Here is a 57,671-nt window from a genome sequence, read left to right as displayed (position 1 = left end):
AACGCATCAAGTTATCTTCCAAGGATACAAAGAACTGTGATGAACCCACATCCCCTTGACGTCCCGCCCGACCGCGCAACTGGCGGTCAACCCGACGAGATTCATGGCGCTCTGTACCGATGATCGCTAAACCGCCCGCAGCCCTTGATTCCGGACTCAATTTAATATCCGTACCACGACCAGCCATGTTGGTCGCAATGGTTACCTTGCCTGATTGACCTGCTTCTGCCACAATCTCGGCCTCTCTAGCGTGTTGTTTGGCATTCAAGACATTGTGTTGAATCTTACGGATATTCAATAATCGACTCAATAATTCCGAGTTTTCTACCGAAGTCGTACCCACCAATACCGGTCGGCCGGCTGCCACCAATTCTTGAATTTCTTCGGCTACGGCATTGTATTTCTCACGCACTGTGCGGTACACTTTATCCTCATGGTCTTTTCGTTGGATCGTACGATTCGTAGGAATCGACACCACATCCAATTTGTAAATCGTCCAGAATTCACCCGCTTCCGTTTCCGCTGTTCCCGTCATACCGCCTAATTTGTGGTACATACGGAAGTAATTTTGCAAGGTAATCGTCGCATAAGTTTGTGAGGCATCTTCCACGTTCACACCTTCTTTGGCCTCAATTGCTTGGTGTAATCCGTCGGAATACCGGCGGCCTTCCATGACACGACCTGTTTGCTCGTCGACAATCTTAACCTTGCCTTCCACTAAGATGTATTCGGTATCTTTTTCGAATAGGGTATAGGCTTTCAACAACTGATTAACTGTGTGAATACGTGATGCCTTCTCATTGTATTCTGTAATCAATTGCTCTTTTTGTGCCAAACGCTCCGCGTCCGACAGGTCCTTATTCTTTTCAATTTTATTTAAATCGATCGATAAGTGTGGCAAAACGAAAAAGTCGGGATTCTCGGTGTTTCCACTCATGAATGCCAAACCTTGCTCGGTCAATTCTACTTGATTGTTCTTTTCTTCAATTGTGAACAATAACGGCTCATCTGCCTGCGGCATCAATTTTTGGTTCTCTGCCAAATAAATCGATTCCGTTTCGTGCATCAATTGCTTCATGCCGTTTTCCGACAAGAATTTAATCAAAGGTTTTGATTTAGGTAATCCACGATAAGCGCGGAATAAGGCAAGACCCCCTTCTTTTTTGTTGCCTGCTGCAATTTCTTTTTTTGCCTCAACCAAGAAGTTTTGAACGATCTGTTTTTGAGCTTCAACTAATTTATGAACACGGGGTTGGAACGCTTCAAACTCCTGCTCATCTCCCTTAGGAATAGGGCCTGAGATAATTAATGGCGTACGGGCATCATCGATTAACACGGAGTCAACCTCATCCACCATCGCAAAATGATGCGGACGTTGAACCTGATCTTCCAAACTGCGCGCCATGTTGTCACGCAAATAATCAAAACCAAATTCATTATTTGTTCCGTAGGTAATGTCTGCCAAATAAGCTTGGCGACGCTCTTCGGTATTCGGCTCATGCTTGTCGATACAATCTACCTTCAAGCCATGGAATTCGAATAAAGGCGCATTCCATTCCGAGTCACGTTTTGCTAGGTAATCATTTACGGTTACCAAGTGTACGCCGCGTCCTGCTAAGGCATTTAAATAAGTAGGCAAGGTAGAAACCAAGGTTTTTCCTTCCCCTGTACCCATTTCAGAAATCTTTCCTTGGTGTAAAACGATACCACCGATCAACTGTACGTCGTAGTGGATCATGTCCCAGGTAATCTGGTTGCCAGCGGCTAACCATTGATTATGCCATATCGCTTTGTCGCCTTCAATCACGACATTCGCCTTTTTGGCAGCGATGAATTTATCTTCAACCGTTGCGGTAACGACTAATTTCTTGTTTTCTGTCAAACGACGGGCTGTTTCCTTTACAACGGCAAATGCCTCCGGAAGAATTTCCATCAGAACAACTTCTAATTGTTTGTTACGGTCCTCGTTTAATTTGTCGATTTGAAGAAAGAATGTTTCCTTCTCGTCAATATCCTCGGTCGCATTTCCTTGTTCGCGCAGAGCGACAATTTGTGCATCGATATCAGCTAAAAATTCCTGGATTCGTTGCTTGAATTCGTAAGACTTTCCACGAAGTGCATCATCCGAAATCTCATGCAAACGAGCATATTCCTCCTTGATCTTTTCCACAATCGGCATGATTGCTTTGATGTCACGTTCCGACTTCGTGCCAAATATTTTTGTAATGCTTTTGCTTAGTATTGAAAACATGGTAAAATAGGGCCTACCTAGGCTTGGTGATAATTTAATTTGCAATTTACCAATTTGAATTTTTATCCTTGCTATGTTCCGACAATTAATCCAAAATTTTTACGGATTTGAATTCGAAATTCATTTGTTTTGTAGCTTAATGTTGAATTCCTATGGCTGAATATCCAATTCCTCCGCGTCGCGCACCCCGGAAAAAACTGAAGATGCCGCTTTTTGGCGATATGATCAGTGGTTCTTCTGGACAAGGTGGCTCGAAGAATTTCTCAACCTACCTTTTTTTATTGGTGGGTTTAGGGATGTTAGGCCAATTGTTCCTGCCGCAATTATGGGCGGAGAAGGTGTATGATTCTGAATCGGAAGTACGCGATATGGAAATCGATGGGGTATTGCGTAAAAAATATGCGGATGCCAGTGATCGCAGTGAGATTCATTATCTATTAGTTGTGGTAGAAAAGGAAGGCAAGCGAAAGAAATTGGATTTATATCGGGCTGATTCATTGTTCTTTGAACAAGTAGCTGTTCCTCAACGAATTAAAAAGGAGTCAGGAAGTTTGAAGGTACATGTGACGCGCTATGCGAAACCTGACACGACGCTTGAAATTCGATTTAAAGAATAAATAATATCAGTTTTTTGATAATCGGTAAAATCAATTTACCTTAGGGCATTATTCTACTATAACAATGCCCTCGCTTACCTCACCGAATGCTAAACATTTGTTGGCCCGTACGCTCTTTGGTTTCTCCAAAGATCAATTTCAGCAAGCCATGGGCTATGGTTCCCTCGAAGATCTGGTTGATCGTGCTTTATTAGCCGATGGAGTCTTGCCCGCCCCTCCGAATACCTGGGTGAATACAGTACCTGCGCAATCCCAGCAAGATTCGGGCGATGCAGGAACGTGGTATCGTGAATTGACCTATTGGTGGTATAATCGCATGTTTTCGGAAGGCTTGAATATGCAAGAGAAGATGGTTCTCTTTTGGCATAACCACTTTTCTTGTGAACGGGACAAAGTGAATTATCCGCAATATATGTACCAACAAAATCAATTGTTTCGCAAGTTTGCCTTTGGCAACTTTAAACAAATGGTTAAGGAAGTCAGCATAGATCCTACGATGCTCATTTATTTGGACGGAAATAATAGTCGGGGAACAGGCCCCAACGAAAATTATGCCCGTGAAGTGATGGAGTTGTTTACCCTCGGAATCGGGAATTACACCGAAAATGATATCAAACAAGCCGCCAAAGTGTTATCGGGTTGGCAAGTTAAAGGTTTGACGTCTGTATTTGACCCAACCCGTTGGTACAAAGAAACATCCTTAACCATTTTCGGGAAAACAGCAGCATTCAAGGTGGACACGCTCATTGATTTAATCTTTGAGCAAAAGGCCTGTGCGGAATTTATTTGTCGGAAACTCTACAAAGCATTCATTTACTATAAACCAGACGAGGCTTTTGTTGCTCAAATGGCCACAGTGCTGCGGACGAATAATTACGAAATGAAACCTTTATTGCGTTTCATGTTATTGTCAGATCATTTTTATCAAACGACATTTCGGGCTAGTCATATCAAAGATCCACAAGAATTAATGGTAGGTTCCTTGAAAGCACTTCAGGTGAAATCGCCGGATTTGATCAATTTATATGACATGGCCAAAATCTTGCAAATGCAATTATTTCAGCCACCTAATGTTGCTGGATGGCCCGGACAGCGTGATTGGATTAGTTCGACCACCTATTCCTATCGGGGAGGATTTACGGATTCTTTGTTGACCGGCAAGCGATTTAATGGAACAGCGGTCACCGGAAAATTAGATGCGGTTGCTTATGCTCGCACTTTTGCGAATAGTGAAAAGGCCGCCATGTTAGTTGACGATGTTATTGATTCCTTGATTTTATTCCCCTTGACAGCGGCCAAACGGCAGTTTTTGTTGGATACTTTGTTGGACGGAACATTGGCGGCAAACTGGTCAACTTATACTCCTCAGGCAGATGCTCGGATTGTTCGTTTGCTAAAAGCAATTATGCGTTTACCTGAATACCAACTCTCTTAGGCCATGAAAAAGCAGATAAATCGGAAAGTGTTTTTACAGCAGATGGCCGTTCTTTCGGGAGGGGTTGGATTTGGTTTAGGGTCGGTGACAGGGAAGGCGTTTGGCCAAATTCCTGCGGCGCATATGGCGAATGTGGAGGCGGGGAAAATATTAATCATTATTCAGTTGGCAGGCGGTAACGATGGCTTAAATACGGTAATTCCTGCTGAAGATGATTTGTATTTTTCAGCTCGTCCTAACATTGCTATCAAAAAAGAAGATGCGTTGAAATTAGATCAAGGCATGTACTTGCATCCATCTGCGGTAGGTTTAAAGAAATTATACGATCAAGGGCAAATGAGCATTGCCCAAAACATAGGTTATCCAAATCCAAACCGTTCACACTTTCGTGCGACGGATATTTGGAATACGGGATCTGATGCTTCGACCGTGTTGGAAGAAGGTTGGGCCGGTCGTTTTTTAAAGACTCGATATCCCGAATTTCCAATTTCTTTGGCCAATCATCCCATGGCTGTGCAATTGGGTTCTGTAGAATCATTGCTTTTTCAGTCCGATCAAGGTGGATTTAGTACCGTTTTTGAAGATCCCAATTTGTTTTACCAATTGGTCAGTGGCACACCTTCAGACTCCGATATACCACCTGCTACCTTAGCTGGGGATGAACTTGGTTTTTTGAAGCAGATCGCCGCGGCATCGTTACAGTATGCGGGAGTTATCCGGGATGGAGCTACCAAGGGGAAGAATACGATTTCGTATCCTACATCAAATTTGGGTAGGCAATTTGGCATCGTATCAAAATTGATTTCGGGGGGATTGGAGACGCCTGTCTATCTGTTGAACATCGGTGGTTTTGATACGCATGCGAATCAATTGACTCAGCATGCTAACCTTTGGAAAACGATATCGGAAGCGGTGACGACTTTTCAAATCGACATGGATAATCAAAATTTATCCGATCGAATTAACATCATGACCTTCTCGGAATTCGGTCGGCGAGTGAATCAAAACGGAACTGCGGGTACGGATCATGGAACTGCTGCACCGATGATGTTTATTGGTAAAACAGTTCGTGGAGGCTTGATAGGAGCAAATCCAAATTTGAAGGCCTTGGATAGCAATGGAGATTTGAAGTTTAATTATGATTACCGACAGGTATATAGTACGGTTTTGCGGGATCATTTGGGATTGGATAATGTTCGGTCTCAGCAGATTTTCAATTCAACCTTTGAGCGTTTACCTATCTTTAAAAATTCGCCTGATGCACTTCCGGAGGCTATTACGATGGAACTAATCGCGCCATGGCCAAATCCGGCGAGCGGCTATACCTTGTTGCAATATGGAATATTTGAGGAGGCGTCTATTTCCTTGGCATTGTATGATTTGCAGGGGCGTCAACTGAAATTAATCGATTCGGGCTTACGTAAAGTGGGATCTTATTCCGTTAATCTAGACTTGCAAGGCTATGCATCGGGTCATTATTTAGTGAGCTTAAGTACCAGTCGGGGAGGTCGAATGACTCGCCAATTGGTGATTCAATAGATAAATTGTTATCTTCGAAACTTGAATTTCGCACAACAAACATTTTGAATTTTCGTTGATGCTAAAACGCAAATTATATTCTATGTTTCGATTCGCCGTTCTTATCTGCTTGTTGGTCGGTCTGTTTCACACAGACTCAAACGCGCAAATGTGGTTTTTAGGCCAAAAAGGCAGGAAGAAATCACCTTTTCCTGTTTTTAAAAAGCATACATCGATCTCTTTTGGTGCGGGTTCTTCCCATTATATCGGGGATTTGGTGCCAGTCGCAGGTTTATTTTCGGTAGGTGCGCAGACAACTCGGTGGAATGTAGGTGTGAATTTTACTCGGCATTTATCTTCCAATTTTAGCGCAAATCTAGGGTTGAATTACATTCGTATTGCAGGGGATGATAGTTACTTTTCTCCTGTGGGGACTTGGGATGCGAATTTTAAGCGAAATCTTCATTTTCGAAATGATATCAAAGAATTATCGCTCGTGGGTATGTATGAAATCGGGGGAAATCCAGAGAATAATTTGAAGCGTAATGCGGTTTCCCCTTATGTTTATTTAGGTGTGACTGGATTTTTACATTCCCCTGATGCCCGCAAACAAGCTGGTTTAGGTTCGGGAGGAAATCCTGTTCAGGGTCCATGGTTGTCGGACAGTAATGGAAGTTTATTGGATTATAAAAATGAGGGGGTTGACTATTCGCTCATGGGAGTATCCATTCCATTTGGGGTCGGATTCCGCTACCGAATTTCTAACTACATGGACGTAGGGTTTGATTTTGGTTATCGAATTGCTTTGACTGATTATTTGGATGATGTGACCGACAATCGAAGTGCGATTTTGCCATCGTCTTTGTATGCAGATCGCTCGGGTGAGCCATTCGCTGCCAATACGTTGGTTAGTCGAATTCCAATTCCTCCAACGCTTTCTGCACCTAAAATTTCGACAGGTCCTGACCAATATTTCACAACGCAGGTTCGCATCATTTACCATTTGCGAAATAAAGTTGATTGTCCTCCACTGCCCATTCAATGAGAAGTTTTTTTCGTGTAATCTTGTTTTTGGTATTAAGCCATGTGACTTTTGCCCAGCGCTGGACAATGTCTGCAGGGCTAGGAGGCACGTTGTACAAGGGTGATTTATCAGATTGGCATTTGATGCCGCATTTGTCTCAGTTGAAGACCGTCAATACAGCGGTTAATTTTCAATTGCGTTATCAACCAGATCAGTCACTCGCTTACCGAGCTAAATTGACCTTTTCGGGTTTGGATGGAAATGGAGCGAATTATGCCCTGCCGAGCATTTCATATTCCACGAATAGTTTTTCGAGTCCGTTGATCGAATTTTCGGGACTCGTGGATTATAATTTGAAAGATTATCAAGCGAATCGAAATGTCCGAAATTGGACGCCCTTTATTTATGGGGGATTAGGTTTTCTATTCGTTAGCCCTGAGGGAAATATTCCCGATCCCAAAACATTTTTTGCATGGGCAATTCCTTTCGGGGTAGGCGTTAAGGCTCAAATAAGTAATCGTGTGGGTTTACAATGGGAATTTGGAACGAGTAAGTCCTTGACCAATATTTTGGATGGACAAACGGCATGGGGCGAACAAGCTCAGCTATTTACACTGAATAAAACAGATCAATATTTACAAAGTTCGATTTCAATAACCTATTCATTGATTTCTGTTTATTGTCCGAGGGATTAAAGTTTTGAATAAGGGGAGGGATTATCTATCTTTGTCTCTTGTATGTTGTATTTATTTAGTTGTGAGTCAAGACATAAAAGATTCTATTGATGTGAACAATCTGCCGGCGCACATTGCCGTTATCATGGATGGTAATGGACGATGGGCAAAACAGCAGGGGTTTAAAGATCGCATTTTCGGTCACCGACATGCTATTGCGGCTGTTCGGGAGACGATAGAAGGCTGTGGGGAACTTGGAGTGAAGTTCTTGACTTTATACGCATTTTCAACGGAAAATTGGAATCGTCCTGCAGCAGAAGTAAAGGCTTTGATGAGCTTATTGGTTAGTGCCATTCATGATGAATTGCCAGGGATGATGAAGAATCAGATTCGCTTAAAGGCAATTGGTGATTTGGAATCATTACCGAAAAGTTCGCAGAAAGAATTACAATCAGCGATGGATCAAACGGCAAATAACAAGGGTTTAACCTTAGTTTTGGCGCTTTCTTATTCGGGAAAATGGGATTTGACACAAGCGACAAAAAAAATCGCAGAAAAGGTAGCTGCTGGTGAAATGGGGCCCAATGATGTCAATGCTGACGTGATTAATGCTCATTTGTCCACAGCAGGAATGCCAGATCCTGATTTAATGATTCGTACAGGCGGGGACCATCGAATTAGTAATTTTATGCTATGGCAATTAGCCTATGCGGAGTTGTATATTTTTGAAGAGTTGTTTTGGCCAGATTTCAGAAAAGTCAATTTGCATCAAGCAATCGTTGATTTTCAGATGCGCGAGCGTCGGTTTGGCAAAACGAGTGAACAAGTTAAACGTGAGGGTTAGTCCCTGGTAATGAAAAAAGACATTTGCATGAATTTTCGTAAAGAATCAAAGGGGTATCGTTCTTGGCAGCTAGTATTGGTGGGCTTGGTTCTTTTCATCACTCAAACTGCGCAAGCGCAAGTTTTAGGAAATCGTAGGTTTGCTACGTCGAGCGCGGCGTCTTCGACTTTTTCTTGGACAGATCCCAAGGAATATGAAATTGCTGATATTGAAGTGAGTGGATCGCAATTCTATGATGGGGCATCCATGATTAATATATCGGGCTTGCAGAAGGGAGATAAGATTAAGGTGCCTGGGGATGCTGTTGCTACGGCCATCCGAAAAATCATGGATCAGGGGATTTTGGAAGAAGTTGAAATTTATGCTTCCAAAGTGGAAGGAGACAAGATTTGGCTTCAAATCGCTTTGAAAGAACGTCCACGTTTGTATGCGATAAATTATGTGGGCATTCGTAAAGGAGAGCAAGAGAGCTTAAGTGAAAAAGTGAAAACTTACAAAGGAAAAATTATCACAGAGACGCTTAAGAAGAATTTGGAATTAGCTATTCGGAAATATTATCAAGAAAAGGGTCGTTTAAATGTAAAGACAAAGTCGACGATTCGGGTAGATACCTTGCGTGGAAATAATGCCACTTTAATTGTTAATGTAGACAAAGGGGAGAAGGTAAAGGTGCATAAAATTATTCTGGATGGGATTGATGCAAAGTCTCGTGGATTGATTTTGCGTAAGATTAAAAATACCAAACAAGTTCGTTTTGGTCGGATTTTTAAACCTTCAAAATTCGTTCCTAAAAAGTGGGATGAGGATAAAACAAAATTGCTTGAAGCCATGAATAAATTGGGCTTCCGTGACTTTCAAATCAAATCGGATTCCATTGGAAAGGTTGACCAAAAATCCGTGAATTTGTATATCAAACTCGTTCAGGGGAAAAAGTACTACTACCGTAATATTAGTTTTGAAGGGAATTATATCTACCCGGATTCTGTGTTGAATATGGTTTTGGGAATCAAAAAGGGTGATGTGTACAATACGGAAGAATTAGATAAGAAAATGCAAGGTAATCCGGGCGATGATTTGAGTTCTGTCTACATGGATAATGGGTATTTGTATTATAATGGTGAGCCTGTAGAGTCGGCTATCGAAGGAGATTCAATTGATTTAACCATTCGTATCAGTGAAGGTAAGCAAGCAACGATCAATAAAGTTATCTTGAATGGAAATACGAAGACGTCTGATCACGTCGTTATGCGTGAGATTCGTACATTACCGGGACAGAAATTTAATAAGTCCGCGATTATCCGTACCGTACGTGAGTTATCGACCATCGGTTATTTTAACCCAGAAAAAATTACACCCAATCCGCAGCCGCGTCCAGATGGAACGGTGGATATTGAATACAACGTAGAAGAGAAGCCGTCCGATCAAATTGAGCTTTCAGGCGGTTGGGGTGGTTATATCGGTTTTGTAGGTACTTTAGGAGTCGTGTTCAATAACTTCTCTGCGAAGAACCTGACGAATTGGTCGGCATGGCGTCCTCTACCTGCGGGTGATGGCCAAAAGTTATCTGTACGTTTTCAAGCAAATGGTGCGGCATATCAAAATTACAGTTTGACATTTACGGAACCTTGGTTAGGGGGTAAGAAACCGAACTCTTTTTCTATCTCCTTGAATCGAAGTGTGTCGTATCCTTATCAATTCCGTACGACAGGTTACGGTGGATATGGTAGTGGTATGGGCGGATACGGAAGTGGTTTAGGTGGTTATGGAGGTTATGGAGGCTATGGCGGATACGGTGGTTATGGTGGCTATGGCATGAGTTCCTATTCGGTTCCTGATTCTTTGCTCGATGCACACTTTAACGTAAACTCGATAACTTTCAGTTTAGGGAAGCGATTGAAATGGCCGGATGATTATTTCTCATTGAGTAATTCCTTGTCATTTTCACAATATGACGTAGATCGTTATTATACCTGGGCTTATCCGCAAGGAAAATCCACTTCGATTACTTTGATGACGAATTTCTCTCGGAATAGTATCGATAATCCAACCTTTCCACGTATGGGTTCAAGTTTCTCTTTAAATGCATCGCTTACGCCACCTTATTCATTAATGGGAGGTAACAAGGATGGTAGTTTAATTGAATATCATAAATGGATGTTTGATGCGAGTTGGTTTACTCCATTAATAGGTAAATTAATTCTTCACACACGTGCCCATTTAGGATTCTTGGGATCTTATGGCGGCGCACCTACTACACGATTTGAGCGTTTCGATTTAGGGGGTTCAGGGATGGTACAAGGGTTCTCCTTTAACCGGGATATTGTCGGATTACGTGGTTATAAAGATCGCGTAATTGGACCATCGGGTTCCTATGGAAATGGTGGGGTTGCCTATAACAAGTTTGTGATGGAAGCGCGTTACCCTGTATCTTTGAACCCTTCGGCTACGATTTTCGTACTAGGTTTTGCTGAAGGCGGAAACAACTTTGCGTCGATGACGGATTACAATCCATTTAATTTATATAAGTCGGCTGGTTTTGGCGCACGGATTTTTATGCCAGCATTTGGTATGATTGGTATCGATTATGGATTTGCGTTTGATAAGCCTCGTCCGGGAGATTCGGATTTTGGCCGACAAGCGTTTACGTTCTCGATTGGACAGCAAATTCGTTAAGCGGTATTAACAATGAAAAAGTCAATTTTTTTCTTAATTTTGGGAATCTTGTGCGTGGGACAACGGACCTATGCGCAGAAATTTGGCTACATTGATACGGAATTTATTACGTCCAAAATGCCCGAATTTCAAAAAGTTCAAACGGCTTTAAATGAGAAAACAAAAACCTGGTTGAAGGAAGTTGCCGACAAGCAGGAGGCTGTTGCTCAATTGGAAAAAGAGTTTCATTTAGAGGAATTATTGTTGACAGACGAGTTACGTCAACAACGTTTGGCTACCATTAAATTGAAGGATCAAGAGGCGAAGGCTTACCAGGAAAAGGTATTTGGGGAGGAGGGTGAGTTGTTTAAAGCCAAACAAAATGCCATGAAGCCGATATTGGATGAGATCTCAAAAGCTTTGGAGCGTGTTGTGCGCCAAAAGCGTTTGGATTTTGTGTTTGATAAGGCAAATGATGGTTTAGCATTGATTTATACAAATCCGATTCATGATTATTCGGATTATGTGTTGGAGGAACTAGGTTTGGAACTAGATCCTAATTTGAAAAAATAGTAGAGTGATTAAGAATATAAAACAAAAACAACTAGATTAAACTTTTATGAAAAACAAACTATTCTTAGCTATGAGCCTTGTGTTCGGAATGGCTATTTTACCAGCGAAAGCACAAGTTAAAATTGGATTTATTAATGCGGATTACATCTTAAGCCAAATGCCTGAAGCTAAGCAAGTGGAAGAGGATTTGAAAAATACGCAAAAGCAATATGAGACGCTTTATCAAGGAAAAGTGAAGGATTTTCAAGATAAATTAGCGGCGTTTGAGAAATTAAATGCAGATCCTAAGACAGCTGATATCATCAAGCAAGACAAGGAAAAAGAATTGCAAAACTTGCAAACTTCGATTCAAGAGTTTCAGCAAAATTCTCAATCTTCATTGCAAAAGAAACAAGCTCAATTGTTGCAACCTTTGTTGAAGAAAGTTGAAGAAAACATGCACGCAGTGGCAGCTGAAAATGCTTACACGTACGTATTCAACTACGATGCAGGAATGGGAACAGCACCAATTTTGTTACACTACCCTGCAGATGCAAACATGTCTGATTTGGTATTAAAGAAAATGGGCATTACGCCTAAGCCAGCGGCTCCTGCTGCAGCACCAGCTGCTCCAGCAAAGAAATAAGTTAGCTGATTCTTTTGAAGAAAGCCTCGATGAAAGTCGGGGCTTTTTTTTGGATTTTGTAGAGACGCGATACTTCGCGTCTTAGACGTTAGACTTTGGACGCTAGACTTTAGAAATGAATCATCTTTCGTCCATTTTCTGGATAATGTAGAGACGCGATACTTCGCGTCTTAGACGTTGGACTTTAGAAATGAATCACTTTTCGTACATTTTCTGGATAATGTAGAGACGCGATACTTCGCGTCTTAGACGTTGGACTTTGGACGCTAGACTTTAGAAATGAATCATCTTTCGTCCATTTTTTGGATTTTGTGGAGACGCGATATTTCGCGTCTATTGGGTTATATCGTTGGTCTTAGACGCGAGGTATCGCGTCTCTATAAATTAGCTACCAAAAATACTTAACTGCCTGCAACAGCGATGTCAACAGAATTACCCCCAACACAATATATTGGAAGGTCTTCTCAGGGATATATTGTAAAATTCTTTTGCCCAAATACGAGCCTGCAATCGATATGACAATGAGGAAAGGAATCAAAACAATATGCTCTTGATGGAAATATCCGCTGGCGATGTAAACCCCAGCCCGACTCAAATCTACGCCCATATCGATGATGGCAGAAGTCGCAATAAATGCATCTTTTTCTAAATGAAAAGCTGCCAACGTAATGCCACGGATGGCACCTCCTGTTCCAATTAAGCCTGCGAGAAACCCTGATATGGTTCCCCCTAAATACAGGTTGGCATTTGTTTCCTTCAGCCCTTTGTGGTGGCCAGTCATCAAGTAGAGTGCTAGCATGAAAATGATAATATTCATGCCCATTTCAATTTCTTTTTGAGGAATGTAATTCGTAAGCCATGCACCTAAAGTGACAAACAAAACGGCAGGAATTCCCAATTTTAGGGCAATTTGTTTGTCGATTCCTTTTTTGAATAAAAAGATTTTGGAGATGTTGCTGAATACATGAAATACAGCTGTGATTCCTAAAACAATCTTGAAATCAAGTAGGAGAGATGCCAATGGAACAAATAGGATGGATGAACCAAAGCCACTAATAGTACCTACAATTTCGGCGAGTAGGGCTAATATGAAAAATATGAAATATTGCCCCATTTTATTAATTATTCGTTATCCTGCTTAAACAGGTAATTTTGAAAGAACAAGATCGTTACAACGCCGCAAAATATTGCTGCATCTGCAAAATTAAATATCGGCGTTGAATAATAACTCCCACCCCAAATAGGTATCCAAGTGGGCAGGATGCCTTCCCAAAAATCGAAGAAAAACATATCGATAACCTGGCCGTGAAACCATTGCATAGGCGCTCCCTGTGGTGCATTGTTCAAAAATACGCCATAAAACGCCGAGTCGATTAGATTTCCAATCGCTCCTCCAAGAATGAGGGAGGTACAAACTAATAACAAGGTATTTGACTTTTTAACCGTCAAAGTATACAACAAGTATCCGATGCCGAACATCGCCAAAATGCGAAAACTTGTTAAGATTAATTTGCCGTAATCGGATCCTAATTGAATGCCAAACGCCATTCCTGGGTTTAAGGTATAATGCAATTTGACGTATGGACTAATCAGTTCAATTTGCCCATAATAGCCTGGATCCATAAAATGATGCACAGCCATTTTGATTCCTTGATCTAAAAGGATGATCAATAAACTAAGAAGGAAATAGCGGTAATTGGATTTCATTAGGCGTTTTTTCTGCGTTTTACTTCATTAAGTAATAGGGTGAATTCCCGGGAAGTTTGCCCCGCAATGGAGCTATTCTCTTCGGCCCGACGGAATAAGTAGGGCATCACAGATTCTACGGGACCGTATGGTACGTATTTGGCTACATTATATCCTGCAGCAGCTAGGTTGTAGCTAATGTTATCTGACATCCCTAGTAACTGAGCAAAGTAAATATTGGGATGATTATGCGGAATTTGCTGTTTGGCCATCTCCTCAATCAATAATTTACAGCTATATTCATTGTGGGTCCCAATGCAAAAATGAACCCGCTCTAAATTCATTAAGCAAGTCAGCATGCCTGTATTGAAATCTTGATCGGTATGCTCCTTGTCCTTATGTAACGGTTCTGAATATTCATCCTCATGTGCTCGTTGGCGTTCTTTTTCTAAATAAGCCCCACGAACAAGCTTTACCCCCAAGTAATAATTGTTGTCTTTTGCTGTAGCAATAGCATTTGTTAAGTTTTCCAACATATCCACACGATACATTTGGAAAGTATTGAATATGATGGCTGTCTCTTGATTGAAACGTTCCATCATTTCATAGGTCAAGGTGTCAATTGTTCCCTGCATCCAACTTTCTTCTGCATCAATGAATAAGCGAACCTTTAAATCATATGCCTTTTGGCAAATCTCTATTAGTATTTCTTTACTGTGTTGGAATGTAGCTTCGTTTTCTTCTGCTAATCCTGTTTCGGTTTGAAATTCTTCCAAAAGTTCCGCTTGGAATATCCCAGTCATTTTGAAAACGGCAAACGGAATGGCCTGATTCTCATGGGCTTTTTGAATTGTTTTTAGAATTTCCTGCTTCGTTATTTGGAAAGATTTTTCATTTTCTTCCCCCTCAACCGAGTAGTCTAAGATGGTTCCAATCTTTCCTAATTGTAGTTGGTCGATCGTCTGTTTGCATTCTTGTATCGTTTCTCCACCACAGAATTGCTCGAAAATCGTAGATTTTATCAGTTTTTTAATGGGAAAATGGAGGAAAAGGAACAATTTGATGAAAAAAGTCCCTAACTTTACAAGCCAATTTTGGTTCATTAAGGCGAAAATCCAATAGGCCTTTTTGAGTTTGAAGTTGGACTTTGAAGCAAAGGCAATTTTAGTGTCTTCGAACGATAAGGTAGGTAAGGTTGAAGCGTTGGGTTTGTTCATTGATTTTGAAATAGCTTGCAAATATAAGAGAATTAGTAATCCGTTGAATCGGTGAAGTATAAAATAAAATAAACAAAACGTTTGGGGCGCGAGCCTTGTAAATCCGAAAATTATGAATGCCAATTTAGACATTGTACCTATGCAAGAGTGGATTCAGACTGGTGGAAAGCCGTTGATTATTGCGGGTCCATGTTCAGCTGAAACTGAGGAGCAAGTATTAGAAACAGCCCGTCGTATTAAGGCGGAAGGTTATGCACACATTATGCGTGCAGGAGTTTGGAAACCTCGTACACGTCCAGGAAGCTTTGAAGGTATGGGAGAGCCTGCTTTGAAGTGGTTGGTTGAGGCGAAAAAAGAAACGGGATTGCCATTGGCGATCGAAGTTGCAACGCCTGAGCACATTGAATTGGCATTGAAATATGGTGTTGATGTATTGTGGATTGGTGCACGTACTACTGTTAATCCATTCAACGTACAAGATTTAGCAGACGCTTTGAAAGGTGTAGATGTTCCTGTATTGGTTAAAAATCCAGTTAATCCAGATTTAGCTTTATGGGTAGGTGCATTTGAGCGTTTACAAGGTTCTGGTATCAAGAAATTAGGTGCAATCCACCGCGGTTTCTCAAACGCACAAGAAACGAAATACCGTAACTCACCGATGTGGGCAATGGCGGTTGAGTTGAAGCGTTTGTTCCCTCAAATGCCAATCATCGGTGATCCATCACACATGGCTGGGAAGCGTGCTTTATTGATGGAATTATCTCAACGTATTTTGGATTTGAACTACGATGGTATGATCATTGAGACTCACCGTGATCCAGATGCGGCTTGGTCAGATGCGTCACAACAAGTTACACCGGAGAAATTAGGTGAAATGTTGCGCGAATTAGAAGTTCGTAATGCAAATTACGGTTCTGACTTCTCTGACGAATTAGCAGGTCTTCGTGAGAAGATTGACAACATCGATCGTGAATTGATGGAAGTTTTAGCTGCTCGTATGGCAGTTGTTGAGAAATTAGGTGAGTACAAGCGTGATAACAACGTAGCTGTATTGCAATTGGATCGTTGGAAGCAATTGCACAATGACCGTGCAAATCAAGCTAAAGGCTTAGGTTTGTATCCTGAATTCGTAGAAGAAATGTTCAAATTGGTTCACTTAGAATCTATCCGTAAGCAAACGGAAGTAATGAATTCTGCTACGGCATAATTTGAACTATTAATTATATTGATTGCTGAGCCCTGAGAGAAATCTTGGGGTTCGCTTTTTTTAGACGTTAGACTTTAGACGGTGGACGGTGGAATGTAACCACATGACACTTCGCATCAATTGATTATAATCTCATAAATGAAAAGTCACCTATTTTCTAAAGTCCAGCGTCTAAAGTCCAACGTCTAAAGTCCAACGTCTAAAGTCCAACGTCCAATGTCTAACGACTAATGTCTATCGACTAATGTCTATCGTCCAACGTCTAACGTCTAATGTCCAACGTCTAACGACTAATGGACTATTTCTTGCTCACCCGATAACTCCCCCAAACCACCATTACCATCCCTAAGCAAATCAAGAAGGAAGGAAAGCCATGCCCCAAAGCAATCTCAATGGCAATCGAAAATACTACCGCACTATTTCCCACAGCTCCTACAATACTGGTTTTCTCATTCAATAGAGCCTGAGTCGTAAAGTATTGAACGCCTAGGGCTAATAAGCCCATAACTAATGCCTTTACCCACTCAAAGGGTGTAGGCATTACCCAAACTCCCGAAAAAAAACTGTTCGGCATTTCTAAAAATGTACCTAAGCACAAAGAGATGGTCGATGCAATTAAACCTGCTCCCATAAAGGATACAACCACCCAGCGAGAGTCATAATATTTCTGTGCCTCCTTAATAGCAAGGTAACCGAGCGCCGTTCCCATCGCATAAATGATTCCTGTCGCATGATTGAACCATTGGCCCGTGGCTTCCGGTTGGAAGATTAATAATATTCCGAAAAAGCCGACCAACAAAAACAAGACCTGCTTGCCTGTTAAGCTCTCATTGGGGATCAGAAAAAAGCTAAAGATTGCGATGAACAAGGGAAATGCCTGGCCATAGGTATTAGTTAGTGAAAGGCCCAAATGTTCCAAGGTGTAGAACAAGCAATACAAGGTAAATGCCCCTAATAATCCCCGAAGTATAATGAAATAAAGTTTTCCGCCTTTTTGAACTGCCGGCCTGCGAATCAAACTTGTTAGCAGAAAGGGGAGGCCCACAGCACTTCGGAAAAACACCAATTCCACAGAACCGAATCGGTCGCTCATGGATTTGGCAAGTGCCGACATCAATGCAAAACACAAAGAAGAAATGAGCATGTAGCCGATTCCTTTATTCTTGTGCCAAAGCTTGTGTATTTTTTTACGCATGAATTAATCGATTCCGCAGTTTCCTGATTCGAGATTCAGGCAAATTTTGGTAACTTGCATCTCTTATTTCAAAGGTATGACAAAAAAAATAATTTTTTCTCCTGACGCCCCCGCTGCAATTGGTCCTTACTCGCAAGCGGTCGAAGTGAATGGCATGGTTTTCGTATCCGGTCAAATCGCTTTAAGCGTGTTTGAGTCTGGCGCGAGCATCGAAGAAGAAACAGACCAAGTCATGAAAAACATGGGTCACATTCTAAAAGCGGCTGGTTGCACGTATTCAGATGTGGTCAAATGTTCCATCTTTGTCAAAGACATGGATAATTTTGCCAAAATTAACCAAGTTTACGGGGCATATTTTCCCGAAAATCCTCCCGCACGCGAAACGGTCGAAGTTGCAAGACTCCCGAAAGACGTGCGTGTTGAAATTGCTTGTATTGCCTATAAATCATAATATATGTCATCATCTGTTCGCGTTCGTTTTGCCCCAAGTCCTACGGGTCCCTTACACATCGGTGGGGTTAGAACCGCGTTATATAATTATCTCTTCGCGCGTAAAATGGGCGGAACATTCATTCTTCGGATTGAAGATACCGACCAAACGCGTTTCGTTCCCGGCGCGGAGCAATACATTTTAGATAGCTTAGCTTGGTTGGGCATTAGCCCCGACGAAGGTGTGGGTGCTGCTGGGCCGCATGCGCCTTACCGACAAAGCGAGCGGAAAGAACTTTACAAAGCCTATGCGGATCAATTGATTCGCGAGGAAAAAGCCTATTATGCTTTTGATACATCCGAGGAATTAGATGCGATGCGGTCGATGTTTGAAAGTAAGGGTTCTGCATTTCAATACAATGCGTTAACTCGCGTTAAATTGCGTAATTCATTGGCCTTGCCTGCTGCTGAAGTGCAAGCATTGTTAGAGGCAAATACACCCTATGTAATTCGTTTAAAAGTTCCTGCCAAAGGGGAAATTCGTTTCCAAGATTCTGTTCGTGACTGGGTGCATGTCCACACGTCGAGTATCGATGATAAGGTTTTGATGAAATCAGATGGCATGCCTACATACCATTTGGCGAATGTAGTGGATGATCACATCATGGAAATTACGCATGTGATTCGTGGAGAAGAATGGTTGCCTTCAGCTCCTTTACACATTTTATTATACCAAGCATTCGGTTGGACTGCGCCACAATTTGCGCACTTACCACTTTTGTTAAAGCCGGAAGGAAATGGTAAACTGTCGAAGCGCGATGCGGATTTAGGCGGTTTCCCTGTATTCCCCATGGAATGGACGGATCCGCAAACGGGTGCCGTTTCCAAAGGATTCAAGCAAGAAGGTTATTTGCCAGAAGCGACTTTGAATTTCTTGGCCTTTTTAGGTTGGAATCCAGGCACGGAGCAAGAATTATTTAGCTTGACGGAATTAATTGATGCCTTTTCATTGGAGCGTATCAACAAAGCAGGAGCCAAATTTGATGTGAATAAAGCCAAATGGTTTAATGAGCAATATTTAAAACAACAAGCTCCTGAATTATTAGCGAAAGCATATTTGGGACATTTACCTGCCGAACAAGGTTTGGCATTTGTTTCTTTGTTTTTAGACCGAATTACTTTTCCTCAGGAATTGTCAACGCTAGTGGCTGCTTTTATCGAAAAGCCTTCGGCTTATGATGAGGCTGTTATTCAAAATAAATGGAATGCGGAAGCTGAGAAAGGTTTAAGCTTATTAGCAGATGCATTGCCTAAGGTTGGCGTTTGGCAAGCCGACGAGATAAAACATGCGATTCACGAATGTTTAGAAGAGGCAGGAATCAAAATGGGTAAGGTTATGCAAATTTTACGTGTTGCCCTTAGTGGCAATGGTGCAGGTCCAGATTTGATGATATCCATGCAATTATGGGGAAAGGATCAAGTGGTAGAACGATTATCAGCTGCATTACAAGCATTTCCACAAAATAGCTAATGAAAGCAAAACCAAAACCCAAGGCTCCCAAAGTGCATCCGGATTTAGCCGGATTTGAAATGAATATAGATTCATTGGGCCAAATCACGACAAATTTGGATCGTGATGCTTTGAACGCATTTTTGGATAAAGAAATGCCGGAGGATAAAAAAATAAGATCAAAGAAAGATGAAGGTAAGTAAGGAGGATGTTGTTAAGATCGCGCATTTAGCACGTTTGGATTTGAAAGAATCGAAGGTGGCAGAAATGCAAGATTCCATCAACAAGGTTTTAGATTGGATGGAAGCTTTGAATGTGGTGGATACGCAGCATGTTGCCCCTTTGGCACACATGACTTCGGCGTTAAATCATTTCCGAGAAGATAAAGCGATTTCGAATTTAACGCGTGAAAAAGCACTCGCATTAGGTCCGGATACCAACGAGCAATATTTTAAAGTTCCGCAAGTAATTGAATAGTTACCCGATGTAATACTCCAAGGCTTTCTTCATCTCCGCCTTGGTCACAGGAATATCATAACCACAATCTCCAATCCCTGTAAGTAACGAGAATCGAATTTCGGTTCCTTTGTTTTTCTTGTCCTGGGCTGTTAATTGAATGATCGCTGGGATTTCATCTGCTTTCATTTGAACACGGCCATAAGTAGCAAATAACATAGCTTCGATGGCCTCTAATTCTTCAGCCTCTAATAAGTTGCGTTCAAATGCCAAATAGGCCTCTGTAATCATTCCTACAGCAATAGCTTCTCCATGTAACACGGCTCGTTTGCCTAATCCCAACAGGTAGGTTTCAACCGCATGACCTAAGGTGTGTCCAAAATTTAAAATTTTTCGCAAGCCTTTTTCTTTCGGATCTTCTTCTACAACTGCTTTTTTGATTTCGACAGAATGGGCGATTAAATCAGCTAGGTCAACTTGGTCAAAATCCAAAGCTGCGATTGTTTCCCATTTTGCGGCATCTCGGATTAAACAATGTTTAATGATTTCCGCAAAGCCTGACAATTTTTGACGATGTGGAAGTGTCTGAATGAAAAATGGGTCTATCAAAACCGTTTTAGGTAATTGGAATACTCCTATGTGATTCTTTAATCCATGAAAATCAATGCCCAATTTCCCGCCTACGCTAGCATCCACTTGTGCTAATAAGGTAGTTGGGATTTGAATAAAATCAATGCCTCTTTTATATGTAGATGCGCAAAAGCCGCCCATATCTCCAATCACCCCACCACCCAGGTTTATGACTAATCCATGACGATCCATGTTGGCACGTGTCATCGCCTGCCAAATTTTCTCACAAGTTGCGAGTGTTTTGTTCTCTTCTCCAGATTTGATAACGATTTTCGTATGATTTTTCGGGAGCAAGGATTGAATAAGAGGTAAACAATGTTTTTGTGTCTTTTCGTCCACAATAACTGCGATATGTGAATAATCGTGTTGGCTTAAAAAGCTCGATAAAGTTGCAGAAATTGCGCCGATTTGAACTGACATGGTTGATTTTATTCGTTGGAAATTCAAAAATACGACGATTTTACTAAAATAGACGGATTGTAACCTGAATTTTGGTTTTGTGGTGTGCTTTTTCTTGCCTAATTTTGTCGCTGCTTGGGAATACCCAAAACAAAGAAATCATATGAGAGAAATTCAATTTAGAGAAGCCTTACGTGAGGCTATGCAAGAGGAAATGCGTCGCGACGATACTGTCTTCTTAATGGGAGAAGAAGTTGCGGAATACAATGGTGCTTACAAAGTGTCACAAGGTATGTTGGACGAATTCGGTCCCGAGCGCGTGATTGATACCCCAATCGCTGAATTAGGTTTCGGTGGTATCGGTGTAGGTGCTGCAGCGAATGGTTTACGTCCGATTGTTGAGTTTATGACCTTCAACTTCTCGTTGGTGGCTATCGACCAAGTTATCAACTCCGCTTCTAAATTGATGTCGATGTCAGGTGGACAATACTCTTGTCCAATTGTATTCCGTGGGCCAACAGGTAATGCGGGACAATTGTCATCACAGCACTCATCCAATTTCGAGAACTGGTTTGCGAATACCCCAGGCTTGAAAGTTGTTGTTCCGGCAACACCTGCAGATGCAAAAGGTTTATTGAAAGCTTCGATTCGTGATAATGATCCTGTTATTTTCATGGAATCGGAATTGATGTATGGAGATAAAGGTTTAGTACCGGACGGAGAATATTTAATTCCAATAGGTAAAGCGAATATCGTGAAGCCGGGTACAGATGTGACGATTGTAACATTTGGTAAAATGTTGCCACGTGTTGTATTGCCAGCTGTTGAGGAATTAGCCAAACAAGGAATCAATGCAGAAGTAATTGATTTACGTACTGTTCGTCCAATCGATTATTTAACCGTAGTTGAGTCGGTAAAGAAAACAAATCGTTGTGTTGTTGTTGAGGAAGCCAATCCATTATCTGCTATTTCATCTGAAATTGCTTATCACTTACAACGTTGGGCTTTTGATTATTTAGATGCCCCTGTAGTTCGTGTGAATTCACGTGACTTGCCATTACCATATGCTCCAACGTTAATTGAGGAGATTTTGCCAAACGTCGCTCGTACCATCGATGCGGTGAAGACGGTGATGTATCGGAAATAAGTCGCTAGTCGCGCTGGTCTGATAAATTAGCTAAAATATATAAGCCCTGCTTGGTATTCCAGGCGGGGCTTTTTTAATAGTCGTCAGTCACTAGTCTGATAAATTAACTTTAATATAATTTCATTAGCTGGCATTGAGTTTTCAATAGGTCTCAAAAAATCAATGCTTGACTAGTGACTGACGACTAGTGACTGCCGACTAGCGACTGATGACTAGCGACTAATGACTAGTGACTGATTACAACACATAAATAAATCTTGATCCATCCACATCAATCCCCTCAAGCTTCGTGCGGCCTTTGCGTGCTTCAAGTAATTCAGCAGCTTCTTTCGGGTTATTTACCGCTTTGTCATTAATCTTCGTGATGATGGATCCTTTGGATAAACCATACATTTCTAAACGGCCTTCAGGTAATACTTCAATTACTTTGACACCTGAACTAACATTGAATTTTTCTTTATCTGAGCTGCTCAATGCACCAAATTTAGCTCCCAAGAATTCAGATTTATAGGATTCCCCAGTTTCGCCTTTCAAAATGGCAGTATTGCCATCCTTGTTTTTCAATGTAACAATGAAGTCTTTGTTTTGACCATCGCGGTTAACGGTCACGTTCAAAGTTTCACCCGGACGCTTGCGGCCTACGATTTCCATCAACTTCGCAGATGTCTTTGTTTCCATGCCATCAATTTTCGTGATGACGTCATTGATTTTGATGCCCGCTGCTTTAGCTGCAGAATTTTCAGAGAATCCACCTACATAAACACCTGTTGATACTTTTAAATCTTTTTCGTCAACCAATTTCGAATTGACTTCCATAATGCTCACGCCCAAAAATCCACGTTGTACATTACCATATTTAATTAAGTCAGCTGACACTTTCTTTACAATACTTACCGGTACAGCGAATGAGTAGCCGGCGAATTGGCCAGTGCGTGAATATATAGCAGTATTAATTCCCACTAATTCGCCTTTCAGGTTGACCAATGCTCCACCCGAATTACCCGGATTAACAGCTGCATCTGTTTGAATAAAAGATTCCAATGGGTTAGCAGCTTTGTCATCATCGCGGTCGATGATGTTTTGGCGACCCTTGGCTGATACGATACCCGCTGTAACGGTCGACTCTAAATTAAATGGATTGCCCACGGCTAACACCCATTCGCCCACTTTTAATGCATCAGAATCCCCAAAAGTTAAGAAGGGTAAATCGTTTGCTTTGATTTGAATAACGGCTAAATCCGACGATGGATCCGTAGAAATGACTTTTGCTTTAAATTCACGTTTATCATTTAACATCACGGAGATTTCGGTTGCTTCAGCAACGACGTGATTGTTCGTTACGATATATCCATCTGCGCTAATAATAACACCTGATCCCGACGCTTCCGCTTGCTGTGGAGCTTGCCGACGACCACCTCCACCGAATGGGTCACCAAATCCACCAAACAAGTCATCGAATGGACTTGAAAACTGACGTTGTCTTTGTTCCATTTTGGTTTTGATGTGTACAACGGCAGGCGTTGTTTTTTCAGCTGCATAAGTGAATTCACCTGGGCTGCCGGCTGCGGTAATGTTGGATACATTGCTTGTGAAAGCGGATGGAGAATCACTGAAATTCGATTGATTCCCTAAATTAAGTAATTGATATGCCCCCAAAGTTACCCCGCTGGATAATAGGGCGATGACTACGTAGGATTTTAATTGATTTTTCATTTCCATCTTGCGATTAGTAAAAGGGTTAGTATTTGATTTACGAATTTAATCGAAAAATCGTTTTAACTGCTAAACGTAAAATCGAATTAACAAGTTTTAAGAATTGGAATCAACTTTTATTTGCCAATTGAAATGGCTATTTTTGTAGCTTCATTTTATCCCTTATATTCTGATGATTTTAAGTGAACAAGAACAGCTGCGTAGACAAAAGCGACAAGAGTTAATGGCGATGGGGATCGACCCATATCCTGCGGCTGAATATCCGGTAAACGTACATTCGGCGGAAATCTTAGCCAATTACTCACCTGAAAAGGCAAATTATCAGGAAGTTGTTCTTGCGGGTCGTTTGATGGGTTTCCGTATCATGGGAAATGCATCTTTTGCTGAATTGCAGGATGCTGAAGGACGTATTCAATTGTATTTCCGTCGGGATGATTTATGCCCAGGAGAAGATAAAACTATATATAATACGGTATTCAAAAAGTTGTTGGATATCGGTGACATCATCGGTGTCAAAGGATACGCATTTACAACGCAAGTAGGCGAGATTTCGGTGCATGTTCGTGAATTTACTTTGTTGTCAAAGGCTTTGCGTCCATTGCCCGTAGTGAAAGAAGCAGAGGGTCAAACCTATGATGCTTTTTCTGACCCTGAAATGCGGTATCGTCAGCGCTATGTGGATTTAATTGTTAATCCTCATGTAAAAGATATTTTTATTAAGCGTGCAAAAATCATTTCAACTATGCGTTCCATGTTTGATGCGCGTGGATGGTTGGAGGTGGAAACACCTGTGTTGCAAGCTGTACATGGTGGGGCATCTGCTCGGCCGTTCAATACGCACCACAATACCTTGGACATGCCGCTTTACATGCGTATTGCAAATGAGTTGTATTTAAAGCGTTTGATCGTAGGTGGTTTTGATGGTGTGTATGAATTTGGAAAAATGTTCCGTAATGAAGGGATGGACCGGACGCATAATCCGGAATTTACTTCTTTGGAATTTTATGTTGCCTACAAGGATTACCATTGGATGATGGATTTGACAGAAACGATCTTCCAAACTGTTGCTCAGACTTTACATGGTCAAACCAAATTGCGTGTTGGCGAAAATGATATTGAATTTGCCGGACCTTATCCACGCTTGACCATTTCAGGTGCAATCCAGCAATACGCAGGTGTGGATGTAGATGCGATGTCAGAAGATGAATTGCGTAAACATTGCCTTAGCTTAGGAATGGAAGTGGATACCCAAATGGGAAAAGGTAAGTTGATCGATGAGTTATTTGGAGAAAAGGTAGAGGCCAACTTGATTCAACCGACTTTCATTACGGACTATCCGGTAGAGATGTCGCCTTTGACGAAGAAACACCGTTCGAAAGAAGGCTTAGTAGAGCGTTTTGAATTATTCGTAAACGGAAAAGAAATTGCCAATGCTTATTCCGAGTTAAATGACCCAATCGATCAAAAAGAGCGTTTTGAAGATCAATTGCGTTTAGCCGAAAAAGGAGATGACGAGGCGATGGCAATGGATTACGATTTCTTGCGTTCTTTGGAATATGCCATGCCACCAACCTCTGGGATTGGAATTGGTATTGACCGATTAACCATGTTAATGACGAATCAAGTTTCGATTCAAGAAGTATTGTTCTTCCCGCAAATGCGTCCGGAAGTGATCAAAGAAGTTTCTTCAGATGGCGAATTTACCAAGGTAGGTGTACCTGAAATTTGGATACCAGCCCTTCAAAAAATGGGTATATTGACATTGGATCAATTGAAGGAAGCAAATCCCAATAAAGTATTTAACGACTTAGGAGGAATGCGTAAGAAATTGAAGATTGATGCAGCCATGCCTACGAAAGAAGAGGTAGTCGCTTGGATCGCTTAATTGCTGTTAAATAAAAAAGCCTTCCGAAGAAGGCTTTTTTATTTCTCTTTAACTAGAGATCAATGGGGCAATACTATATATTGAAATCTACTGATTTGCTCTAATCAAATTAAACGTGCGAAAATTAGATTTTCTTTACGTTGATTGCGTTTGCTCCGCGCTTTCCATCAGTCACCTCGTAAGATACTGAATCGTTTTCGCGAATTGTAACACCTGAAAGGCCAGTTACGTGTACGAAAATGTCTTCGCCTGTTTGATCATCAACGATGAATCCAAATCCTTTAGTCTCGTTGAAAAATTTTACTTTACCAGTTTGCATAAAAATAATGTTAAAAAATTAATACTCAAATCGATTGTTCTGCGCTAGAAGACGATGCAAACTTTAGAATCAAAAACTATAAATAGTGGGAGATACTAGAGAGGGGAAGTCTGAACTGTGCGTTGAATTAAATCTTTTAAGTGCTCAAATGTAGAAAAAATATAATTGTATGCAAGCATTTTCTAATTAATTATCAGTTAATTAAAATTTAATTAATACTTTTCCTTTATTTTATTGTACTTTATTTATTCAGTGTCTTTTTTTCTTTAAATGGTGAAAAAAATCTAATTTTGCGGAACCTAAATAAATTAAGATGTACAGATTGAAATACTTTGTTGAAAATCAGGCCTTTGGGGTTTGTACGCGATTAGGTGAAAAGTTTAAAATTTCAACGAGCAGCATTCGCCTATATTTTATTTACACTTCTTTTCTTACTTTGGGTTCACCTATTATCATTTACCTGATTTTGGCGTTTTGGATGAATATTCGTCGGTATTTGCGTCAGCGAAACAATCCGTCTGTTTGGGATATTTAAAATCGCAGCGCTGGGAATTGCTTGATTTTGCGAATGAAGTAGTCCCAAACAATGCTTCCTTGGTAACTTACCACTTCTTGTTTGGCTAATTCTGCTGTCAAATTTTCCTTGTTTTGAGTAAAGAAAACATAGCCATAAAAGTCGCGATGCGCTTTTAAGATGGCAATGATTTGTTTGAATTCTCCTTTTAAAAGAAATTGTACTCCTGCCAAACCATCAAGAAGCATTCGGGTAAATAATATTCCCAAACGCTTTCCCACAGGAAGGTTCTTGTACAATAGGATTAAGTTATTGCGGAAATTTAAATAAGTCTTCTTGGGATTACCTTGTGCTAAGGTTCCTCCACCTACATGAAGCACTTCGCTTGTTGCGACAGCAGCAATGTTATAGCCTGCGCGTTGCATGCGCCAACAAAGGTCTATTTCTTCCATGTGGGCAAAGAAATAGGCATCAAGTCCACCAACTTCCCAATATACGTTTGATCGAACCATCAGACATGCACCGGTAGCCCAATTGACCAGCGCACTTTCGTATTGATTCGTTTGATTCTCTATCGAGTCAAAGATGCGTCCTCGGCAAAATGCATAACCATATCGATCCCAGTAGCCTCCTGCAGCGCCAGCATATTCAAATTTATTAGGCTCTTGATATGATAAAATAAACGGTTGGGCTGCAGCCACCTGGGGATTTGCCTGGAAATAGGCTAATAAATTGCCCAGCCAATGTTCCTTGGGTTCAATATCCGAGTTCATGAGCACATAGTATTCGGCATCAATTTGTTTGAGTGCATAATTGTAACCTCCGGCATAGCCTAGGTTTTGGCTTGAATGAATCAGTTTGACTTGAGGGAATTCCGATTGAACGAATGCGACAGAATCATCTGTGGAACCATTGTCTGCTACATAGATTAACCCTTCAGGGCTTGTAGAGATTACTTTTGGAAGGAATTTCGAGAGAAATGCTTTTCCATTGTAGTTTAGAATGACGACGGCTACTGACATGCTTACAAAGGTAAGGCTTTTCGTTAAATTAGAATTTCTTTGAGAAAGATGTATTTTTGTTCTTCGTTACAATAATCAACAAGCTTATATGATGTGGTCTTCCTTTTTTCGTAAGAAGTCAATAGATAAAATTATTTCAGACCAACTGGAAATTGAAAAGTTAGAAGGGGGCCAAATGCATCGCAATTTAGGCGTTCGTGATTTGACTTTCATGGGCGTTGCGGCGATTATTGGTGCGAGTATTTTCTCGGCAATCGGTCAAGCATCTGCCAATGGTGGTCCTGCAGTTTCCATGTTATTTGTTTTTACTGCATTAGCCTGTATGTTTACGGCATTTTGTTATGCCCGTTTTGCGGCTACTGTACCTATTAGTGGCAGCGCTTATACTTATGCATATACAAGTTTAGGCGAAATCGTCGCATGGATTTTGGGTTGGAACCTCTTGCTCGAATATGCCATTTCCAATGTTGCCGTTGCAATTTCCTGGTCAAAATATTTTGTAGATCTTTTGGAGGGCCTCGGAATTCATGTGCCGGAATTTTTGACGATGGATTATTTATCAGCAAAAAGGGCTTTCGTCGAAGCTATGCCACTACTTCAGTCTGGCCAAACCCTTCAATCTTTATCCGTGAATCTACGTGAAGGTTATCTGGCTTATGAATCAGCGCCTACGCTATTTGGTTGGCATTTTGTGGCCAATTTACCTGCCTTGCTCATTACGGTTGCCATTACCTATTTGGTCTATATTGGGATTAAAGAATCAAAAAACACCAACAATGTTCTCGTTATTTTGAAGTTGTTGGTCATCGCCATCGTGATCGGCGTTGGGGCATTTTACGTACAAGTGGAAAACTGGACACCTTTTGCGCCTAATGGGATTTCTGGGGTTTTAAAAAGTGTAGCTGCGGTTTGTTTTGCCTACATAGGTTTTGATTCTATCTCAACGACTGCAGAAGAGTGTAAAAACCCTCAACGGGATATTCCGAAGGCGATGATGTGGGCATTGATTATTTGTACGACACTATATGTGTTGGTGACATTGGTCCTAACAGGAATCGTTCCATCGCATCAATTGACTGGAATCGAAGATCCTTTGGCTTTTATGTTCATGAAAGTGAATTTACCGGGAGTAGCTGGTGTTGTGGCGGCGAGTGCTGTTATTGCCTTGACGAGCGCCTTATTGGTCTATCAATTAGGCCAGCCGCGAATTTGGATGACCATGTCGCGTGATGGATTATTGCCAAAAGCCTTCGCGCGCATTCATCCCAAATACCGTACTCCATCGTTTTCAACGATTATGACGGGTGTTTTGGTGGGGGTACCTGCATTATTTGCTAATTTGGAAGAAGTAATCAACTTGTCTAGCATTGGTACTTTGTTTGCTTTTGTTTTGGTATGTGCGGGCGTGTTGATTTTGGATCTGGATCCTGAGAATCAAAAGAAATCGAAGTTTAAGATACCTTATGTTAATGCCTCTATTTGGGTTGGCTTGGCTTGGGTAGTAGCCTTGTATTTATCGTTGCCTGATTCAGCATCGTGGTCAACTTGGTTGGGTAGCTATTTTGCCGGAGAGGCAAAGGCCGATCATTGGATCATGTCGGGATTCTTTATCATCTGGTTAGTGCTCGCATTTTTCAGTTACACGCATCGTTTATCTTTAATTCCTATTTTGGGATTGTTGGTGAATCTGTATCTAATGACTCAAATGGGAGCGACCAATTGGGAGCGATTTGCCTATTGGTGTTTAGCTGGGGTTGTTATTTACTTTGGGTATAGTTATCGGAAGAGTAAGTTGAATAGCTAGACGTTAGACGTTGGACGTTAGATAGATTTGTGCAAAAAAAAGACGCTATTACAGCGTCTTTAATATTTATCCAAAGTCCAACGTCCAAAGTCTAACGTCTACCGTCCAATGTCTAATCATCACTTCTTCTCCCACCCATCAAATTCAGATAATAGAGCAATTGTGCGAGCATGCCTAATGCGGCTACGACATAAGTCATCGCTGCCCACCAAAGCGCATCTTTGGATAGTTCATATTCTGCAGGAGTAACAATGTTGTTCGCCTTAATCCAGGCTAAAGCTCGGTTAGATGCATCAAATTCGACAGGCAGTGTCACAAAGCTGAAGAGTGTCGCTAAAGCAAACAAAGCAACACCAATAGCTAAGACTGTTGAGTTTCCGGTTGAATATAAGAGCATCATTCCAGCCATTAATAAGAGTGGCATGAATCCATTCGCGATATTCAACATAGGTACCATCGCACTGCGGAATTGAAGAAAACTATATGCTTTCGCATGTTGGACAGCATGTCCACATTCATGCGAAGAAACAGCTGCTGCGGCTGCATTCCGGCCATAATATACATCATGACTTAAGTTAACTGTCTTGTCTGCCGGATTATAGTGGTCGGTCAATTGTCCTTCTACCGAAATCACGCGTACGTCATGGATGCCGTGGTCGGCAAGCATGCGTTCTGCGATTTCTTGGCCCGACAAATTACTTTGCAATGCCGTTTCTGAATAAGTTTTGAATTTTGATTTTAAACGCCATGAAATCAGCATTCCGATGACACCAAAAATAATAGCAATAATCATGATCTTAATTTTTTAGTTTTTGAATGATATTGGTTGTTGAGTAAGTTGGTACCAATGGAATCGTTGTTACTTTTCCGCCATGGGCGATGACTTCTTTGGCACCTACAATGGTTTCAATCGAGTAATCGTCCCCTTTTACCAAGATATCCGGTAGTAATTCATTAATTAGATTCAATGGTGTTTCTTCCTCAAAAATGATGACAAGATCAACAAATTCAAGCGCTGCCAAAATTCGTGCACGGGCATATTCATTGTTGACTGGTCGCGATGGTCCTTTCAGTTGGCGAACAGAGCTATCCGCATTTACGCCAACAATCATTTTTGTGCCTGTTTGGCGTGCTTTTTCTAGGTAATCCACATGGCCTAAATGGAGAATGTCAAAACAGCCATTGGTAAAAACGACTTGTTGGTTTTCCTGTTTCCAAACGCTTCGCCTCGATTTTGCTTCAGCTAATGTGCAAATTTTATGACTCGATTCCTGCATTTTTTTGGGGTAAGAAAAAGGTGATAATAAAGCTTAATCCGCCGAATAACAAGATTGTCGCCATTTGAGTTCCATGAAAAAACGTAGCTAAAACAGTCGCATCTTTTAAGGGAATTAAATAAAAACTGAGTGTCGATGCGACTAAGCTGTGATATGCCCCAATTCCTCCTTGTGTAGGAGTGGCCATACCAAAGGTTCCCATAACCAAAACCGTTAATCCGGCCGATAAACTTAAGCCTGCGCTAATCGGGAAGGCTAGAAGGAGCGTATAGGTGTTTGCGAAATAAGCAACCCAGATTAATATGGTATATAAGATGAATTTAGCGGGATTCTCAACTTCTTTGATACTCAAAATTCCAACGAACCAGCCTTGTAATAATTGGCCTACTTTGTTGGTCGCGGCAAAGTGCTCCCACCGAACGCGTAGTCGCTCACGAAGAATCCAAATTAAGCCTAAACATGCAATAGCCCCAGCCCCTAATCCTGCTAAAAAGATCGTAGGAGGGAGGTGGAAATTCGGAAAAAGGAATTGCTGAATTGGCTTCCATTCGACGATGAAGGTTAGACCGACCAATACGGCTAGGCCTAGCAGGTCAACGATTCTTTCCGTGATTACTGTGCCAAAAGACTTTTCGAAGGGGATATTTGCTGTTTTTTGTAAAGAACCGCAACGGGAAACTTCACCCATGCGGGGAACGATAAAATTGGCAAAATAGCCAATTAATACGGCTGAAAAAGTACGTGTAGTTCCCGGATTGTAAGCCATGGCACCTAATAATTGCTCCCAACGTAAAGCACGGAGTAGGTGTGAAATCATGGCGATGACCACGGAAACGATAATCCACTGATAGTTTGCTGTTTGGGCAGTTTGATAGATATCCGCCCAGTGTAAATCACTTTTTGAAAAGGCCCAATACAAAAGGCCTACGGCAAGCAAAGTTGAAATACTATATTTAATGAGGGCTTTGATCATTTAATCGCGGAATCAGTTTAATTCAATTGGCAAAATAAAGACCTTTAATTTATAAATGTGCGGAATTGTGCTTAATTTTTTATATTTTTGCGTTTGTTTTTTGGGATAAATTCCCCTAACTAATTTTAGCATGTCTAAATTGCGTATTCTTTACGTTTCCAGCGAGGTTGATCCCTTCCTCAATACATCCAAAATTGCTGATTTTGTTCGCGCGTTACCGACAGCGATGCAAGAGCGTGGAATGGAAATTCGAATTTTGGTTCCCCGTTTTGGGTCGATTAATGAACGTAAAAACCGTTTGCATGAAGTGGTTCGTTTGTCCGGGATTACCATTCCGATGGGCGATGAGGAAAAGCCTTTGACAATCAAAGTTGCAAGTATCCCTGCTGCTAAATTGCAAGTCTATTTCATTGATAATGAAGATTATTTTCAGCGTAAATATGTGTTGAAAGACAAGGAAGAAGCATTTTATGCGGATAACCATGAACGTGCGATTTTCTTTTGTAAAGGTGCATTAGAGACTGTGATTAAATTAGGATGGTCGCCTGATGTTATACATTGTAATGATTGGATGTCAAGCTTTGTCCCTTTATATATTTCTTCTTATTACCGGAATCACCCAATTTTTAAAGATTCTAAAACAATTTTTTCTCCTCACAATACGAGCTTTGATTTTACGTTTTCAGTGGACGACTTAAAAGAGAAAGTGAAAATAGGTGACATGGATGATGCTCATTTGTCTAGTTTAGATGGGGCTGATTACAATGCATTCATTAAATTGGGCGCAGAATTTGCTGATAAAATTGTTTCTTTAGAAAATGCGGATAATACCCGTATTCAACCGATTATTGATGAATTTCAAGATAAAACCTTCCAAAATATTGCCGATAATGACCTCGATTTCTTCGAAAAAACGTACATTGAATTGGCCGGCAATTAAATGGTTAGGGATTGTTTCCCTGTTTCTTGCTTCGTGTGACGCCCCTAAGGAAATTGGTGCAGATCTGTTTAGCGTGGAAGTTGGACTTAATTACACGGATACCCTTCGTGTCAATTCGAGTACGGTCTTTATGGATTCTACTCAAACGGGTGCCAATAACACGTTTCTAATCGGTTCTTTTTCTCATCCAGTTTTAGGGACTTTTGAATCCTCCGTTTTTACCCAAATTGCAAATGCTGATTCTTTGTTGGCTAAAGATGTGTCCATCTTGGATTCATTGAAAATGCATTTGGTCTATAAAAACTTTCAAGGTGATACGAACCAATTGCATACATTTCAGGTCTACAAACTGAAGGATAGTTTAAGTTTGTCAAAAGACTATTTTACAAACACAAATTCAGTTTCGACACAAACGACTCTTGTGGGATCACACATTTTTCGCCCACGTCCCATTCGTTCCAAAGCATCGAATGGTGATTCTTTGAAATTAGACACCTTGCATTTTACCATGTCCAAATCGCTAGGTGCAGAATTGTTAGCCAAATATGCTGACAAGACACTTGCCGGTGGAGGAGGGGCTTTTCGCGTTACTTTCCCAGGATTGATGTTTAAATCTTCAACTGTTCAAAAATCTGCATTGATTGGGTTTTCGCCTGCATATTCACGTATGACGTTACATTGGCACAACCCCAATGATACGACTAAATACACGTTGAATTATTATTTTAGCCTTTCGAGCGCAATGATGACTGAAGTACATGCTCGGTTTAATCAATATAAAATAACTCGTACGGGTGCATTGGCAAATTTAACTAAATCGGGGCAGTCGGTTCCTGCATCATCAACTGGCCAGTTAACCTATGTGCAGTCGGGTTCGGGACTTGTTACTAAAGTAGATTTCCCGACATTGATGAAGCTGAAAGGTGATCGTAATATTGCCATTAACAAAGCCGAATTGGTTTTAGAAGCAGAAGACGGTCTTGATTTTAATCAAAGTTTGGGGCAATTGACATTATTGCAAGTAGATGCAAATAATCGCCCAATTCGTAATTCCTATGGCTTAGGGTATGTTGTGTCAGAAGGAGGTTCAGGTATTCAAATAGGGAATTATAATGCTACGTTAAATTCATTCACGTTTAACGTAACAACTGAATTGCAGTCTGTTATAAATGGTCGGAAAGCTAATTTGGGTTTTCTTGTTACGCCCACATTGACATCCAATTCCACGGGATTCACGAAAATGATGAGCGAGTCAGCTCGCTTTATTGCCTTGAAATCCTTAAAGACAAAACTTCGGATTTATTATTCTTATATTGCTAAATAAATAGTGATATCATGTCTACCCTGAATCAAGATTTACGGGTTAGTTATGTACAAGCCGACTTGGTTTGGGAAGATCCGATTTCGAATTGTGCTCAACTAGAAGAAATCTTACAAAACTTGCAGGGGCAAACAGATGTAATCGTATTGCCTGAAATGTTTAGTACCGGCTTTAGTATGTCGGCCGTTGGTGCTGAAATTTCAGCGGGTCCCACAGTTCAGTGGATGAAATTGCAAGCTGCTCGTTTACAAGTTTTACTTATCGGTAGTCTTAAAATTAAGGAATCAGGCCTATTTTTTAATCGCTTACTTGCTGTACACCCCTCGGGTAAAATAGATAGCTATGATAAGCGTCATCTATTTCGAATGGGTCATGAAGATGAATTTTATACGGCTGGGAATTCAGCTTGTTTAATTTCTTATAAGTCATGGTCCATTGCTCCCTTCATTTGTTATGATTTACGTTTCCCAGTTTGGTCTAGGAATGTTGACTTGAAATACGATTTAGCAATCTATGTGGCGAATTGGCCAGCGGCACGAACACATGCCTGGTCTAGTTTATTACGTGCTCGTGCGATTGAAAATCTCGCTTATGTCGTAGGTGTGAATCGGGTAGGAGTAGATGGCAACAATTTAGCGTATGCAGGCGCCTCGAGCATTGTCTCATTCAAAGGGGAAGATTTATTGCCATTAACGTCCCATGTTTCCATTCAAACCCAAACGCTTTCCTTTCAAGCATTGAAGGATTTTCGTGAAAAATTTCCTGCACATCTCGAGGCAGATGATTTCTCTATTTCGATTTAGTCTTTTCTTGGAATAATTGGCTAATTCCACCGGGAAAGGCTTTGGCTTCGTCCATGCTGCAATCTGCTTGTAGTACGCCATGATTAATGATTAATAACCGGTCGCAAATAGCTTCAACTTCACTTAATATATGGCTCGAAAATAAAATGGTGCGTCCAGGTTTTAATGAAAGAATCAGGGCTCTAATTTCTTCCATCTGATTCGGATCTAAACCACTTGTGGGTTCATCCAAAATTAAAATGGATGGATTATGTAAAATGGCTTGAGCTAGCCCAACACGCTGTTGGTATCCTTTCGAAAGCGTGTGTATTTTTTTGTGCTGTTCTTTAGATAAGCCTGTCAGTTGGATAACTTCTTGGATTCGTTCGTTAGGGACTTGATGCATAGAAGCAATGAAGGCCAAAAACTCTCTCACATACATTTCGGTATAGACTGGATTGTCTTCTGCCAAATACCCAATTTGCTTTTTCAGTTCGATCGAATCTGTGCTAACGCGTTTGCCTGCGATGTAAGCTTCTCCAGAAGAAGGTTGGATAAGGCCTACAAGCATTTTGATGCTTGTGGATTTTCCTGCGCCATTCGGTCCAAGAAATCCGATAATTTCGCCTGAATGAGCGCTGAAATTTAATGCATTGACGGCAAGTTGAGCGCCATATTGTTTACTCAGATTATTAGCTTCAATCGACATGCGTGATTCTGGTATTTTATCTGACAAAGGTAGCTAAAATGGGAACTATTTCTGCTTACCTTTGTGTTTTCGTTTCAAAATACACAATTATCATGCAGGAGGAAAGTATACGTTTAGATCGTATTGAGGATGCCATTGAAGATATCCGCCAAGGAAAAATGATCATCGTAGCAGATGATGAGAATCGAGAAAATGAGGGGGATTTGATTTGCGCTTCGGAAGCCATCACTCCGGAGATTGTTAATTTCATGATTCGTGAGGCAAGAGGTTTGATGTGTGTGTCATTGACAAATGAACGTTGTATTGAATTAGGCCTTGAAATGATGGTCGATCAAAACACCACATCCCATGAAACTCCTTTTACAGTATCTGTTGATTTATTAGGTCATGGTTGCACGACAGGTATTTCAGCGCAAGATCGTGCCAAGACGATTCAGGCTTTAGTTAATCCGGATACACGCCCGAGTGATTTAGGCCGACCAGGTCATATATTTCCTTTGAAGAGTCGGACCGAAGGTGTCTTACGCCGCACGGGGCATACGGAAGCATCTATGGATTTTGCCAAATTAGCTGGATTTAAGCCTTCAGGTGTTTTAATCGAAATTTTAAATGAAGATGGTTCCATGGCCCGTCTTCCGGATTTGCGTAAAATTGCCGATAAATTTGATTTAAAGTTAGTGACCATCAAGGATTTGATTGAATATCGTTTGGCTACGGAGTCATTGATTCAGCGTGAAATTGGAGTAGATATGCCCACCGATTGGGGGCATTTTGATTTGATTGCTTATAAGCAAAAAAATACGGGGGATACACATTTAGCCTTAATCAAAGGTACTTGGGATGCAGATGAGCCTGTGATGGTTCGGGTACATAGTTCTTGTGTGACAGGGGATATTTTTGGTTCTTGTCGCTGTGACTGCGGCGGTCAATTACACAAAGCCATGGAGATGGTGGAGAAGGCAGGAAAGGGCGTGGTGTTATATATGTTCCAGGAAGGTAGAGGTATTGGACTTTTGAATAAATTGAAGGCCTACAAATTGCAAGAGCAGGGACGCGATACGGTAGAGGCTAATTTGGAATTAGGTTTCGCTATGGATGAACGTGATTATGGCGTAGGAGCTCAAATTTTACGTGATTTAGGGATTCGTAAAATCAAGTTAATTTCAAATAATCCTAAAAAGCGCGCAGGATTGCTAGGCTATGGATTAGAGATTGTTGAATCTTTGCCGATTGAAATTCAATCCAATCCGCATAATGAAGCTTATTTGAAAACGAAGCGAGATAAAATGGGGCATACCATTTTGAAGAAATAAAAAAAAGGCTCCGTTTGATTCGGAGCCTTTTTTATTAATTATTGCCTAAGATAATGGGTGTTGATTTATTTCCCATGATGATAACTTTGGTATTCGGCGATTTCGCGATTTCTTTTTGTGCAATGATGGATTCATATTGCAATTGTTTATCGCTTAATCCGGTCGATAAGATTTTCTGGTAATCCGCGATACCTTGTGCTTCGACACGCTTACGTTCGGCCTCTTGCTTTTCTTTTAAGAGAACGAATTGCATTTTCTGCGCATCTTGTTCCGCATTGATTTTGGACTCGATGGTTTGCTTGACCGAATTGGGTAGATTGATATTTCGAATCAATAATTGCTCCAATACCAAGCCGCGCTTTTTGAAATTGCTTTCTATGTCCTTGTAGATGCGTGTTTGGAATTCATTACGTTTCAATGAATAAAGTGCCACAGCATCGTAATATACGGCGTTATCGCGAATCATCGTACGTGTAATTGGACGGACAACCTTATCCTTGTAATCAGGTCCGATTTCTTTTAAAATCGTAGGTGCTTGAGAAGGTAATATCCGGTAAAGTACCGTTAAGTCTACGACCACTTCTAAGCCATCCGCGGTTAACACTCGGATCGCATCATCACCTTCGCGATCGCCTTCGTCGTGTACAGCCGACATGGTATAATTTTGGGTTTTGGCATCAAAGACTGTTACACTTGCAAGTGGGTTTACGAAGTTTAATCCAGATGATAAGGTTCGCTCGGAAACTTTACCGAATACACTTTGAACCCCAACTTCCCCTGCATCAATTTGTTTGATTGTGGAGCTGCTAATGCCTAAGACAATTAATACAATTGCCACCTTGCGAATAGGGGATGCGAATTTTGCGAAAATGAGATTGGGATTGTCGATCGATTTGCTCGCTAACAATAGTAGAGCACCAATAATAATTAGTAGCATAGGGTTGTTGTTTAGTTGGCCTAAGGTACAAAATTCTCTGCGCTTAAAAACAAAAATGCCATGCCGTTTTTACGTAAAATATAGCTAATTTTGAATATGATTCAGTTGAAACACATACACAAAGAATTTGAGGGTCGTGTAGTTTTGGATGGCATAGACGCAAGTTTTCAGCCAGGTAAAATTAACATGGTTATTGGAGGGAGTGGAACAGGGAAGAGTGTATTGTTAAAGTGTATGATTGGAATTTTGAAACCTGAACAAGGACAAGTGCTTTATGACGGTCGGGATTTTTTACAAGCTGATCAAGATACGGTGAAGGCGATCCGTAGGGAAATGGGCGTTTTATTTCAAGGAGGCGCATTGTTTGATTCAAAAACGGTTTTGGAAAATGTACGATTCCCCTTGGACACGTTGACATCGCAATCCGTAGAAGAGAAAAATGCGCGGGCAATGATGTGCTTGCAACGCGTAGGTTTAGAGGCAGCGGCGCACCAGATGCCTTCTGATATTTCCGGTGGAATGAAGAAGCGAGTAGGTATTGCTCGGGCGATTGTCATGAATCCCAAATACCTTTTTTGCGATGAGCCAAACTCGGGATTAGATCCATTAACTGCGGTTAAAATTGATTTATTGATTCAAGAGATCACGAAAGAGTTTAATATTACGACCATCGTTATTTCACATGATATGAATTCTGTGATTCGGATGGGGGAATACATTATCTTTTTGAAAGATGGTAAAAAGGTCTGGGAAGGAAGTAACCAGAACCTACTTCAGACGGAAGTGCCGTCTTTGCAAGAATTTTTATCGACCAAACTTACTTAATATGCCCTTGGTTAAATCGGCTCCTCGTGTGTTGGAAAACGTCTCCATGCTGCCTTACAATACATTTGGCATAGATGTTTCTGCTCGTTATTTTGTGGAAATCAATCATTTGCAGGAATATATAGAGCTTGTGCAAACGGGGCAATATGCCCATGTCAAGCATTTATTTTTAGGAGGGGGCAGTAATTTGTTACTGACCCAAGATATAGATGCTTTGGTTGTTAAGATTCAAATGCTAGGAATTGAAGTTGTGGATGAGGATGCTGATCACATTTGGGTGAAGGCTGGTGCTGGTGTTGTATGGCATGATTTTGTGTGTTATGCAGTGAATCACCAATGGGCTGGCATTGAAAATATGTCTTTGATTCCAGGAACGGTCGGTGCAGCACCTATGCAGAATATTGGTGCTTATGGTGTAGAAATCAAGGATACATTTGATCATTTGGATGCCTTGAATTTAACGACCATGGAAATGGAGCGTTTTGATGCTACTCGTTGTGCATTTGGATATCGCGAGAGTTATTTCAAACACGAAGGAAAAGGACAATATTTGATTACGGCTGTTTGCTTTCGTTTAAATAAGCAGGTTCAAGCACAAACGTCTTATGGTGCGATTCAGTCTGTTTTAGCTGAGAAAGGAATTTCAAATCCTGGAATAAGTGATGTCGCGAATGCGGTGATTGAAATTCGCCAAAGCAAATTGCCAGACCCAAAGGAAATAGGCAATTCAGGTAGTTTCTTTAAAAATCCTACGCTGTCTGCGGATGCTGCTGCTCGATTAATTGCTGAATACCCAAACATCCCACATTATCCTGTTGAAGGGAGTACAGATATCAAATTTCCGGCGGGATGGTTGATTGAACAAGCAGGATGGAAAGGCTATCGGTCGGGTGATGCGGGTGTGCATGCCAAACAAGCCTTAGTGTTGGTCAATTATGGACATGCCAAAGGGGTAGAAATACAAACGCTCTCTGAGCAAATTAAAAAATCGATTTTAGAAAAATTTGGTGTCGTATTAGAGACCGAAGTAAACATCTTGTAATATGACTTTACCCACGTTAGAAAATTTAGGAAAAGGGCCATTCTTTTTGATGGCTGGTAGTTGTGCGATTGAAAGTAGAGATTTGGCATTTGAAATTGCTGAACGTATTGACGGCATCACGAAATCCATGGGTATTCCTTATATTTTCAAAGGTTCTTATCGCAAAGCCAATCGGACCAAAATTGATTCTTTTACAGGAATCGGGGATATTAAAGCCTTGGAGATTTTGAAAGAAGTAGGCACGCATTTTGATCTTCCTACAGTTACTGATATTCACGAAAGTGCTGAAGCTGCAATGGCTGCGGCTTATGTAGATGTATTGCAAATTCCGGCTTTTTTATGTCGGCAGACCGATTTATTAGCTGCTGCTGCCCAAACGGGAAAGGCTGTTAATATCAAGAAGGGGCAATTTATGTCGGGTGCTTCGATGAAATTTGCTGTGGAAAAGGTGATGCACGAAAATCCGCAAGCTCAGGTTTATTTGACTGATCGTGGAAATTCATTTGGCTATGGGGATCTCGTCGTGGATTATCGCAATCTTCCTGAAATGTCGAATTTTGGTGTACCTGTGATTATGGATTGTACGCACTCACTGCAACGGCCTAATCAGGGGAGTGGGGTGACGGGCGGCCAACCGGCCTTGATTGAAACCATTGCGAAAGCGGCTATTGCGGTTGGAGCGGATGGATTATTTATTGAAACACACCCGAATCCTTCGATAGCAAAATCGGATGGAGCGAATATGCTTCCATTGGATCAATTGGAAGGTTTATTGGAAAAATTATTGAAAGTTCGTCAAGCGATCGTTTAAGGAATATAAGCTACTTGTAGTCCAATATCCGTTTTGTGCGATGCTGCGATGGCATCAAGTCCGGAACCGATTACCTCTTTTTGGAAGTAATCGGTTCTTGCTATTTTCAGGGCAACAGATAATTTGTTTTCACTTTTGTATTCAATTAATAATAGGTTTCTTGTGCTGGGGTCATAATAGGCTGGTAATAAAAATGAAAAGGGTAAACTAGGCTCATAAGCATATAAACGGGTATCATAACTCCCCGACCAAATCCAAGCTGTTCGCAATTGCATTTTGAATCGCTTGAGGTGATAATCGAAATCATTTAGCCACAAATAGCCTGATTCTATTTGTTCTTTCGATTCAATGTGTGACCACATGATACGCCCATGCCAATTAAATCGGAGAAATGGTCTGTTCCAATCGAGGCTTGCTTGTAATAATTCATGTGGCGATTTTGAATCTGCTAGGTATTTATGCGTCCATTTGAGTTGAGCAAAATAATTCCCTAATTTCCTTCGGTCCCATTGAAAGCGACTTAAAACTTCCCAACCTAATGGTCCAGACGCCCATTGGCTAGAGCTCGCTTTCGGAAATCGAAATACATCCAAATAGCTGGAAAAACGTTTGTATTTCGTGTGCTGGTATTGATGGCCAAGAAAAAGCCCCCATTCATTTTTATTATTTGAACTCTCGCTAATGGCATTCGACATGGGGCTAAAATATCCGGCATCGTACATTCGGATAATTCCCGAGACATCCGTTTTTTTATTAATTGCCCAGGCGAGGGCATGTATCGTCGACCAGGCAGATATCGCTGTATGCGCGATTTCACCGGAAATTCGAACATTCCTTTGTTGGCTTATATAACTAAGTGAAGTATTCAGTAAATTCCTCCCTCGCCAATCCAAAGGATTCGACGGCATCAATGGATAATTCCATTGTGTCCAAGTCTGTGCCAAAGCCCATTCAACCTCTTTTCCTTGATAACGAAAATTTAGCCCTCCCGCGAATTCTTGCAAGTGGTTTTGATGGATTATTTCTGTGGGTGTACGGTGCAAACCGTCCAACTGGAAAGAACGAAAATATGTGCTATCCTTTGAAAGGACTAGATCTTTCAAACGAGTGGAAATATAGATTTGCCCTTGAAACTTTTGCCATCTGGTTTGCAGGTTAATTCCTCGGTAAAATTCTGATTCCCCCGAAGACGTATAGGCCATTGCTCCTCCGTGAAATTTTTGGGTGGCACGTATGCTTTCATAGCTTTTACCTAAGGAGAAAGAACCGGATTGGACGAGTCCTTGGCCCCATTGGTTGATAAAGTCGCCTAGAATCAATTTAACGTGCTCTCTCGAATCTTTTAATTCAATAAAGGCACTTGTAAAATCGGTGTATTGAGATTCCCCGGCATCTTTTGACATCAGTAAGCCAGCACGGATGTGACTATTCCATGTCCCACGATATCGAAATAATGTACTCAATGGATTGCCCAGGTAGCGAACTTTGCTACGGGAAGTAGGGGATGAAAATCCTGTTTTTTGTTCGAGTGTTCTTTCCACGCGTAGGATGATTTGGTGCTTGCTATTTTCTGCTTCGTACCAATGCGGTGGAATCGTCCGACAAACGAGTAGTGCTTGAATGGTACGTAATGTGTTTAAATCCCAGTTGGGGATGGTTTGTAATTCAAAAAGGGAGACGAATCGAACTATTTGTTTTCGATGATTTACAAAAGATTCGATTTGAACGGAATGTAAAATTCCCATGGCGAGCAACTCTGCTTGGGTAGCCTCGTTGATATCGATGGGATTTTGTTGGTAATAGTTGAGTATCCCTTGTTTTTCCTCGGTCAGTTCCGTGGCTTGTTGGGCCGAAAGCCAAAAAGGGAATAGCCAATAAAATATAATGAGCCGTTTCAAGTTTTTTTTCTTGAAACTAGCTCATGTTAGATTATTCTTTCGCTAGATTACTGATAATGAAAATCAGTTAACTGAATTTCCGCTCGATAAGTAACATGAGTTCTTGCGATGCAGAAGATTCTTCAAAAGGATATCGTTCGGCAACTTCGCTTCTCCAGTTGGAGGCGCTTGCTTCGAAGTCAATAAATTCAATGAATTGGCTGAATTGTTCCGCATTCCCATCAAATAATTCTTGGATGAAATTCAATCGTTGGAATAAGGAAATGCTTTCTGCTAGCGAGGAAGTCATTTGATTGGCAACCATATTCTTTAACGAATGATCGTCCACTTGTATCGTGTCCAATACTTTTTCGCCTGTTGAATCAGCCAACATCTCTTGAATGCTTTGTGGTTTGTTTTCTTCTGGGTTTAATTCGCTTAAATCAGGTAATTCATTCGATACCTCAAAATAATCTGGCGTCGATTGTGTAGGGAATTCAAGTACGGGTTCTTCCCAAGCAACCGCTTGAAGGTCATCTTCTTCAATTTCTATAACGGGACTGAGGTCTTCCTCTTCCTCCTCAGGCAAATCTTCCAATGAATCCGATGGCCGTTCAAAAAACACTTCGGCATTCAGTAAATCGGCAAAGCTTGGTACTTCGGGCTGAGTAGATTCGATTTGTCCACCCAATGCTGCAATCCAATCCATCCAAATCTGCTCGGGCAATTGAACTTGCATTAACAGTGTTTGCGCAATAGAATTCCATTTTTCTTGCATGCGGAGATTAGACCAATCAAAATTGGGTAGTTTTTCCACGAGCATTTCACTGGTTAACTGTTGCAATAATTCCGCTTGAATAGTCGCGAGAATCATTGGGTCACAGTCGAGCGAAAGAACTTCCTGAAAACTCAAAGTTTGGCCTTGATTGTTCCAGTAGTGTAAGAAAATATTAGGTTTCATACGCTTATTGATTGATTTTTAGCGCTTCGCAGGCTTTCATAGCTGCATTTTGTTCCGCTTTTTTCTTGGAATATCCCTTGCCTTCTGCGATTTTTTCGTTTTCGATGAGTACGAAAGCCGTAAATTCTTTGTTATGATGTACGCCTTCTTCATCCAGGGTAAACTGGACTTTTTTGCCTTCTTTCTGCGCCCATTCGATCAGGATTGACTTGAAATTGGGATTGTTTTGCACAACCGTATCCAAATCAAAATACTGGGTAAGTATTTTTTGCGTGATGAATTTTTGGGTAAAGCTAAAGCCCTTATCTAAATAGACTGCACCAATAAATGCTTCTAATGCGTCTCCATACATGCTGGAGCGGGATAGCGAGGTTTTGCGCTGGTTTTCGTATTCAATGACTTCTTCGAGACCTAATTTTCGGCCGAGGACATTTAATGATTCCCGACTCACCATTCGAGAGCGAATTTCAGTTAGGAAGCCCTCGTCTTTGAATGGGAATTTTTTGAATAAGTAAGCTGCGGTAATCATGCCTAGCACGGAGTCTCCAAGAAATTCCAAACGTTCGTTGGACTCTTTATAAGATTTTGAGACAGATTCTTTGGAGGCCGAGGCATGTAAAAAGGCTAATCGGTATAATTCTAGATTAGACGGATTAGCCCCAATAAGGTGTTTGACTGATTTATAAAGGTGTTTCTCGCGTTCATCTTGGGAATGTAAGCCGAACCAGGTCAACGGAGAAAATAACTTCATAAATTAAATTTTTCTAAAGATGACAGTTGCATTGTGGCCACCAAAACCGAAACCATTGCTTAATGCAACATCAATTTTACGAGCTTTACCTACGTTTTCTGTTAAGTCAATGCGTTGATCAATTTCTGGATCACGGTTGAACACGTTAATGGTAGGAGGGACGAATTGATTTTTGATTGCTAGGACAGATGCAACGGCCTCAACAGCTCCTGCTCCTCCTAATAAGTGACCTGTCATTGATTTCGTAGAAGAAATAGCCATGTTGTAGGCGTGTTCTCCAAAGCAATCAACGATGGCTTTAATTTCTTGTGGATCACCAATCGGTGTTGATGTTCCGTGTGTATTGATGTAATCAACCTCTTCAGGTTTGATTTGAGCATCTTCTAATGCGTCTTGCATCGACAATAAAGCGCCGTATCCATCCGGATGTGGGGCTGTAATGTGGTAAGCGTCTGATGAGAAACCTCCACCAATTAATTCTGCGTAGATTTTCGCACCACGTGCTTTTGCGTGTTCATATTCTTCGAGAACCAATGCACCAGCGCCTTCACCTACGACAAAACCATCACGGTCTACGTCATAAGGACGTGAAGCCGTTGCTGGATCATCGTTACGTGTTGACATCGCGTGCATAGCTGTAAATCCACCAACTGATGCAATGGTCACAGGAGCTTCAGAGCCACCGGTGATACAAACATGCACACGACCGGTACGGATGTAATTGAATGCGTCAATAATTGCATTGTTTGCTGAAGAACAAGCGGAAACGGTTACGTAGTTTGGCCCACGGAATCCATTACGAATGGAAATTTGTCCTGAACTTGAATCTGCAATCATTTTTGGAATAAAGAATGGATTGATTTTAGGCGTTCCATCACCTTTTCCAAAATAGATCATTTCATCTTCGAATGTTTTCAATCCTCCGATACCAGATCCCCAAATAACACCCACCTTATTTAGGTTTAATTTTTCCATATCAAAACCCGCATCTGCAATGGCTTCATCTGAAGCTACCACAGCATACTGGGTAAATGGATCCATTTTACGGGCCTCTTTGGTATTAATATAATCTTCTACTTTGAAGTCTTTCAACTCACAAGCAAAGCGCGTTTTGAATTTTTCAGCATCAAATCGAGTAATGGGTGCACAACCACTTTTACCAGCGGCTAAGCCTTCCCAAAAGGCATCAACTGTATTTCCAATCGGTGTAAGAGCACCTAGGCCCGTCACAACTACGCGTTTTAACTCCATGTGTTAATTTAATAGACTTTGTAAAAATAAAAAATGTCAATTAGTAATGGTTCAACTGAGGAAAAATCCTTAGGAATTACCAGGTACTAATTGACATCATTATGATCGTGTGATTCGATTACTTTGCGTTTTCTTCCAAGTAAGCAACTGCTTGGCCTACTGTTTGGATGTTTTCAGCTTGGTCATCTGGGATAGAAACATTGAATTCTTTTTCAAATTCCATGATCAATTCTACCGTGTCTAAGGAGTCAGCTCCCAAATCGTTTGTGAAAGACGCCTCAGTTGTAACTTCTGATGCTTCTACACCTAACTTCTCAACGATGATGCTTTTTACTTTTTCTGCAATATCTGACATTTTATAAATATTTTGGGGTTCAAAAACGATGCAAAGATTAGAATTAAAAGTTAGAATATCAAACAAATTTTATTCCATTTTGCACTTTAAAAGTATTTATTGTAATAATAATAATTCTTTTTGTAAAAAACTTGTGTGGTCTATACTGTTTTCGCTTAGAAACAGAGTGAAGCTGCGCCTAAAAGACCCGCATCATTACCCAATAAAGCTTTCTTAATATTTAATTTTTCTAAGTAAGCAGGGGTCAACCAGTAGTTTAATTGGCGTTCCATGCTTGGTAAAATAAAGTCATACGATGCAGATAGTCCACCTCCGATGAAGATATTTTTGATATCTAAAATACGAATCAAAGATACGAGCATATCTCCTAATAAACTACCTACCTCATCCCAGATGGCTAATGCCAATGCATCACCTTCTTCGGCCGCAACAACTAGGGCTGTTGTAGAAATTGTTCCATCATCCGCTAACACCGTTTGACCTTTGTAGTTAGCACGCATTTCCGTCGCTAATTGCAATAATTCTTTCTTGCCCACATTACGCTCCAAGACCTTTCCGTTTTTTGAAGGTACGTGACCTGGTTCCATTGCATTACCATCTCCACCTAAGAAAATCTTACGGTCGATGATCGCTGCTCCACCTACACCTGTTCCCAAGGTAATGAAGATGAAATCTTCTGGCATCGTGTTTTTTTCCGGCGAGAAATAGAATTCGCCTAATGCCGCTGCATTGGCATCGTTTTCCATGAAAAATTCGTGCTCTGGGAAACGTTTCTCCAACATATCAATCATGGGGGAACCGTCGATTTCCGGAATGGCTGTGATTTCAATCAATGTACGGCGATTCTTCGTCAGAATACCCGGTAGGCCAATGCCAATCTTTTTGACATTTTTATGCTGGTATAATTGCAAGGCAATGGCATCTGCCAAACGATCTAAGAAGTGATGAGATTCGCGCCACGTTGCGGTATCATAACTCTGAAAGTTGCTGATTTGTCCGGTATCGGAATGAACAATTCCCATTTTAACGCCTGTGCCACCTACGTCAATTCCTAAATATTCTGCTGCTGCCATAAACATGTATTGATTGAATTACGAATTTGTCGATTTTTGCCGTGAATTTCAAATCAAAAGGGGCTCAATTGTAAATTCGCTCCAATTTTTCCATGATTTGGGCAACGCCTGGGCAGATGATCGCATTCTTTTGGGTGAGATTCATGATGCCCAACATGTTTTTGCGGTCGGTGTGGGGATATTCCCGACAAGCCTTTGGGCGGTGTTCGTAAATTTGGCAGGTATTATCTTCCAATGTGAGAAAGGGGCAGGGAGCCGCTGGATAGACCCAATCGCCATCTGCATCTTTGATCAAGTATTGATCCAAGAATTGCGCCACCTTCATTTTCAATAGATGTGCCACGCGTTGAATATCCGTTTCATTCCACATGGGACTTGTCGTTTTGCAACAATTTCCACAGGTCAAACAATCCAAATTTTCAAAGACCTGTTCATGCGCCTTCTCAAATTGCATGTCCAAATCCCTAGGCTTTTTCGCCTTGATTCGTTGGAATACTTTTTTGAAATGCGGGTCTTTGGGCATGATTATATGTCGGCATGAAAGCAAGCCCGGCAACGCGCTTGATAGGATTCTGTTTCGCCGAGTAATACCGTTTCTTCTTTGTCGACGATGCGGTAAGAATAATGAGCCACGGCACCACATTGTACGCATACCGCGTGTACCTTCGTGACATACTCAGCAATGGCCATTAATTTAGGCATGGGGCCGAATGGGTTCCCTTTGAAGTCCATATCAAGACCTGCAATAATAACTCGTTTGCCTTGATTGGCCAACGTATCTACAACCTCTACGATTGAATCGTCGAAGAACTGTACCTCATCCAATCCCACTACATCGCAATCTCCCGCTAATAAGAGGATTTCACTCGCGCTTAAAACAGGGGTGGATCGGATTGAATTATGGTTATGGGAAACGATGTCTTCGTCGTGGTAACGTGTATCGGATGCGGGTTTGAAAATCTCTACACGCAATTGCGCGATTTTGGCGCGTTTCAGACGGCGAATTAATTCTTCCGTTTTACCAGAAAACATGGAGCCACAAACGACTTCGATCCAGCCGAGGGCTGGTGATTTCTGATTGGACTTGGAATGGGTAGGTTCTAAAAACAAGGGCGTAAAAAGCCCCTGAAATTGCATTCAGGGGCTATCAAATTAAGTTTTACTTCGAAGAAAAGGTAGCAGAGAAGAATTCGCGGTTCATACGTGCGATATTCTCTAGCGAAATGCCTTTGGGACATTCAGCCTCACAAGCACCTGTGTTTGAACAAGCACCGAAACCTTCTTCGTCCATTTGCACAACCATTGCTTCTGCACGTTTCGCAGCTTCTACTTTACCTTGCGGTAATAAAGCTAATTGCGAAATTTTAGCGGATGTAAACAACATCGCAGATGCATTTTTACAAGCGGCAACACATGCACCACATCCGATACAAGCAGCTGCAGCGAAAGCATCATCTGCATCTTCTTTTGGAATAGGTAGGTTGTTTGCATCTTGTGCATTTCCTGTATTCACAGAAACGAAACCACCTGCCGCGATGATGCGGTCAAAGGCAGAGCGATTCACCACTAAGTCCTTGATCACCGGGAAAGCACTCGCTCTCCAAGGTTCAACCGTAATGGTTTCACCATCTTGGAAAGAACGCATGTGCAATTGGCAAGTTGTAACCCCACGGTTCGGTCCATGTGGACGGCCGTTGATGTACATGGAGCACATACCGCAAATACCTTCGCGGCAATCGTGGTCAAATGCAATTGGATCATCTCCTTCTTCGATCAAACGGTTGTTTAACACGTCAATCATTTCCAAAAATGACATATCTGTGGAGATGCCACTCACTTGGTAAGTTTCGAATTTACCAGCGACGTTCGCATTTTTTTGTCTCCAAATTTTGAGTGTCAGGTTTAAATGTCCTTCCATTGTATCGAATTATTTATAAGATCTCTGAGCAATTTTGATATTTTCGTATTTCAATTCTTCCTTGTGTAGTTCGAATTTTCCATCTCCTTTGTTTTCCCAAGCAGCTACGTATGCGAAATTTTCATCGTCACGTAATGCTTCACCATCTTCAGTTTGGAATTCCTCACGGAAGTGACCTCCACAACTTTCGTTACGGTTCAAGGCATCGATACACATTAACTCGCCTAATTCTAAGAAATCAGCCACGCGTGCTGCTTTCTCTAATTCAGGATTCAAGTTGTCTAACTCGCCCGGAATACGAACGTTCGACCAGAATTCTTTCTGTAATGCTTGAATTTCAGCGATCGCCTCTTTCAAGCCTTTTTCGTTACGCGCCATACCGCATTTGTTCCACATAATTAAACCTAATTTTTTGTGGAAGTAATCGACTGGTTTGGTTCCTTTGATATTCATCAATTTCTCCAATTGACCACGAACTTCTTTTTCCGCTGCCACAAATGGCTCAGAATCCGTCGACATTGCTGGCGTGCGGATTTCAGATGCTAAGTAGTTACCGATTGTGTATGGAATCACGAAATAACCATCCGCTAGTCCTTGCATCAAGGCAGAAGCTCCTAAACGGTTCGCACCATGATCTGAGAAGTTTGCTTCTCCTAAGGCATATAAACCTGGAATTGTTGTCATCAAGTTGTAATCAACCCAAAGACCTCCCATCGTATAGTGAACTGCTGGATAGATACGCATTGGCAATTCGTATGGATTCTCACCCGTGATTTGCTTGTACATATCGAATAAGTTGCCGTATTTCTCTTTCACGACTTCTTTACCCATCGCTTGAATTTCTTCATCGGATGGATTGTGAAGGTTACGCTTGTTTGCTTCTCCTTTACCGTAACGGATGATGGCTGCTGCAAAATCTAAGTAAACGGCCATTTTAGAGGCACCAACACCATAACCTGCGTCACAACGCTCTTTTGCAGCACGTGATGCAATATCACGAGGTACTAAGTTACCAAACGCAGGGTAACGACGCTCTAAGTAATAATCTCTTTCCTCTTCAGGAATATCAATCGCTTTGCGCGTATCGTTTTGTTTCTTTGGAACCCAAATACGTCCATCATTACGAAGCGACTCCGACATCAAAGTTAACTTGGATTGGTGGTCGCCTGAAACAGGAATACATGTTGGGTGAATTTGTGTATAACAAGGATTCGCGAAGAAGGCACCTTTTTTGTGGGCTTTCCAAGCGGCTGTTACGTTTGAGCCCATTGCGTTTGTTGACAAATAAAATACGTTTCCGTATCCACCTGTACACAACAAAACAGCATGGCCGAAATGTCTTTCTAATTTACCTGAAACCAAATCACGAGCAATGATACCACGTGCTTTGCCGTCGACCATAACAACGTCCAACATCTCATGGCGTGCGAATAATTCTACATTACCCATACCCACTTGGCGTTGCAAGGCTGAATAAGCGCCCAACAATAATTGTTGGCCTGTTTGTCCCGCCGCGTAGAATGTACGTTGAACTTGCGTTCCACCGAATGAACGGTTTGAAAGCAATCCGCCGTATTCACGTGCGAAAGGAACACCTTGTGCCACACATTGGTCAATAATGTTACCTGATACTTCAGATAAACGGTGAACGTTTGCTTCACGTGCACGGTAGTCACCACCTTTGATCGTATCGTAGAATAAACGGAAAACAGAGTCACCGTCATTTTGGTAGTTTTTGGCAGCGTTGATACCTCCTTGTGCAGCGATCGAGTGCGCACGACGAGGAGAATCTTGGAAGCAAAATACTTTTACTTTATATCCTAACTCAGCTAATGAGGCTGCTGCAGAAGCACCGGCTAAACCTGAACCAACAATCACAATTTCAAGTGAACGTTTATTGGCTGGGTTAACTAAAGGTACGCTTGAGCGGTACTTGGTCCATTTTTCGGCCAGCGAACCTTCTGGAATTTTAGCATCTAATTTTGTCATAATTGTATCAGCTGAGGAATTATTGAATCAAATTGAAATAGAAGGCGATAGGCATTGCCGCAAAAGCAGCAGCAATGATGATCGAATAAATCGCACCAATAGCCTTGATGGTTGGTGTGTATTTTGGGTGATTCCAACCAATCGTTTGGAAGGCACTTTGGAAACCATGCAATAAGTGGTAACCTAACGAAATACATCCTAATACATAAATCGCAACAACGATTGGACTTTCAAATACCACTTGCATTTCGTTGTACAAAGTATGTGTTTCTGTCAAATTGTTCGTTAACCGAGAGAAATACCAGAAATGCTTCAAGTGAATAATTAAGAACAATAACAACAATGTTCCTAAAAGACCCATCGAACGTGAGTACCATTTGCTGTTGGCCGCTCCGTCTACAACGGCATAAGCCACTGGGCGTTTCTTTTTGTTGTCTAACCAAAGGCGAAGACCGTCGAAGATGTGCAACAATAAACCACCAAACAAAACGATTTCCATCGTACGGATGATTGGATTGTGTGCCATAAATTCAGCACCTTCATTAAATGCAACACCGCCATCATTTAAGAAGATGGTTGCATTCAAACCGCAGTGAATTAATAGGAAGCTAATCAAAAATAGGCCTGTAATTGCCATGAGAAGCTTTTTTCCAAGGGATGAATTAAGAGATTTTGCTAGCCAAGCCATAAATTAGGTTATTAGATTTAGGTAAAAACATTCAGAGCGATTGAACAATGTGAGCTATGCTACTGAATTTTAGCCTTCAAAACTACAATCCAATCACTTGTCAATCAAATTAATCGCGTAAAAAAATGGTTTTTTTTACGATTTTAATTTTGCCTTAGTAACTTGCTTACTGACACAAATGTTTTATGCGGAAATATATTTTAATCATCTTCATGCTCGTTTTTTCAGTAAGTGTTGCTTGGGCTACGCACTTAAAGGGAGGTGAAATTACGGTCAGACGTATTTCAGATAAAACATTAACCTATGAATTTACCTTAACAACCTATACCGAGAACAATCGGGCGAATCAGGATCAAGCGGATGTAAACTTTTGTTTCGGAGATGGATCTGCCATTATAAAGGCCAAACGCTGTTGTGGAACGCCTGTCGATATTGGAAACGGTACACTTAAAAACATCTATAAAATAGAGTATACCTATCCCGCTCCTGCGCTATTTTATAAGGTGTCGGTCGCGATACCGAATCGGAATGATGGAGTACGTAACATGACGCGTTCCGTCGAAGTGCCTTTTTATGTTGAGACCATTTTTTCAATCAATTCGGGCTTAGGCCAAAATTCAACGCCTTTGTTATTAAACCCTGCGGTTGATTTGACGGCAGTAGTAGGCCAACCGTTTATTCATAACCCGAATGCAGTGGATGCGGAAGGTGATAGTTTGGCATATCGCTTGTCTGTTTCGCGTACGGGTGATTCCGAAACGTGTAATCCAGCTAGTCGGGGGATAACTGCACCTAATTTTAGACAGCCCAATGAGGTGTCTGCATCGCCATCTAGTTTTACGATTAATCCGTTAACCGGTGATTTGATTTGGGATGCTCCACAGGAATTGGGTTTATACAATTGTGCCTTCATTATCGAAGAATGGCGAAATGGCGTGAAGATTTCTGAGACGGTACGTGATATGCAGATTGAGGTAAAGGATATGGATAATAAAGCACCTAAACTAACCGTTCCGCCGGATGTTTGTGTTCAGGCGGGTGCTTTAATTAATGAAAGCATCACGGCCATTGATGTGCCATCGAAGACGGGGCGTGTGGATCCTTTGACAATTTATAGTTTTGGTAATGTGTATGCGATGGATACGGTTTATGCGGTCAAACAACCCTATGCCACTTTTGCTTCGATTGCCAAACAGAATTCCCCTGCGAAGGCGACGTTTCGCTGGCAGACGGCATGCCAACATATTCGTAAGGAAACCTATGATGTACTTTTTAAAGTTGAGGACAATCCTCCGATCACGGTTGGGAATGGGCTGAAACTGGTGGATTCAAAGCTTTGGAAGATTCAAGTCATTGCGCCTGCTCCCAAAGGATTAAAAGTTGTGTTACAAGGTACGAATGCTTTGTTGACCTGGAGCTCATTTGCTTGTGCTTTGCCAGGTGCAAAGACAATTGTTTACCGACGGACCGGTGCTTGCAGTCCTGTGGTAAATGCTAGCTGTGCAACGGGAATGACGGCTACGGGTTTCGTGAAAATTGGGGAAGTGGGGATTGATGTGACGACATTTACGGATAAGAACGGGGGAGACGGATTATTGAAAAATACCAATTATTCCTATGTGCTGGTTGTAGAATTTCAAAATTCGAAAGGGCTTGTAAATTACAGCCCGATGTCAGAATCGGTTTGTGCATTTATTCCTTCTACGGCACCCTTGATGACGCAAGCGAGTGTGCTGAAAACGGATGTTGCGCTAGGAGAAATTCAGGTTCGGTGGACGAAACCTTTGAAATTAGATACGACTGTTTACAAGGCTCCTTACCAGTATCGTGTCAAACGAGCGGAGGGACAAACGGGTATGCAATTTGCAGAGGTAGGTGTCACAACGGATACGCTGTTCGTCGATAAGGCGCTGAATACAACAGACAAAGCCTATCGGTACCAAGTAGATTTTTATTACACGGCGAATGGAAATTTGAAATTATTAGATAGTCCTACGCCTGCAAGTTCGGTTCGATTACAAGCGCAAACAGCCGTGAAGTCGGTGAAATTAGCATGGACCGCGATTGTACCTTGGTCAAATGATTTTCAAGTACATCGCGTTTACCGGGAAACTTTTAAAGGTTCGGGAAAGTTTAATCAGATATCTGATGTTTCGGTTGCGGGGCCAGGAACGTATCAATTTACCGATATCGGGACGGATTTTATTCCGGCGGATGGGAAAATTGATGTGTCACTTTCAGCTGATTCAACCTATTGCTATTATGTGCAGACAGTGGGTCGATATGGAGAGGGATTACCTGCGATGCGCATTGAAAATGCCTCTCAAAAGGTATGTTTAAAACCTTTGGCTGTTTTAAGTCCTCCTTGTGCGCCAATATTGGAGGTGACTGCTCCCGATTGTGGAGTTCAAACTACCAATTGTGAGTCCATTACCGTGTCGAATGTATTAGCCTGGAAACCTGTTGTTTCAGGTACCTGTGATCCCAATATTGAGAAATATCGCATTTATGGAGCGAAGTCGGCGACTTCCTCCTATGTTAAAATAGCTGAGACGGAGAGTTTAGGTTACGTAGATAAAAATCTGACATCTCATTTGGCATGTTATTATGTTGTGGCTGTAAGTTCAGCGGGATTAGAAAGTCCTAAGAGTAATGTGGTTTGTGTAGATAATTGCCCAGTATTTGACCTACCTAATTTATTCAGTCCGAATGGAGATGGCAAGAATGATGTGTTTCAGGCGATGTATTGTCCTCGATTTGTAAAACAGGTAAATGCCAAAATTGTGGACCGATATGGTGCATTAGTTTATGAATATGCTGGAGCCCTGAATGGATTTGGTTGGAACGGTAAATCCATGAGCGGACAGTCAATGGCAGCTGGTACATATTTTTACACGGTGGACGTTGAGTTTGATATGTTTGATGCAAACTTGTCAAAAAAACAATTAAAAGGCTGGCTAGAGCTAGTTAAATAAGGATGTTGGTCATCATCGATGGGGGTTGTTCATTTTGCCGTTGGTCGTCGACTATACTACGTCGATTATGCAAGCCTGGATTAGAAATTGTGCCTGTCGAAGATCTTTCATCGGAATTTATTACGAATTGGATCGCGCATCCCGACTGGTCTCAGGACAGTATCAAGGTTATTTCAGCGGGTCGATTGTATATTAAATCACAAGCCATTGCTGAGGTCATGCGTATGGCACGCTGGTATGCACAGCCATTGCGAATGATTTTTTTGTTGCCGGATCGTTGGTTAGACTTAGGCTATGATTGGGTGGCTCGACATCGGAAATCGCAGGTTTGCGAATTGTAGCTTACTTGCTTCTAACGAGTGGTTTTACGGTCGTGAAATAGGAATCCAACAAAGCTTCGCCCCATTTATTTGCCGCAAATTCAATCCCTTTAAAGTTGAAGTGCGTACCATCATATCTAAATGTGGGTTCGGTAAGGGATTGTAAATCAGCGCCAACGATGGTATTGGGGATTTCGCTTAGGATTCTTTTTTGAGCGGCACGAACTTTAACTTCTTTTTCATTGTCGGAACCTCTGTTACACTTGGATACAAAAAAGGTTAGGTCGGGCATATTTAGTAAATCCCTTGTTTTTTGCATGTATAATTTTGTTCCATCCACGATCTCATCTTCAGTCAGGTTGATGTCATTTTCTCCGTGCATTACTAATACACCACGAAGTCCAGATTTGGGAAAATCATTCAAGACTCTGTTCTCGAAAAATTGATAGGGGTATCTCAGTTTCCAATCAAAAATGGGACTTTCGAAAGGCAGACCCATGGCTGAATTCCCCCATTGTAAGGAAGTTGACCCTCCAATTCCTGTGTTGTAAATGCGCACAGGTACGTTCAGTCTTGTTTTTAGAATGTCGGCTAATCTTCCCCAAAAAGCATTTCTTCCACTTTCCCAGGTAATGACTTCACACCATTGCTTGTCGAATAAGTCAATGTTATAAGGGTCTTGTCCTTCTGCCAATGAATGGCCGATGACGGCAAAAACTTCACCAACTTTAAAGTTCCAGAGCATTAAGGTGTCTTCTAAGACTTGATTGGAATTTTCAATGATAACTTGTGGATAGTAGCCGCCACCCTTCAGGACAAAACTGCCACTAAATTTATTTCCACCGTCGTTTGTTAGGGGTAACCAGCCTGTTTCTTGGCCGCCAAGGAAGTTTTTGAATTTGATTTTGGCGGAAGTAAACGACGCATTTGTGCTACCTGTGATGAAAATTTCACCTTCGTTGTTGTTGTTTCTTTGGACAAATTTCCGACAATTCGCGATGTCAAAGGTCACTTGAGTTCCTGTGTCGACGGCTTGTGGAACGATATTTTGCGTTTCACATGCTAAAAGCAAGATGAAGGATGGTAGGGTAATGAAAAATAGATGAATGTATTTATTCATTTGTATTATTGGGTTTCAAAATGGGATGTCAAACCACTTTGATTATATTTGTCGCTTGAATTAATGTCAAAATTATAAAAAAAATAACAAATGAAAGCATATGTTTTCCCAGGTCAAGGTTCTCAATTTCCAGGAATGGCGAAGGATCTATATGAAAATTACGATGCAGCTAAATCCATTGTAGATGAAGCGGATGCTATTTTAGGCTTTTCGCTGTCTGAAATTATGTTTGCGGGTACGGAGGAAGAGTTGAAGCAAACACGCGTAACGCAGCCGGCTATTTATTTACATTCTGTTTTGGTCGCGAAATTGGGAAAGGATTTTGCTCCAGCTGTTGTAGCAGGTCACTCCCTTGGTGAATTTTCTGCTTTAGTAGCTGCAGGTGGTTTGGCATGGCAAGATGGTTTGCAATTAGTGTACAAACGTGCCTTAGCTATGCAAAAGGCTTGTGAAATTCAGCCGAGTACAATGGCTGCAGTTTTAGGTTTGCCGGATGCAACGATTGAAGAAATTTGTGCGGCTTATGGTCCGGCTGTTGTGGCGGCGAATTACAATTGCCCAGGTCAGGTAGTTATCTCGGGTTCGGTAGAAGGTATTGAGGCGGTAGGGATTCAATTAAAAGAGGCAGGAGCGAAGCGTGTATTGACATTACCCGTAGGAGGTGCATTTCACTCGCCGTTCATGGAGCCTGCGCGCGTTGAATTAGCAGCGGCGATTGAGGCAACGGAGGTTTTGAAACCTATTTGTCCGATTGTTCAAAATGTAAATGCCAAAGCTTCGCAAGATCCTGCGGAAATCAAAGCGAATTTGATTGCTCAGTTAACCGGTGCGGTTCGTTGGACACAGTCGGTTGAAACCATGGTGGCCATGGGAGCAACGGAATTTATTGAATGTGGACCAGGCAAAGTATTGCAAGGATTAGTTAAGAAAATCCATGGGGAGGCTTTGGTGGCTTCCATGGAACTTGTTTAATTTGTTGATTATGAGGAGTTAGGTTTCTTGTGCAATAAATAATTCGTTTTTTTTTAAGCGATGTTTGATTTTTTGGGAGCAAGGCCTTACTTTTGCATCACAATTTGGTATTGACCTATGGTGTAATGGTAACACACCAGTTTTTGGTTCTGGTTTTCTAGGTTCGAGTCCTGGTAGGTCAACACAGAAAAAGCTCATCATAACGATGAGCTTTTTTGATTTATATCTCCCCCAGTTTCTCATACGAAAGTATCATCGAACGAACATTATGGTAGTTGATTTTCCAATTATGCGCCATGTGTCGCCAAATGGGTTCACCCTCGCGGGTCATCAGCGGCCACCATTCACCCGTGTTGCGGTTAATCATCTTATTGAAGACAAAGCGATGCACCTGTTTATGGGCCTCTAGAAAGCGTTTGTCATGTGTTAATTTGTAAGCATCCAGCATCCCAATCAGCATTTCCGCTTGTTGCCAAAATTCTTTTTCATGATCCGTCGCTTCGCCCGTATGTGAGCCTTCCACAAAGACGCCCCCGTATTTCCAGTCGATGCCATGATCCAGCGCATGGTAAAACGCTTTTTCTAAATTAGGGCGGTATTTTTCGAGGTCAAATCCGCCGATTTTGATGGCATGTAACAGGAGCCAACCGAATTCTGCGTTGTGTCCGTAGGAGGTATTGTCGGTCGAGGAGGCTTTTTGGCCCCCATCTGCAAAGCGATCCCAACCCCAAACAACATCGAATTTGATTTGTGGGGCGACCGACCAATCTGCCCAAAACTGCGGGATACCCGTTCCTGTGACGGGGTGCATGATTTTATGGATGAGAATTTCGATGACTTCTTCCAACTTCCGACGGTGTAATTCCTTTCCACTTGCTTCATATAGCGTCGTGAATGCTTCCATCAAATGCATGTGAACGTCGAGCGTCTTGCGATCTCCGCCGGGAGAACCGGGTCCCATCAACGACCAATCTTCGGCGAAAAACTCCCAATAGCCTCCGTGAAAAGTATCAACAGCATGTTTTTGCAAGAGGTCGAAAACCTTTTCCGCATAAGCAAGGCCGATGGGATCGCCTGAGGCTAGGGTATACTCGCTTAAACTGTAGATGGCAAAGGAATGACCGTAGCCAATTTTTTGTTTGTTT

At 41.5% G+C, this 57,671-nt stretch carries 55 protein-coding genes and 1 tRNA gene (2 of these 56 cut by a window edge); 29 read left to right on the top strand and 27 right to left on the bottom strand.

The genetic code is table 11. The annotated features are described in order from the left end of the window. Positions 1 to 2,251, bottom strand: the 5' portion of a protein-coding gene (gene secA / locus V7S75_RS08495) for a preprotein translocase subunit SecA (protein WP_459513067.1). 1,109 nt of this gene lie to the left of the window's left edge; only the first 2,251 of its 3,360 coding nucleotides appear in the window; its start codon is at positions 2,249 to 2,251; the stop codon falls past the left edge of the window. Positions 2,252 to 2,403: 152 nt separating this feature from the next. On the opposite strand from secA, the gene V7S75_RS08490 reads away from it, so the two are divergent. The 9 genes from V7S75_RS08490 to V7S75_RS08450 all read left to right on the top strand — a co-directional run bounded on the left by V7S75_RS08490 (position 2,404) and on the right by V7S75_RS08450 (position 12,213). Continuing rightward, positions 2,404 to 2,868 (top strand): hypothetical protein, encoded by a 465-nt coding sequence (locus tag V7S75_RS08490; RefSeq protein WP_459513065.1) that lies wholly within the window; start codon positions 2,404 to 2,406, stop codon positions 2,866 to 2,868. Between the two features lie 64 nt (positions 2,869 to 2,932). Then, a complete protein-coding gene (locus tag V7S75_RS08485) occupies positions 2,933 to 4,303 on the top strand; it encodes a DUF1800 domain-containing protein (protein ID WP_459513063.1) in 1,371 nt (456 codons plus the stop codon). Between the two features lie 3 nt (positions 4,304 to 4,306). After that, positions 4,307 to 5,842 (top strand): DUF1501 domain-containing protein, encoded by a 1,536-nt coding sequence (locus tag V7S75_RS08480; protein WP_459513061.1) that lies wholly within the window; start codon positions 4,307 to 4,309, stop codon positions 5,840 to 5,842. 82 nt (positions 5,843 to 5,924) lie between these two features. After that, positions 5,925 to 6,866 carry a hypothetical protein gene (locus V7S75_RS08475; protein ID WP_459513060.1) on the top strand — a complete coding sequence of 314 codons (942 nt, stop codon included), beginning with the start codon at positions 5,925 to 5,927 and terminating at the stop codon, positions 6,864 to 6,866. Then, the gene (locus tag V7S75_RS08470) at positions 6,863 to 7,540 is read left to right on the top strand and encodes a DUF6089 family protein (RefSeq protein WP_459513058.1); all 678 of its coding nucleotides are present in this window, start codon (positions 6,863 to 6,865) and stop codon (positions 7,538 to 7,540) included. The genes V7S75_RS08475 and V7S75_RS08470 overlap by 4 nt, the downstream gene beginning before the upstream one ends. Positions 7,541 to 7,613: 73 nt before the next feature. Next, a complete protein-coding gene (locus tag V7S75_RS08465; protein WP_459513254.1) occupies positions 7,614 to 8,363 on the top strand; it encodes an isoprenyl transferase in 750 nt (249 codons plus the stop codon). Positions 8,364 to 8,372: 9 nt separating this feature from the next. After that, positions 8,373 to 11,036, top strand: coding sequence for an outer membrane protein assembly factor BamA (gene bamA / locus V7S75_RS08460; protein ID WP_459513056.1), 2,664 nt, complete (start codon positions 8,373 to 8,375; stop codon positions 11,034 to 11,036). A gap of 12 nt (positions 11,037 to 11,048) precedes the next feature. Further along, complete coding sequence (locus V7S75_RS08455; protein ID WP_459513054.1) at positions 11,049 to 11,588, top strand: OmpH/Skp family outer membrane protein; 540 nt, start codon at positions 11,049 to 11,051, stop codon at positions 11,586 to 11,588. 46 nt (positions 11,589 to 11,634) lie between these two features. Beyond that, positions 11,635 to 12,213 carry an OmpH/Skp family outer membrane protein gene (locus tag V7S75_RS08450; RefSeq protein ID WP_377977310.1) on the top strand — a complete coding sequence of 193 codons (579 nt, stop codon included), beginning with the start codon at positions 11,635 to 11,637 and terminating at the stop codon, positions 12,211 to 12,213. Between the two features lie 388 nt (positions 12,214 to 12,601). Here the strand turns inward: V7S75_RS08450 and V7S75_RS08445 are convergent, their stop codons facing one another. The 3 genes from V7S75_RS08445 to V7S75_RS08435 are packed head-to-tail and all read right to left on the bottom strand — an operon-like array spanning position 12,602 to position 15,116. Continuing rightward, on the bottom strand, positions 12,602 to 13,327 hold the full coding sequence (locus V7S75_RS08445; protein ID WP_459513052.1) for a sulfite exporter TauE/SafE family protein: 726 nt from the start codon (positions 13,325 to 13,327) through the stop codon (positions 12,602 to 12,604). 8 nt (positions 13,328 to 13,335) lie between these two features. Further along, positions 13,336 to 13,920 carry a lipoprotein signal peptidase gene (locus V7S75_RS08440; protein ID WP_459513050.1) on the bottom strand — a complete coding sequence of 195 codons (585 nt, stop codon included), beginning with the start codon at positions 13,918 to 13,920 and terminating at the stop codon, positions 13,336 to 13,338. Then, positions 13,920 to 15,116, bottom strand: a complete 1,197-nt coding sequence (locus V7S75_RS08435; RefSeq protein WP_459513048.1) for a proline dehydrogenase family protein — start codon at positions 15,114 to 15,116, stop codon at positions 13,920 to 13,922. Before V7S75_RS08435 ends, V7S75_RS08440 begins: the two co-directional genes overlap by 1 nt. Before the next feature lie 112 nt (positions 15,117 to 15,228). Between V7S75_RS08435 and V7S75_RS08430 the strand changes: the two genes are divergently transcribed. Further along, a complete protein-coding gene (locus tag V7S75_RS08430) occupies positions 15,229 to 16,323 on the top strand; it encodes a chorismate mutase (protein ID WP_377977314.1) in 1,095 nt (364 codons plus the stop codon). Positions 16,324 to 16,621: 298 nt separating this feature from the next. Here V7S75_RS08430 and V7S75_RS08425 read toward each other — a convergent pair whose 3' ends face one another. After that, positions 16,622 to 17,518 (bottom strand): DMT family transporter, encoded by an 897-nt coding sequence (locus V7S75_RS08425; protein ID WP_459513046.1) that lies wholly within the window; start codon positions 17,516 to 17,518, stop codon positions 16,622 to 16,624. Positions 17,519 to 17,594: 76 nt separating this feature from the next. Between V7S75_RS08425 and V7S75_RS08420 the strand changes: the two genes are divergently transcribed. From V7S75_RS08420 to gatC, 4 genes are read left to right on the top strand one after another with little or no spacing between them, the layout of a single operon-like run. Next, positions 17,595 to 17,969, top strand: a complete 375-nt coding sequence (locus V7S75_RS08420) for a RidA family protein (protein WP_377977316.1) — start codon at positions 17,595 to 17,597, stop codon at positions 17,967 to 17,969. Between the two features lie 3 nt (positions 17,970 to 17,972). Further along, on the top strand, positions 17,973 to 19,478 hold the full coding sequence (gene gltX / locus V7S75_RS08415) for a glutamate--tRNA ligase (RefSeq protein ID WP_459513043.1): 1,506 nt from the start codon (positions 17,973 to 17,975) through the stop codon (positions 19,476 to 19,478). Further along, a complete protein-coding gene (locus tag V7S75_RS08410; RefSeq protein ID WP_459513041.1) occupies positions 19,478 to 19,660 on the top strand; it encodes a hypothetical protein in 183 nt (60 codons plus the stop codon). Before gltX ends, V7S75_RS08410 begins: the two co-directional genes overlap by 1 nt. Beyond that, the gene (gene gatC, locus V7S75_RS08405) at positions 19,647 to 19,934 is read left to right on the top strand and encodes an Asp-tRNA(Asn)/Glu-tRNA(Gln) amidotransferase subunit GatC (RefSeq protein ID WP_459513039.1); all 288 of its coding nucleotides are present in this window, start codon (positions 19,647 to 19,649) and stop codon (positions 19,932 to 19,934) included. The genes V7S75_RS08410 and gatC overlap by 14 nt, the downstream gene beginning before the upstream one ends. Here gatC and aroB read toward each other — a convergent pair whose 3' ends face one another. Beyond that, complete coding sequence (gene aroB, locus V7S75_RS08400) at positions 19,935 to 20,963, bottom strand: 3-dehydroquinate synthase (protein ID WP_459513037.1); 1,029 nt, start codon at positions 20,961 to 20,963, stop codon at positions 19,935 to 19,937. Positions 20,964 to 21,057: 94 nt separating this feature from the next. Here aroB and V7S75_RS08395 point away from each other — a divergent pair, with 94 nt between their 5' ends. Then, positions 21,058 to 22,089, top strand: coding sequence for a pyruvate dehydrogenase complex E1 component subunit beta (locus V7S75_RS08395; protein ID WP_459513252.1), 1,032 nt, complete (start codon positions 21,058 to 21,060; stop codon positions 22,087 to 22,089). A gap of 237 nt (positions 22,090 to 22,326) precedes the next feature. Here the strand turns inward: V7S75_RS08395 and V7S75_RS08390 are convergent, their stop codons facing one another. Beyond that, the gene (locus tag V7S75_RS08390) at positions 22,327 to 23,802 is read right to left on the bottom strand and encodes a Do family serine endopeptidase (protein WP_459513034.1); all 1,476 of its coding nucleotides are present in this window, start codon (positions 23,800 to 23,802) and stop codon (positions 22,327 to 22,329) included. Between the two features lie 172 nt (positions 23,803 to 23,974). Here V7S75_RS08390 and lysS point away from each other — a divergent pair, with 172 nt between their 5' ends. Continuing rightward, positions 23,975 to 25,687 carry a lysine--tRNA ligase gene (gene lysS, locus V7S75_RS08385; RefSeq protein ID WP_459513032.1) on the top strand — a complete coding sequence of 571 codons (1,713 nt, stop codon included), beginning with the start codon at positions 23,975 to 23,977 and terminating at the stop codon, positions 25,685 to 25,687. A 124-nt stretch (positions 25,688 to 25,811) separates the two neighbouring features. Here lysS and V7S75_RS08380 read toward each other — a convergent pair whose 3' ends face one another. Then, positions 25,812 to 26,006: a cold-shock protein gene (locus tag V7S75_RS08380; protein WP_130895221.1), complete on the bottom strand. Its 195-nt coding sequence runs from the start codon at positions 26,004 to 26,006 to the stop codon at positions 25,812 to 25,814. A 313-nt stretch (positions 26,007 to 26,319) separates the two neighbouring features. Between V7S75_RS08380 and V7S75_RS08375 the strand changes: the two genes are divergently transcribed. Then, positions 26,320 to 26,541 carry a PspC domain-containing protein gene (locus V7S75_RS08375; protein WP_377977324.1) on the top strand — a complete coding sequence of 74 codons (222 nt, stop codon included), beginning with the start codon at positions 26,320 to 26,322 and terminating at the stop codon, positions 26,539 to 26,541. Here the strand turns inward: V7S75_RS08375 and V7S75_RS08370 are convergent. After that, the gene (locus V7S75_RS08370) at positions 26,538 to 27,542 is read right to left on the bottom strand and encodes a glycosyltransferase family 2 protein (RefSeq protein ID WP_459513030.1); all 1,005 of its coding nucleotides are present in this window, start codon (positions 27,540 to 27,542) and stop codon (positions 26,538 to 26,540) included. The genes V7S75_RS08375 and V7S75_RS08370 overlap by 4 nt on opposite strands. A 91-nt stretch (positions 27,543 to 27,633) precedes the next feature. On the opposite strand from V7S75_RS08370, the gene V7S75_RS08365 reads away from it, so the two are divergent. Further along, entirely contained in the window at positions 27,634 to 29,346 is a 1,713-nt protein-coding gene (locus tag V7S75_RS08365; protein ID WP_459513250.1) for an amino acid permease, read from the top strand. 112 nt (positions 29,347 to 29,458) lie between these two features. On the opposite strand, the gene V7S75_RS08360 is transcribed toward V7S75_RS08365, so the two are convergent. The 3 genes from V7S75_RS08360 to V7S75_RS08350 are packed head-to-tail and all read right to left on the bottom strand — an operon-like array spanning position 29,459 to position 31,596. Then, positions 29,459 to 30,139, bottom strand: coding sequence for a zinc metallopeptidase (locus tag V7S75_RS08360; protein WP_459513028.1), 681 nt, complete (start codon positions 30,137 to 30,139; stop codon positions 29,459 to 29,461). A 4-nt stretch (positions 30,140 to 30,143) separates the two neighbouring features. Further along, positions 30,144 to 30,623 carry a D-glycero-beta-D-manno-heptose 1-phosphate adenylyltransferase gene (gene rfaE2, locus V7S75_RS08355; RefSeq protein ID WP_459513026.1) on the bottom strand — a complete coding sequence of 160 codons (480 nt, stop codon included), beginning with the start codon at positions 30,621 to 30,623 and terminating at the stop codon, positions 30,144 to 30,146. Then, positions 30,604 to 31,596: a lysylphosphatidylglycerol synthase transmembrane domain-containing protein gene (locus tag V7S75_RS08350; protein ID WP_459513024.1), complete on the bottom strand. Its 993-nt coding sequence runs from the start codon at positions 31,594 to 31,596 to the stop codon at positions 30,604 to 30,606. The genes rfaE2 and V7S75_RS08350 overlap by 20 nt, the downstream gene beginning before the upstream one ends. A gap of 130 nt (positions 31,597 to 31,726) precedes the next feature. Between V7S75_RS08350 and V7S75_RS08345 the strand changes: the two genes are divergently transcribed. Genes V7S75_RS08345 through V7S75_RS08335 form a run of 3 tightly spaced genes read left to right on the top strand, consistent with a single transcriptional unit; the run spans position 31,727 to position 34,660 of the window. After that, positions 31,727 to 32,536 carry a glycogen/starch synthase gene (locus tag V7S75_RS08345; protein WP_459513022.1) on the top strand — a complete coding sequence of 270 codons (810 nt, stop codon included), beginning with the start codon at positions 31,727 to 31,729 and terminating at the stop codon, positions 32,534 to 32,536. Then, positions 32,487 to 33,860 (top strand): DUF4270 family protein, encoded by a 1,374-nt coding sequence (locus V7S75_RS08340; RefSeq protein ID WP_459513021.1) that lies wholly within the window; start codon positions 32,487 to 32,489, stop codon positions 33,858 to 33,860. Before V7S75_RS08345 ends, V7S75_RS08340 begins: the two co-directional genes overlap by 50 nt. Before the next feature lie 11 nt (positions 33,861 to 33,871). Beyond that, positions 33,872 to 34,660: an amidohydrolase gene (locus V7S75_RS08335; protein WP_459513019.1), complete on the top strand. Its 789-nt coding sequence runs from the start codon at positions 33,872 to 33,874 to the stop codon at positions 34,658 to 34,660. Here V7S75_RS08335 and V7S75_RS08330 read toward each other — a convergent pair. Continuing rightward, on the bottom strand, positions 34,647 to 35,348 hold the full coding sequence (locus V7S75_RS08330) for an ABC transporter ATP-binding protein (protein ID WP_459513018.1): 702 nt from the start codon (positions 35,346 to 35,348) through the stop codon (positions 34,647 to 34,649). The genes V7S75_RS08335 and V7S75_RS08330 overlap by 14 nt on opposite strands. 92 nt (positions 35,349 to 35,440) lie before the next feature. On the opposite strand from V7S75_RS08330, the gene V7S75_RS08325 reads away from it, so the two are divergent. Next, complete coding sequence (locus tag V7S75_RS08325) at positions 35,441 to 36,661, top strand: bifunctional 3,4-dihydroxy-2-butanone-4-phosphate synthase/GTP cyclohydrolase II (protein ID WP_459513248.1); 1,221 nt, start codon at positions 35,441 to 35,443, stop codon at positions 36,659 to 36,661. Between the two features lie 34 nt (positions 36,662 to 36,695). Here V7S75_RS08325 and V7S75_RS08320 read toward each other — a convergent pair whose 3' ends face one another. Further along, positions 36,696 to 37,598, bottom strand: coding sequence for a prohibitin family protein (locus V7S75_RS08320; protein ID WP_459513016.1), 903 nt, complete (start codon positions 37,596 to 37,598; stop codon positions 36,696 to 36,698). Positions 37,599 to 37,694: 96 nt separating this feature from the next. Between V7S75_RS08320 and V7S75_RS08315 the strand changes: the two genes are divergently transcribed. The 3 genes from V7S75_RS08315 to kdsA are packed head-to-tail and all read left to right on the top strand — an operon-like array spanning position 37,695 to position 40,276. Further along, positions 37,695 to 38,423, top strand: coding sequence for an ABC transporter ATP-binding protein (locus tag V7S75_RS08315; protein WP_459513014.1), 729 nt, complete (start codon positions 37,695 to 37,697; stop codon positions 38,421 to 38,423). A 1-nt stretch (position 38,424) separates the two neighbouring features. Beyond that, complete coding sequence (gene murB / locus V7S75_RS08310; protein ID WP_459513013.1) at positions 38,425 to 39,465, top strand: UDP-N-acetylmuramate dehydrogenase; 1,041 nt, start codon at positions 38,425 to 38,427, stop codon at positions 39,463 to 39,465. A gap of 1 nt (position 39,466) precedes the next feature. Then, positions 39,467 to 40,276 carry a 3-deoxy-8-phosphooctulonate synthase gene (gene kdsA / locus V7S75_RS08305; protein WP_377977337.1) on the top strand — a complete coding sequence of 270 codons (810 nt, stop codon included), beginning with the start codon at positions 39,467 to 39,469 and terminating at the stop codon, positions 40,274 to 40,276. On the opposite strand, the gene V7S75_RS08300 is transcribed toward kdsA, so the two are convergent. The 11 genes from V7S75_RS08300 to V7S75_RS08250 all read right to left on the bottom strand — a co-directional run bounded on the left by V7S75_RS08300 (position 40,273) and on the right by V7S75_RS08250 (position 51,139). Next, positions 40,273 to 42,174 carry a hypothetical protein gene (locus tag V7S75_RS08300; RefSeq protein ID WP_459513011.1) on the bottom strand — a complete coding sequence of 634 codons (1,902 nt, stop codon included), beginning with the start codon at positions 42,172 to 42,174 and terminating at the stop codon, positions 40,273 to 40,275. The two genes, kdsA and V7S75_RS08300, sit on opposite strands and share 4 nt — an antisense overlap. 67 nt (positions 42,175 to 42,241) lie before the next feature. Then, positions 42,242 to 43,114, bottom strand: coding sequence for a hypothetical protein (locus V7S75_RS08295; RefSeq protein ID WP_459513009.1), 873 nt, complete (start codon positions 43,112 to 43,114; stop codon positions 42,242 to 42,244). A gap of 4 nt (positions 43,115 to 43,118) precedes the next feature. After that, positions 43,119 to 43,865, bottom strand: coding sequence for a ribonuclease III (gene rnc, locus V7S75_RS08290; RefSeq protein WP_459513008.1), 747 nt, complete (start codon positions 43,863 to 43,865; stop codon positions 43,119 to 43,121). A gap of 3 nt (positions 43,866 to 43,868) precedes the next feature. After that, complete coding sequence (gene fabF, locus V7S75_RS08285) at positions 43,869 to 45,116, bottom strand: beta-ketoacyl-ACP synthase II (protein WP_459513006.1); 1,248 nt, start codon at positions 45,114 to 45,116, stop codon at positions 43,869 to 43,871. Between the two features lie 118 nt (positions 45,117 to 45,234). Continuing rightward, positions 45,235 to 45,471, bottom strand: a complete 237-nt coding sequence (locus V7S75_RS08280) for an acyl carrier protein (RefSeq protein ID WP_315577664.1) — start codon at positions 45,469 to 45,471, stop codon at positions 45,235 to 45,237. Between the two features lie 155 nt (positions 45,472 to 45,626). Then, positions 45,627 to 46,544, bottom strand: a complete 918-nt coding sequence (locus V7S75_RS08275) for an ROK family protein (RefSeq protein WP_377977341.1) — start codon at positions 46,542 to 46,544, stop codon at positions 45,627 to 45,629. Between the two features lie 64 nt (positions 46,545 to 46,608). Continuing rightward, positions 46,609 to 47,067 (bottom strand): YkgJ family cysteine cluster protein, encoded by a 459-nt coding sequence (locus V7S75_RS08270; RefSeq protein WP_459513004.1) that lies wholly within the window; start codon positions 47,065 to 47,067, stop codon positions 46,609 to 46,611. Positions 47,068 to 47,069: 2 nt separating this feature from the next. Continuing rightward, entirely contained in the window at positions 47,070 to 47,654 is a 585-nt protein-coding gene (locus V7S75_RS08265) for a thymidine kinase (RefSeq protein ID WP_459513246.1), read from the bottom strand. Positions 47,655 to 47,703: 49 nt separating this feature from the next. After that, on the bottom strand, positions 47,704 to 48,462 hold the full coding sequence (locus tag V7S75_RS08260; RefSeq protein WP_459513002.1) for a succinate dehydrogenase/fumarate reductase iron-sulfur subunit: 759 nt from the start codon (positions 48,460 to 48,462) through the stop codon (positions 47,704 to 47,706). A gap of 9 nt (positions 48,463 to 48,471) precedes the next feature. After that, positions 48,472 to 50,451: a fumarate reductase/succinate dehydrogenase flavoprotein subunit gene (locus V7S75_RS08255; RefSeq protein ID WP_459513000.1), complete on the bottom strand. Its 1,980-nt coding sequence runs from the start codon at positions 50,449 to 50,451 to the stop codon at positions 48,472 to 48,474. A gap of 19 nt (positions 50,452 to 50,470) precedes the next feature. Next, the gene (locus V7S75_RS08250; RefSeq protein WP_377977344.1) at positions 50,471 to 51,139 is read right to left on the bottom strand and encodes a succinate dehydrogenase cytochrome b subunit; all 669 of its coding nucleotides are present in this window, start codon (positions 51,137 to 51,139) and stop codon (positions 50,471 to 50,473) included. A gap of 185 nt (positions 51,140 to 51,324) precedes the next feature. Between V7S75_RS08250 and V7S75_RS08245 the strand changes: the two genes are divergently transcribed. Both V7S75_RS08245 and V7S75_RS08240 read left to right on the top strand, forming a co-directional pair. Beyond that, positions 51,325 to 54,114: a T9SS type B sorting domain-containing protein gene (locus tag V7S75_RS08245; RefSeq protein WP_459512997.1), complete on the top strand. Its 2,790-nt coding sequence runs from the start codon at positions 51,325 to 51,327 to the stop codon at positions 54,112 to 54,114. 2 nt (positions 54,115 to 54,116) lie between these two features. Beyond that, complete coding sequence (locus V7S75_RS08240) at positions 54,117 to 54,455, top strand: DCC1-like thiol-disulfide oxidoreductase family protein (protein WP_459512996.1); 339 nt, start codon at positions 54,117 to 54,119, stop codon at positions 54,453 to 54,455. 1 nt (position 54,456) lies between these two features. Here V7S75_RS08240 and V7S75_RS08235 read toward each other — a convergent pair whose 3' ends face one another. After that, positions 54,457 to 55,554, bottom strand: coding sequence for a hypothetical protein (locus V7S75_RS08235; protein ID WP_459512994.1), 1,098 nt, complete (start codon positions 55,552 to 55,554; stop codon positions 54,457 to 54,459). Between the two features lie 90 nt (positions 55,555 to 55,644). Between V7S75_RS08235 and fabD the strand changes: the two genes are divergently transcribed. Beyond that, positions 55,645 to 56,526, top strand: a complete 882-nt coding sequence (gene fabD / locus V7S75_RS08230; protein WP_459512992.1) for an ACP S-malonyltransferase — start codon at positions 55,645 to 55,647, stop codon at positions 56,524 to 56,526. A 111-nt stretch (positions 56,527 to 56,637) separates the two neighbouring features. After that, positions 56,638 to 56,708, top strand: a tRNA-Gln gene (locus tag V7S75_RS08225). 38 nt (positions 56,709 to 56,746) lie between these two features. Here the strand turns inward: V7S75_RS08225 and V7S75_RS08220 are convergent. Next, on the bottom strand, positions 56,747 to 57,671 hold the 3' portion of the coding sequence (locus V7S75_RS08220; RefSeq protein ID WP_459512991.1) for an AGE family epimerase/isomerase. It continues 311 nt past the right edge of the window; only the last 925 of its 1,236 coding nucleotides appear in the window; its start codon lies beyond the right edge, outside the window; it ends in the stop codon at positions 56,747 to 56,749.

It is taken from the genome of Aquirufa sp. TARAVU-A1A (assembly GCF_054558675.1).
The sequence above is the reverse complement of the archived record's forward strand: the minus strand, read 5'-3'. Positions and strand labels throughout refer to the sequence as shown.

Bases quoted from the DNA above. Each gene is read 5' to 3' on its own strand.
- V7S75_RS08490 (WP_459513065.1), top strand. From the start codon at position 2,404: ATGGCTGAATATCCAATTCCTCCGCGTCGCGCACCCCGGAAAAAACTG.
- V7S75_RS08485 (WP_459513063.1), top strand. From the start codon at position 2,933: ATGCCCTCGCTTACCTCACCGAATGCTAAACATTTGTTGGCCCGTACG.
- V7S75_RS08480 (WP_459513061.1), top strand. From the start codon at position 4,307: ATGAAAAAGCAGATAAATCGGAAAGTGTTTTTACAGCAGATGGCCGTT.
- V7S75_RS08475 (WP_459513060.1), top strand. From the start codon at position 5,925: ATGTTTCGATTCGCCGTTCTTATCTGCTTGTTGGTCGGTCTGTTTCAC.
- V7S75_RS08470 (WP_459513058.1), top strand. From the start codon at position 6,863: ATGAGAAGTTTTTTTCGTGTAATCTTGTTTTTGGTATTAAGCCATGTG.
- bamA (WP_459513056.1), top strand. From the start codon at position 8,373: ATGAAAAAAGACATTTGCATGAATTTTCGTAAAGAATCAAAGGGGTAT.
- V7S75_RS08455 (WP_459513054.1), top strand. From the start codon at position 11,049: ATGAAAAAGTCAATTTTTTTCTTAATTTTGGGAATCTTGTGCGTGGGA.
- V7S75_RS08450 (WP_377977310.1), top strand. From the start codon at position 11,635: ATGAAAAACAAACTATTCTTAGCTATGAGCCTTGTGTTCGGAATGGCT.
- V7S75_RS08445 (WP_459513052.1), bottom strand. From the start codon at position 13,327: ATGGGGCAATATTTCATATTTTTCATATTAGCCCTACTCGCCGAAATT.
- V7S75_RS08440 (WP_459513050.1), bottom strand. From the start codon at position 13,920: ATGAAATCCAATTACCGCTATTTCCTTCTTAGTTTATTGATCATCCTT.
- V7S75_RS08435 (WP_459513048.1), bottom strand. From the start codon at position 15,116: ATGAACAAACCCAACGCTTCAACCTTACCTACCTTATCGTTCGAAGAC.
- V7S75_RS08430 (WP_377977314.1), top strand. From the start codon at position 15,229: ATGAATGCCAATTTAGACATTGTACCTATGCAAGAGTGGATTCAGACT.
- V7S75_RS08425 (WP_459513046.1), bottom strand. From the start codon at position 17,518: ATGCGTAAAAAAATACACAAGCTTTGGCACAAGAATAAAGGAATCGGC.
- V7S75_RS08420 (WP_377977316.1), top strand. From the start codon at position 17,595: ATGACAAAAAAAATAATTTTTTCTCCTGACGCCCCCGCTGCAATTGGT.
- gltX (WP_459513043.1), top strand. From the start codon at position 17,973: ATGTCATCATCTGTTCGCGTTCGTTTTGCCCCAAGTCCTACGGGTCCC.
- V7S75_RS08410 (WP_459513041.1), top strand. From the start codon at position 19,478: ATGAAAGCAAAACCAAAACCCAAGGCTCCCAAAGTGCATCCGGATTTA.
- gatC (WP_459513039.1), top strand. From the start codon at position 19,647: ATGAAGGTAAGTAAGGAGGATGTTGTTAAGATCGCGCATTTAGCACGT.
- aroB (WP_459513037.1), bottom strand. From the start codon at position 20,963: ATGTCAGTTCAAATCGGCGCAATTTCTGCAACTTTATCGAGCTTTTTA.
- V7S75_RS08390 (WP_459513034.1), bottom strand. From the start codon at position 23,802: ATGAAAAATCAATTAAAATCCTACGTAGTCATCGCCCTATTATCCAGC.
- lysS (WP_459513032.1), top strand. From the start codon at position 23,975: ATGATTTTAAGTGAACAAGAACAGCTGCGTAGACAAAAGCGACAAGAG.
- V7S75_RS08380 (WP_130895221.1), bottom strand. From the start codon at position 26,006: ATGCAAACTGGTAAAGTAAAATTTTTCAACGAGACTAAAGGATTTGGA.
- V7S75_RS08375 (WP_377977324.1), top strand. From the start codon at position 26,320: ATGTACAGATTGAAATACTTTGTTGAAAATCAGGCCTTTGGGGTTTGT.
- V7S75_RS08370 (WP_459513030.1), bottom strand. From the start codon at position 27,542: ATGTCAGTAGCCGTCGTCATTCTAAACTACAATGGAAAAGCATTTCTC.
- V7S75_RS08365 (WP_459513250.1), top strand. From the start codon at position 27,634: ATGTGGTCTTCCTTTTTTCGTAAGAAGTCAATAGATAAAATTATTTCA.
- V7S75_RS08360 (WP_459513028.1), bottom strand. From the start codon at position 30,139: ATGATTATTGCTATTATTTTTGGTGTCATCGGAATGCTGATTTCATGG.
- rfaE2 (WP_459513026.1), bottom strand. From the start codon at position 30,623: ATGCAGGAATCGAGTCATAAAATTTGCACATTAGCTGAAGCAAAATCG.
- V7S75_RS08350 (WP_459513024.1), bottom strand. From the start codon at position 31,596: ATGATCAAAGCCCTCATTAAATATAGTATTTCAACTTTGCTTGCCGTA.
- V7S75_RS08345 (WP_459513022.1), top strand. From the start codon at position 31,727: ATGTCTAAATTGCGTATTCTTTACGTTTCCAGCGAGGTTGATCCCTTC.
- V7S75_RS08340 (WP_459513021.1), top strand. From the start codon at position 32,487: ATGACCTCGATTTCTTCGAAAAAACGTACATTGAATTGGCCGGCAATT.
- V7S75_RS08335 (WP_459513019.1), top strand. From the start codon at position 33,872: ATGTCTACCCTGAATCAAGATTTACGGGTTAGTTATGTACAAGCCGAC.
- V7S75_RS08330 (WP_459513018.1), bottom strand. From the start codon at position 35,348: ATGTCGATTGAAGCTAATAATCTGAGTAAACAATATGGCGCTCAACTT.
- V7S75_RS08325 (WP_459513248.1), top strand. From the start codon at position 35,441: ATGCAGGAGGAAAGTATACGTTTAGATCGTATTGAGGATGCCATTGAA.
- V7S75_RS08320 (WP_459513016.1), bottom strand. From the start codon at position 37,598: ATGCTACTAATTATTATTGGTGCTCTACTATTGTTAGCGAGCAAATCG.
- V7S75_RS08315 (WP_459513014.1), top strand. From the start codon at position 37,695: ATGATTCAGTTGAAACACATACACAAAGAATTTGAGGGTCGTGTAGTT.
- murB (WP_459513013.1), top strand. From the start codon at position 38,425: ATGCCCTTGGTTAAATCGGCTCCTCGTGTGTTGGAAAACGTCTCCATG.
- kdsA (WP_377977337.1), top strand. From the start codon at position 39,467: ATGACTTTACCCACGTTAGAAAATTTAGGAAAAGGGCCATTCTTTTTG.
- V7S75_RS08295 (WP_459513009.1), bottom strand. From the start codon at position 43,114: ATGAAACCTAATATTTTCTTACACTACTGGAACAATCAAGGCCAAACT.
- rnc (WP_459513008.1), bottom strand. From the start codon at position 43,865: ATGAAGTTATTTTCTCCGTTGACCTGGTTCGGCTTACATTCCCAAGAT.
- fabF (WP_459513006.1), bottom strand. From the start codon at position 45,116: ATGGAGTTAAAACGCGTAGTTGTGACGGGCCTAGGTGCTCTTACACCG.
- V7S75_RS08280 (WP_315577664.1), bottom strand. From the start codon at position 45,471: ATGTCAGATATTGCAGAAAAAGTAAAAAGCATCATCGTTGAGAAGTTA.
- V7S75_RS08275 (WP_377977341.1), bottom strand. From the start codon at position 46,544: ATGGCAGCAGCAGAATATTTAGGAATTGACGTAGGTGGCACAGGCGTT.
- V7S75_RS08270 (WP_459513004.1), bottom strand. From the start codon at position 47,067: ATGCCCAAAGACCCGCATTTCAAAAAAGTATTCCAACGAATCAAGGCG.
- V7S75_RS08260 (WP_459513002.1), bottom strand. From the start codon at position 48,462: ATGGAAGGACATTTAAACCTGACACTCAAAATTTGGAGACAAAAAAAT.
- V7S75_RS08255 (WP_459513000.1), bottom strand. From the start codon at position 50,451: ATGACAAAATTAGATGCTAAAATTCCAGAAGGTTCGCTGGCCGAAAAA.
- V7S75_RS08250 (WP_377977344.1), bottom strand. From the start codon at position 51,139: ATGGCTTGGCTAGCAAAATCTCTTAATTCATCCCTTGGAAAAAAGCTT.
- V7S75_RS08245 (WP_459512997.1), top strand. From the start codon at position 51,325: ATGCGGAAATATATTTTAATCATCTTCATGCTCGTTTTTTCAGTAAGT.
- V7S75_RS08240 (WP_459512996.1), top strand. From the start codon at position 54,117: ATGTTGGTCATCATCGATGGGGGTTGTTCATTTTGCCGTTGGTCGTCG.
- V7S75_RS08235 (WP_459512994.1), bottom strand. From the start codon at position 55,554: ATGAATAAATACATTCATCTATTTTTCATTACCCTACCATCCTTCATC.
- fabD (WP_459512992.1), top strand. From the start codon at position 55,645: ATGAAAGCATATGTTTTCCCAGGTCAAGGTTCTCAATTTCCAGGAATG.